Source organism: Arthrobacter sp. 35W, assembly GCF_000482545.1.
Lineage (GTDB): Bacteria > Actinomycetota > Actinomycetes > Actinomycetales > Micrococcaceae > Specibacter.
This window is the reverse complement of record NZ_KI519454.1, coordinates 461,374-519,044: the sequence shown is the minus strand read 5'-3', so window position 1 is coordinate 519,044 and position 57,671 is coordinate 461,374. Positions and strand designations below refer to the sequence as shown.

47 protein-coding genes, 1 pseudogene and 1 riboswitch (2 of these 49 only partly in view) are annotated in these 57,671 nt (G+C 68.0%); of the genes and pseudogenes, 26 read left to right on the top strand and 22 right to left on the bottom strand.

Going from position 1 to position 57,671, the window contains the following annotated elements; translation table 11 throughout:
- Both K254_RS21315 and dusB read right to left on the bottom strand, forming a co-directional pair.
- Positions 1 to 1,197 carry the 5' portion of a deoxyguanosinetriphosphate triphosphohydrolase gene (locus K254_RS21315; protein ID WP_051388690.1) on the bottom strand. Its footprint begins 102 nt before the window's first position, so only the first 1,197 of its 1,299 coding nucleotides appear in the window; the start codon lies at positions 1,195 to 1,197; its stop codon lies off the left edge, out of view.
- A gap of 159 nt (positions 1,198 to 1,356) precedes the next feature.
- A complete protein-coding gene (dusB, locus tag K254_RS0102100) occupies positions 1,357 to 2,532 on the bottom strand; it encodes a tRNA dihydrouridine synthase DusB (RefSeq protein WP_442853049.1) in 1,176 nt (391 codons plus the stop codon).
- Between the two features lie 138 nt (positions 2,533 to 2,670).
- Here dusB and K254_RS21310 point away from each other — a divergent pair, with 138 nt between their 5' ends.
- From K254_RS21310 to K254_RS0102085, 3 genes are all read left to right on the top strand, one after another.
- A complete protein-coding gene (locus tag K254_RS21310; RefSeq protein WP_051388688.1) occupies positions 2,671 to 3,348 on the top strand; it encodes an ATP-binding cassette domain-containing protein in 678 nt (225 codons plus the stop codon).
- Positions 3,349 to 5,526, top strand: coding sequence for a YhgE/Pip domain-containing protein (locus tag K254_RS0102090; RefSeq protein ID WP_026553988.1), 2,178 nt, complete (start codon positions 3,349 to 3,351; stop codon positions 5,524 to 5,526).
- A 104-nt stretch (positions 5,527 to 5,630) separates the two neighbouring features.
- Entirely contained in the window at positions 5,631 to 6,203 is a 573-nt protein-coding gene (locus tag K254_RS0102085; RefSeq protein ID WP_026553987.1) for a TetR/AcrR family transcriptional regulator, read from the top strand.
- Between the two features lie 94 nt (positions 6,204 to 6,297).
- On the opposite strand, the gene K254_RS21305 is transcribed toward K254_RS0102085, so the two are convergent.
- From K254_RS21305 to K254_RS0102060, 5 genes are all read right to left on the bottom strand, one after another.
- The gene (locus tag K254_RS21305) at positions 6,298 to 7,695 is read right to left on the bottom strand and encodes a YibE/F family protein (RefSeq protein WP_051388687.1); all 1,398 of its coding nucleotides are present in this window, start codon (positions 7,693 to 7,695) and stop codon (positions 6,298 to 6,300) included.
- A 105-nt stretch (positions 7,696 to 7,800) separates the two neighbouring features.
- The gene (locus tag K254_RS0102075) at positions 7,801 to 8,772 is read right to left on the bottom strand and encodes a hypothetical protein (RefSeq protein WP_026553986.1); all 972 of its coding nucleotides are present in this window, start codon (positions 8,770 to 8,772) and stop codon (positions 7,801 to 7,803) included.
- Positions 8,773 to 8,778: 6 nt separating this feature from the next.
- Positions 8,779 to 10,164 (bottom strand): glycine--tRNA ligase, encoded by a 1,386-nt coding sequence (locus K254_RS0102070; protein ID WP_026553985.1) that lies wholly within the window; start codon positions 10,162 to 10,164, stop codon positions 8,779 to 8,781.
- A 188-nt stretch (positions 10,165 to 10,352) separates the two neighbouring features.
- Positions 10,353 to 11,537 carry a lactonase family protein gene (locus tag K254_RS0102065; RefSeq protein WP_026553984.1) on the bottom strand — a complete coding sequence of 395 codons (1,185 nt, stop codon included), beginning with the start codon at positions 11,535 to 11,537 and terminating at the stop codon, positions 10,353 to 10,355.
- The gene (locus tag K254_RS0102060) at positions 11,534 to 12,541 is read right to left on the bottom strand and encodes a DMT family transporter (RefSeq protein WP_442853038.1); all 1,008 of its coding nucleotides are present in this window, start codon (positions 12,539 to 12,541) and stop codon (positions 11,534 to 11,536) included. The genes K254_RS0102065 and K254_RS0102060 overlap by 4 nt, the downstream gene beginning before the upstream one ends.
- 7 nt (positions 12,542 to 12,548) lie before the next feature.
- Between K254_RS0102060 and K254_RS0102055 the strand changes: the two genes are divergently transcribed.
- Positions 12,549 to 12,779, top strand: coding sequence for an RNA-binding S4 domain-containing protein (locus K254_RS0102055; RefSeq protein ID WP_026553982.1), 231 nt, complete (start codon positions 12,549 to 12,551; stop codon positions 12,777 to 12,779).
- A gap of 21 nt (positions 12,780 to 12,800) precedes the next feature.
- Here the strand turns inward: K254_RS0102055 and K254_RS0102050 are convergent, their stop codons facing one another.
- Together K254_RS0102050 and K254_RS0102045 are read right to left on the bottom strand one after the other, a co-directional pair.
- Positions 12,801 to 13,457, bottom strand: a complete 657-nt coding sequence (locus K254_RS0102050; RefSeq protein WP_026553981.1) for an alpha/beta hydrolase — start codon at positions 13,455 to 13,457, stop codon at positions 12,801 to 12,803.
- 398 nt (positions 13,458 to 13,855) lie between these two features.
- Entirely contained in the window at positions 13,856 to 15,499 is a 1,644-nt protein-coding gene (locus K254_RS0102045) for an HNH endonuclease signature motif containing protein (RefSeq protein WP_026553980.1), read from the bottom strand.
- A gap of 259 nt (positions 15,500 to 15,758) precedes the next feature.
- On the opposite strand from K254_RS0102045, the gene K254_RS0102035 reads away from it, so the two are divergent.
- Complete coding sequence (locus K254_RS0102035) at positions 15,759 to 16,610, top strand: SGNH/GDSL hydrolase family protein (RefSeq protein WP_035748875.1); 852 nt, start codon at positions 15,759 to 15,761, stop codon at positions 16,608 to 16,610.
- 84 nt (positions 16,611 to 16,694) lie between these two features.
- Here the strand turns inward: K254_RS0102035 and metX are convergent, their stop codons facing one another.
- The 3 genes and pseudogenes from metX to K254_RS21300 form a co-directional block, all read right to left on the bottom strand.
- Positions 16,695 to 17,867 carry a homoserine O-acetyltransferase MetX gene (metX, locus tag K254_RS0102030; protein ID WP_051389113.1) on the bottom strand — a complete coding sequence of 391 codons (1,173 nt, stop codon included), beginning with the start codon at positions 17,865 to 17,867 and terminating at the stop codon, positions 16,695 to 16,697.
- 98 nt (positions 17,868 to 17,965) lie between these two features.
- Complete coding sequence (locus tag K254_RS0102025) at positions 17,966 to 19,282, bottom strand: bifunctional o-acetylhomoserine/o-acetylserine sulfhydrylase (RefSeq protein ID WP_026553977.1); 1,317 nt, start codon at positions 19,280 to 19,282, stop codon at positions 17,966 to 17,968.
- An 89-nt stretch (positions 19,283 to 19,371) separates the two neighbouring features.
- Positions 19,372 to 19,485: riboswitch (SAM riboswitch) on the bottom strand.
- A gap of 48 nt (positions 19,486 to 19,533) precedes the next feature.
- Positions 19,534 to 21,904 (bottom strand): annotated as a pseudogene (locus K254_RS21300) (Tex family protein).
- Between the two features lie 248 nt (positions 21,905 to 22,152).
- Here K254_RS21300 and K254_RS0102015 point away from each other — a divergent pair.
- Entirely contained in the window at positions 22,153 to 22,791 is a 639-nt protein-coding gene (locus K254_RS0102015) for a VOC family protein (RefSeq protein WP_026553976.1), read from the top strand.
- Between the two features lie 81 nt (positions 22,792 to 22,872).
- On the opposite strand, the gene K254_RS0102010 is transcribed toward K254_RS0102015, so the two are convergent.
- On the bottom strand, positions 22,873 to 23,607 hold the full coding sequence (locus K254_RS0102010) for a CPBP family intramembrane glutamic endopeptidase (protein WP_026553975.1): 735 nt from the start codon (positions 23,605 to 23,607) through the stop codon (positions 22,873 to 22,875).
- 49 nt (positions 23,608 to 23,656) lie between these two features.
- On the opposite strand from K254_RS0102010, the gene K254_RS0102005 reads away from it, so the two are divergent.
- The 9 genes from K254_RS0102005 (at position 23,657) to K254_RS0101965 (ending at position 33,038) form a co-directional block, all read left to right on the top strand.
- Positions 23,657 to 24,334 (top strand): histidine phosphatase family protein, encoded by a 678-nt coding sequence (locus K254_RS0102005; protein WP_026553974.1) that lies wholly within the window; start codon positions 23,657 to 23,659, stop codon positions 24,332 to 24,334.
- Between the two features lie 209 nt (positions 24,335 to 24,543).
- Entirely contained in the window at positions 24,544 to 26,187 is a 1,644-nt protein-coding gene (gene efeU / locus K254_RS25145) for an iron uptake transporter permease EfeU (RefSeq protein ID WP_081710048.1), read from the top strand.
- Positions 26,184 to 27,392: an iron uptake system protein EfeO gene (gene efeO / locus K254_RS26290; protein WP_026553973.1), complete on the top strand. Its 1,209-nt coding sequence runs from the start codon at positions 26,184 to 26,186 to the stop codon at positions 27,390 to 27,392. The genes efeU and efeO overlap by 4 nt, the downstream gene beginning before the upstream one ends.
- On the top strand, positions 27,392 to 28,711 hold the full coding sequence (gene efeB, locus K254_RS21290; protein WP_035748873.1) for an iron uptake transporter deferrochelatase/peroxidase subunit: 1,320 nt from the start codon (positions 27,392 to 27,394) through the stop codon (positions 28,709 to 28,711). Before efeO ends, efeB begins: the two co-directional genes overlap by 1 nt.
- Before the next feature lie 146 nt (positions 28,712 to 28,857).
- Positions 28,858 to 29,328 (top strand): thioredoxin-dependent thiol peroxidase, encoded by a 471-nt coding sequence (gene bcp, locus K254_RS0101985; protein WP_026553972.1) that lies wholly within the window; start codon positions 28,858 to 28,860, stop codon positions 29,326 to 29,328.
- Positions 29,329 to 29,698: 370 nt separating this feature from the next.
- Complete coding sequence (uraD, locus tag K254_RS0101980; protein WP_026553971.1) at positions 29,699 to 30,196, top strand: 2-oxo-4-hydroxy-4-carboxy-5-ureidoimidazoline decarboxylase; 498 nt, start codon at positions 29,699 to 29,701, stop codon at positions 30,194 to 30,196.
- Positions 30,193 to 30,534, top strand: a complete 342-nt coding sequence (gene uraH / locus K254_RS0101975; RefSeq protein WP_026553970.1) for a hydroxyisourate hydrolase — start codon at positions 30,193 to 30,195, stop codon at positions 30,532 to 30,534. Before uraD ends, uraH begins: the two co-directional genes overlap by 4 nt.
- Positions 30,535 to 30,536: 2 nt before the next feature.
- The gene (pucL, locus tag K254_RS0101970; RefSeq protein ID WP_026553969.1) at positions 30,537 to 31,439 is read left to right on the top strand and encodes a factor-independent urate hydroxylase; all 903 of its coding nucleotides are present in this window, start codon (positions 30,537 to 30,539) and stop codon (positions 31,437 to 31,439) included.
- A gap of 114 nt (positions 31,440 to 31,553) precedes the next feature.
- Positions 31,554 to 33,038 (top strand): nucleobase:cation symporter-2 family protein, encoded by a 1,485-nt coding sequence (locus K254_RS0101965; protein ID WP_051388685.1) that lies wholly within the window; start codon positions 31,554 to 31,556, stop codon positions 33,036 to 33,038.
- Positions 33,039 to 33,190: 152 nt separating this feature from the next.
- Here the strand turns inward: K254_RS0101965 and K254_RS0101960 are convergent, their stop codons facing one another.
- On the bottom strand, positions 33,191 to 33,949 hold the full coding sequence (locus K254_RS0101960) for an SDR family oxidoreductase (RefSeq protein WP_026553967.1): 759 nt from the start codon (positions 33,947 to 33,949) through the stop codon (positions 33,191 to 33,193).
- Between the two features lie 246 nt (positions 33,950 to 34,195).
- Here K254_RS0101960 and aceE point away from each other — a divergent pair, with 246 nt between their 5' ends.
- A complete protein-coding gene (gene aceE, locus K254_RS0101955; RefSeq protein WP_035748871.1) occupies positions 34,196 to 36,937 on the top strand; it encodes a pyruvate dehydrogenase (acetyl-transferring), homodimeric type in 2,742 nt (913 codons plus the stop codon).
- Positions 36,938 to 37,018: 81 nt separating this feature from the next.
- Positions 37,019 to 37,651: a nucleotidyltransferase family protein gene (locus K254_RS0101950; RefSeq protein ID WP_026553965.1), complete on the top strand. Its 633-nt coding sequence runs from the start codon at positions 37,019 to 37,021 to the stop codon at positions 37,649 to 37,651.
- Positions 37,652 to 37,810: 159 nt separating this feature from the next.
- Here the strand turns inward: K254_RS0101950 and K254_RS0101945 are convergent, their stop codons facing one another.
- The 7 genes from K254_RS0101945 to K254_RS0101915 form a co-directional block, all read right to left on the bottom strand.
- Positions 37,811 to 38,260, bottom strand: coding sequence for a hypothetical protein (locus tag K254_RS0101945; RefSeq protein ID WP_026553964.1), 450 nt, complete (start codon positions 38,258 to 38,260; stop codon positions 37,811 to 37,813).
- 45 nt (positions 38,261 to 38,305) lie between these two features.
- A complete protein-coding gene (locus tag K254_RS0101940; RefSeq protein ID WP_026553963.1) occupies positions 38,306 to 41,161 on the bottom strand; it encodes a molybdopterin-dependent oxidoreductase in 2,856 nt (951 codons plus the stop codon).
- 2 nt (positions 41,162 to 41,163) lie between these two features.
- Positions 41,164 to 42,105, bottom strand: a complete 942-nt coding sequence (locus K254_RS0101935) for an FAD binding domain-containing protein (RefSeq protein WP_026553962.1) — start codon at positions 42,103 to 42,105, stop codon at positions 41,164 to 41,166.
- Positions 42,106 to 42,114: 9 nt separating this feature from the next.
- Positions 42,115 to 43,323: an XdhC family protein gene (locus K254_RS0101930; RefSeq protein WP_026553961.1), complete on the bottom strand. Its 1,209-nt coding sequence runs from the start codon at positions 43,321 to 43,323 to the stop codon at positions 42,115 to 42,117.
- A 69-nt stretch (positions 43,324 to 43,392) separates the two neighbouring features.
- Entirely contained in the window at positions 43,393 to 44,925 is a 1,533-nt protein-coding gene (locus K254_RS0101925) for an NCS2 family permease (protein WP_026553960.1), read from the bottom strand.
- 16 nt (positions 44,926 to 44,941) lie between these two features.
- Entirely contained in the window at positions 44,942 to 45,427 is a 486-nt protein-coding gene (locus K254_RS0101920) for a nucleoside deaminase (protein ID WP_026553959.1), read from the bottom strand.
- A 281-nt stretch (positions 45,428 to 45,708) separates the two neighbouring features.
- Positions 45,709 to 46,476 (bottom strand): IclR family transcriptional regulator, encoded by a 768-nt coding sequence (locus K254_RS0101915; RefSeq protein ID WP_026553958.1) that lies wholly within the window; start codon positions 46,474 to 46,476, stop codon positions 45,709 to 45,711.
- Between the two features lie 207 nt (positions 46,477 to 46,683).
- On the opposite strand from K254_RS0101915, the gene K254_RS21285 reads away from it, so the two are divergent.
- From K254_RS21285 to K254_RS21275, 9 genes are all read left to right on the top strand, one after another.
- A complete protein-coding gene (locus K254_RS21285) occupies positions 46,684 to 48,087 on the top strand; it encodes an NAD-dependent malic enzyme (RefSeq protein ID WP_035748868.1) in 1,404 nt (467 codons plus the stop codon).
- Positions 48,088 to 48,101: 14 nt separating this feature from the next.
- On the top strand, positions 48,102 to 49,700 hold the full coding sequence (gene aceB / locus K254_RS0101905; protein WP_026553957.1) for a malate synthase A: 1,599 nt from the start codon (positions 48,102 to 48,104) through the stop codon (positions 49,698 to 49,700).
- 2 nt (positions 49,701 to 49,702) lie between these two features.
- On the top strand, positions 49,703 to 50,974 hold the full coding sequence (locus K254_RS0101900) for a DUF6986 family protein (protein ID WP_026553956.1): 1,272 nt from the start codon (positions 49,703 to 49,705) through the stop codon (positions 50,972 to 50,974).
- A 10-nt stretch (positions 50,975 to 50,984) separates the two neighbouring features.
- Positions 50,985 to 51,797, top strand: a complete 813-nt coding sequence (locus K254_RS0101895) for a bifunctional allantoicase/(S)-ureidoglycine aminohydrolase (protein WP_026553955.1) — start codon at positions 50,985 to 50,987, stop codon at positions 51,795 to 51,797.
- A gap of 240 nt (positions 51,798 to 52,037) precedes the next feature.
- Positions 52,038 to 52,844, top strand: coding sequence for a hydroxypyruvate isomerase family protein (locus K254_RS0101890; protein WP_026553954.1), 807 nt, complete (start codon positions 52,038 to 52,040; stop codon positions 52,842 to 52,844).
- A gap of 48 nt (positions 52,845 to 52,892) precedes the next feature.
- Positions 52,893 to 53,771, top strand: coding sequence for a 2-hydroxy-3-oxopropionate reductase (locus K254_RS0101885; RefSeq protein ID WP_026553953.1), 879 nt, complete (start codon positions 52,893 to 52,895; stop codon positions 53,769 to 53,771).
- Positions 53,772 to 53,848: 77 nt separating this feature from the next.
- Positions 53,849 to 55,627, top strand: a complete 1,779-nt coding sequence (gene gcl, locus K254_RS0101880) for a glyoxylate carboligase (protein ID WP_026553952.1) — start codon at positions 53,849 to 53,851, stop codon at positions 55,625 to 55,627.
- 11 nt (positions 55,628 to 55,638) lie between these two features.
- On the top strand, positions 55,639 to 56,796 hold the full coding sequence (locus K254_RS21280; protein WP_035748866.1) for a glycerate kinase: 1,158 nt from the start codon (positions 55,639 to 55,641) through the stop codon (positions 56,794 to 56,796).
- 390 nt (positions 56,797 to 57,186) lie between these two features.
- Positions 57,187 to 57,543, top strand: coding sequence for a YybH family protein (locus K254_RS21275; protein ID WP_051388684.1), 357 nt, complete (start codon positions 57,187 to 57,189; stop codon positions 57,541 to 57,543).
- A gap of 48 nt (positions 57,544 to 57,591) precedes the next feature.
- Here K254_RS21275 and K254_RS0101860 read toward each other — a convergent pair whose 3' ends face one another.
- Positions 57,592 to 57,671, bottom strand: the 3' portion of a protein-coding gene (locus K254_RS0101860) for a carboxylesterase/lipase family protein (protein WP_026553951.1). It continues 1,423 nt past the right edge of the window; 80 of the gene's 1,503 nt are visible here — the last part of the coding sequence; its start codon lies off the right edge, out of view; the stop codon is at positions 57,592 to 57,594.

Below are 57,671 nucleotides of genomic sequence, written 5' to 3'. Positions count from 1 at the left end.
GCCGTCGTCACCGGCCAGCCGCCAATCCGCGGCAAACATGGTCTCCAGATGCTGCTCCCCGCTGGCGCTGAGCACAGCCACCAGCTCATTGAGCACATCCTGCTGGCGCTGGTAGATGGGCTGGCGGTGGTCGGTGGTCATCACAAAGGTGGTCGCCAGACCCTTCATCACGGCAATCTCCTCCACCGTGTGCTCGGGGACGATGACATCCGCCGCAAACCGCGTCAGGGCATCATGGCCGTAGAGCCGGCGCGTGGCATCCAGGGCGCTCTGGCAGAACCGGCCGATGAGCTGGCTCGTCATGTTCTTCAACGCCGCCATGGACGCCCGGCTGCCGTCGGCATGGCGGACCCACACCGCCGTGGCCTCCAGGCGTGCCAACGCGGCATCAATGGCCGCAGGATCGGTGTGCGGCAGGTACCACTGGCGGGTGTAGCCCACCACGCGGCTGCGCTGGTCAGGGCTGTCCAACCACTTGAGCTGGAAATGCCCTGCCACAATCGCATCCTCGACGTCGTGCACCGAGTAGGAGATGTCATCGGCCAGGTCCATGACCTGCGCCTCAACGCACGGCTTGCCGGCCGGGGCATTGGCCCGCAACCAGTCAAAGACCGGCAGGTCATCCTCATAGGCGCCAAACTTGCTGGTGCGCAATCCATGAATCAACGGAGCGTCAGGGGCCGACCAGGGGTACTTGCAGGCGGCATCCAGGGAGGCCCGGCTGAGGTTCAAGCCCGCGGGCGTACCGTCAGCGGCCAGCACCTTCGGCTCCAGCCTGGTGAGCAGCCGCAGTGTCTGGGCATTGCCCTCGAAACCGCCGATGCGGTGGGCGATGTCGTTCAGCACGGATTCGCCGTTGTGGCCGAAGGGCGGATGGCCCAGATCGTGCGAGAGGCAGGCCGTGTCCACCACATCCGGATCGCACCCCAGGGCGCGGCCAAGTTCGCGCCCCACCTGCGCAACCTCCAGAGAATGGGTCAGACGCGTGCGGACAAAATCATCGGCATCCGGAGCCACCACCTGGGTCTTGGCGCCCAACCGCCGCAGCGCCGAGGAATGCAGCACCCGGGCCCTGTCCCGCTCGAAGGGCGTGCGGTAGCTGCTCTTGGCGGCCTCGGCCACCCAGCGCTCCGCGTCATGGCTCGTATAGCGGCCGGCGCTGGTTTCTCCGCCTGCGTGTTCCGTGGTGCTGGACATGCCCCCAGTCTAGGGGGAACCGCCGACACCGGCGGTTGAGCCCGCCGAAACCCGGTGCGACGACCGCTCCCCCGGCTGGCGACGCACTTCCCCGCTGACGACGCAGTAGTGGATGCGTCCTCAAAGGGGACGTGCGTCGCGGATGCACATCGGGACCCGTTATCCGCCGGAGTTGTCGATTTCTGCGGCGGCGATTTCGAGCTGCTGGGCGGCGCTGACGCAGCGCTCGTTCAGCCAGCCGTCGGGCAGGGCGGTGCGCTTGGGGCTGCCGGCGCGCCCGCGCGGGCCCTCGGCGTCGGGGCCCGGGTACGGAGCCTCGGGGTCCAGCTGGTCCAGCAGCCCGCGCAGCACCTCCAACGTGGGCACGGTGGCCAGCTTGGCGCGCAGCTCCCCGCCCACCACATAGCCCTTGAAGTACCAGGCCATGTGCTTGCGGATGTCGCGCAGGGCCTTGTTTTCGTCGTCGAAGGTGTCGATCAGCAGCTCGGCGTGGCGGTAGACGGCGTCGGAAACGTCCTTCAGCCCCGGGCGGTGGCGCTTGTCGCTGCCCTCGAACGCTGCCATCAGGTCCCCGAAGAGCCACGGGCGGCCCTGGCATCCGCGGCCCACCACAACGCCGTCAACGCCGGTCTGGCGGACCATCGCGATGGCGTCCTCGGCGCTCCAGATGTCGCCGTTGCCCAGCACTGGGATGTCAGGCAGGGCCTCGCGCAGGCGGGCGATGGCGTCCCAGTCGGCCTTGCCGGAGTAGAACTCGCTGGCCGTGCGGCCGTGGAGGGCGACGGCGGCAACACCGGCGTCGCGGGCGATCCGGCCGGCGTCGAGGTAGGTCAGGTGGTCGTCATCGATGCCCTTGCGCATCTTGATGGTGAGCGGAATGTTGCCCTTGGAGGCCTCGCGCACGGCCGTGTTGACGATCGAAGTGAAGAGGTCCGTCTTCCAGGGCAGGGCCGCGCCGCCGCCCTTGCGGGTGACCTTGGCCACCGGGCAGCCGAAGTTGAGGTCGATGTGGTCCGCCCGGTCCTCCTCGACCAGCATCCGCACCGCACGGCCCACCGTCACCGGGTCCGTGGTGTACAGCTGCACCGAGCGGACCTTCTCGTCGTCGTCGTGGCTGATGATGCGCATCGACTCCGGCGTGCGCTCCACCAGGGCGCGGGAGGTCACCATCTCGGAGACGAAGACGCCGCCGCCGTGTTCGCGGCAGAGCCGCCGGAACGCGGTGTTGGTGATGCCGGCCATCGGGGCGAGGACCACCGGGGTGTCCACGGTGATGTTGCCCAGCTTCAGGGGCGGAAGTTCCAGTTTGGTGGTGCTGGTGGGGATGTCTGCAATGCTCACCCATCAATTCTCTCAAAGCGGGGCAAATTGACAGTCCACTCCCCCTCGGAGCTAAACTGACTGGTCAGTACAAAGGACTGATTCGGACACCATCAGGTGCCAGGAACACACACCGGCAGCGAAAGGACCACCGTGCAACCGGTCATCCACGCAGACAATCTGGAATTGTCGTCCACCCGGGGAACCGTCTACGGCCCCCTCACCTTCGAGATCGGGCCCGGGCTCACCCTCGTCTGCGGACCCTCCGGCAGCGGACGCACCTCGCTGCTGCTGTCCATGGCCGGTCGCATGAAGCCCAGTTCGGGCACGCTGGACGTGCTGGGGCGCAATGTCCCCGCCCAGCTGCGCTCGGTCCAGAAGGCCACCGCCATCGCCGGGTTCGAGGGGATCGACGGCCTGGAGGATTCCGTCACGGTGGGCGCCGCCCTCCGCGAGCGCCGCGCCTGGCTCTCCCCCTGGTACGCGATCGTCGGCAAACTGACAGATCCGGAGGTGGCGGAGGTCTGCGCGCCGGTGTTCGGCAGCGCCCGGATTCCCCACGCCGACACCGTCATCTGGGATCTGGATGAGACGCAGGCCTTCCTGCTGCGCATCACGCTGGCCATGATGTCCGCCCCGGAGATCCTCTTTCTGGATGACATCGACCAGGTGCACAGCCGCGCGGCCCGCGAGGTCATTTGGCACCGGCTGGCCGCCCTCGCCGCCCACGGCACCGCCGTCGTCGTCGCCGCTTCCTCCCAGGACACCGATCTATGGACAGCCCTGGACACCCAACCCACCACCTTGCTCATCGATACGGAGATGTCCTAGATGTTTGCCTTCCTTTCCCCGGGGACGGAGCTGAGCCGTTTCAAACGCGGCACCCTGCCCAAGATTGCCGTGGCGGTGATGCTGTTCATCCCGCTCATCTACGGCGCCCTGTACCTGTGGGCCTTCCAGGCTCCGGACAAGCACATGGATTCCCTGCCGGTGGCCCTGGTCAACCAGGACGCCGGCGCCACCAAGGACGGTGAGCGCCTCACCGCCGGCAACGACCTGGTGGACAAGCTCACCGAGGGCATGGACCTGAAGTGGCAGGTCACCGACGCCGACGCCGCTGCCAAGGGCGTGGACGACGGCACCTACTACTTCGCCCTGACCATCCCGGAGAACTTCTCCGCGAGCGCCATCTCGGTGGGCACCGGGAACCCCGAGCAGACAGTGCTGGACGTTGATTTCAACGACGCCAACAACTTCCTCTCCTCCGTGCTGGGCAAGCAGGCCATGGCCCAGGTGCGCGACGCCGTCGCGGCCCAGCTGGGCCAGCAGACCTCCAATGCGCTGCTGGTGGGCCTGCACGACGCCGGCGAGGGCCTGCGCACCGCCGCCGGCGGCGCCGGTGAGATCGCCGCGGGCGTGGACAGTGCCAAGGACGGCGCCGGCAAGCTGGTGGTCGGCATGGACTCGCTGGCCGATGGCACACTGACGCTCAAGGATGGAGCCGCGCAGCTGGCCGCCGGAGCCTCCTCGCTCTCCACCGGGCTGAACACGCTCTCCACCGGTGCGGGCACCCTGGCCAACGGCACCTCCACCCTCTCCACCGGCGCCGGGGAACTGGCCGGCAGGCTCAACGCCGCCGTGCCCGGTGCCGCCACCTTGAAGGACGGTGCCGCCTCCCTCGCGGCCAACACCGGCTCCCTGTCCAGCAATGCCGCCACCCTGGCGAAGTCCGCAACGGGGCTGGCCGCCGGCGCCAATGGCGTCTCCGCCGATGCCGCAACGACGTCGGCCTCCGTGTCCTCGCTGCTGGCCGCGGCCCAGGCCCTGCCCCCGAGCCCGGAGGCCACCGCCCTGGTGGCCGACCTGCAGGCCCTGCAGAGCAACACCGTCGCCCCGATGGCCGCCAAGGCCGCGGGCGTGGCCGGTGGCGCGGACAAGCTCGCCGCCGGCGCCACTCCCCTGGCCAACGGCGCTGCCCAGCTCTCCGCAGGTGCTGCGCAGCTCTCGGGCGGCGTGGGCACGCTGGTGGACGGCGTAGGCCAGGCCGCAGCGGGCTCCTCCGCGCTGGCCGCGGGCGCCTCCCAGGTCAACGACGGCGCCGCGGCCCTGGCGTCGGGTGCCGCCACCGCCAACAACGGCGCAGCCACCCTGGCTTCCGGAGCGGGCACGCTCAGCGCCGGAACCGGGACGCTGGCCGACGGCGCCGGCGAACTGGTGGCCGGTGGCACCCAGCTCTCCGAGGGGGCGGACAAGCTCTCAGCCGGCAGCCACACGCTGGCCGACAAGCTGGCCGAGGGTGGGGACAAGATCCCCAACGACTCCGCAGACCTGATCCGGGCGAAGTCGGACATCATGGGCGCCCCGGTGGCCGTGGATGCCCAGTGGGCCAACCAGTCCAACAGCTTCGGTGAGGGCTTTGCCCCGTTCTTCATCGCCCTGGCCACCTTTGTCGGCGCACTGATCTCCTGGCTGCTGCTGCGCGCGCTGCCCACCCGGGCCCTGGCCGCCGGCGCCGGCGGACTGCGCACCGTCCTGACGGCACTGCTGCCGGCCCTGGCCATCGGGCTGGGCCAGGTGGCCATCATGGTGGCCGTGCTGCTCTTCGGTCTGGACATGAAGCCCGTCCACCCCGTGGGCATGGCGGCGTTCATCTACCTGACCACCGTGACCTTCCTGGCCCTGCAGCAAATGTTCATCATCGTGCTGGGCACGGCCGCGGGCCGCGTGGCGTCCCTGGTGCTGCTGATGCTCCAGCTCAGCTCCTCCGGCGGAACCTACCCGGTGGAAACCACGCCGGAGTTCTTCCAGGCCCTGCACCCGTTCATGCCCGCGACCTATGTGGTGGACGGACTGCGGGAGCTGATGACCGGTGGCGTTGACGCCCGGCTGTGGATCTCGGTGGTCTTCCTTGCGGTGCTCGCCATTGCCTCGGTGGCCGTCAGCGCCTTCAGCGCATCCCGCCAGCGGGTCTTCTCCATCAAGCGCCTGCACCCGGAACTGGTGATCTAGGGTTGATGGGTGGGCGCCGCCCAGGCGTCCACCCACAGGCCGTGCCATGCGCACATGCCCACCCCGTACGCCCCGCCCGTATGCCCCCAACGATCGGACCCTTCATGCCACGCATCTCCGGAACCAAGCGGGCCATCCTCGATGCCGCCTTGGAACTTGGCGCCCAGCACGGCATTTCGGGCACCACGATGGACGAAGTGGCCGAGCGGGCCGGGGTGGCCAAGGGCAGCGTCTATTACAACTTCTCCTCCAAGGACAAGCTTTTTGAGGAGCTGCTGACCGCCGGCGTGTCCCAGCTGGCCGCGGTGCTGCGCGAGGCCCGGCTGGCGCACGCCGGCTGGGCCTCGGTGGAGTCCATGGTGTCCGCCATGCTCGAACTCATCCGGGACAACCGCGCCCTGGCCAAGCTGATGGCCGCAGAGATCTTCCGCACGGACAGGGTCTGGCAGCATTCCATCCTGGTGCTGCGCCGGGAGGTGCTGTCGGAGTTTGTCCAGGCCATCCGGCCGTTGAACCCGGAACCGGGCGACGAGGGCCAGGAGCTGCTGATGGCCGCCAGCATCTTCGGCGCCTCGCTGATGGGCGGCCTGGAATGGCTGGTCTTCAGCCCCGAGCGCCCCGTGGCGGAGGTCTCCGCCGCCATCCTCTACCCGTTCTCGGGACGATTGGCCCAATAGCCGGCCCTTGTCCGCTGTTGAGGCGTGAGGTAGTGCCCTTTAGACTGCGGCTAAAGGGCACTACCTCACGCCTCAACGTCGTTAACGGCTGTGGTTAACGGCTGGGCGGCCCGACGGCGGCTGCGGACTCTGTTGGGTTTGCGGTGGTGGGTGTGTCGGCGGCGGGTTCCGTGTGCTTGTGGCTTGCGGGTGCACCTGTGCCGGCGCTGCTCCGCCGGCCGGCCGGCTTGCGGTTGCCAGGAGGTCTCCGGTTTCTGGTGGCCTTGACCACCGCAACGGCCACCGCCGTCGTCACCGGGATGGCCAGCACCAGGCCGATGGAGCCCACCAGGATGCGGACCACCTCCTCGGCCAGCTCCACGCTGGTCAGTGCGTCCAGCAGCGGCCTGTCGTACAGGGACACCAGGATCAGCACGGGCAGCGCTCCCCCGGCGTAGGCGAAGGCGATGGTGTACACGGTGGAGGCGATGTGGTCCCGCCCGATGCGCATGGCCGAGGTGAACAGGTTCCGGGCGCTGGTGTGCGGGGCCAGCTCGTACAGCTCCCAGACGGCCGAGGACTGGGTGATAGTGACATCGTTGAGCACGCCCAGCCCGGAGATGATGAGCCCGCAGAGGATCATGCCGGACAGGCTCATGCCCGGGGCCAGCGTCATCAGGGTGTAGCTGTTGTGCTCAGCCGTGCCGGTCAGTGCCGCAGCGTCGGTGGCCCAGGCGGCCAGCAGCGCCGTGATCCCCAGCCCGAACAGCGTCCCCAGCAGCGCCGTCGACGTTCTGGCGGAGAAGCCGTGGGCGAAGTACAGCACGCCAAACATGATCACCGTGGCCCCCACCAGCCCCACGAGGAGGGGCGGCCGCCCCTCCAGCAGGGCGGGGAGCATGAACGCGGCCAGCACGGCGAAGGCGCCGCCCAGGCCGATCAGCGCCCGCACACCGCGCCAGCGCGCGACGGCGATGACGACGACGGCATAGGCGAAGGCCAGCAGGGCAATGGGCAGGGTGCGGACAAAGTCCATGAAGACAAACTGCGGCCCCTGGAAGGAGGACCCATCCGCCGCGACAATGCCCGAAAGGTCCACGTAGCGGATGTTGTCGCCAACCTTGACGCCGCGGGTCTTCTCAATCTCCGGCGGGACCGCCACCGGCACCACGCCGGCGCCGCTGTCAGCCACCAGATAGGCCACCAGACACTGTTGCGCCGTCCCTGAGGGCGGGACTGGGGTGCCCGGGCAGTCCTCGACGGCCGTCCGCTGCACCGAGCCCGTTTCGATGCTGGCACCGGGCGCCGCCGTGTAAGGGTTGGGCCCTTGCGCGGACTGCACCGAACCGCTGGGCCACAGCAGCACCATGGCCACCACGGCCAGGACGGCAATGGGGGCCAGCACCGCGACGAGCAGCGTGTTGGCCCGGCGCCGCATGGCGTTCACGGCCCGCGCCTGCGCCGGTGTCAGCTCCTGCGCATCGGCGTGGACATGGGAATGGGAATGGCTCACAGCGCACCTCGTGGCGTTTTGGGAAAGAAGTTGAACGCATTGAGGCGTGGGCTGATGCCCTTTAGAACGGATCTAAACGGCATCAGCCCACGCCTCAACATCCGGTCAGGACTCGCCGACCACCAGGGTTTCGACCCCGCGGACGCTGGCCTTGCCGGCCTCCAACAGAGGCTCGACGACGGCGCGCAGGGCCGTCATGGACTCGTCCAGTTCCAGCACCACCGGGTGTTGGTGGGCGATCAGGGCCAGCAGGTCCCGGACGGCGTCGGCCGCCTCCGCCGGAGCCAGCGCGGGCTCATGCCCCACAAAGACATCCGTGGGGGCATCCTGGGCGCCCTGGGTGTAGCTGACCACGAAGGCCTGCACGCGGCCCTTCTTGGTCGGTGCCACGCTGGCTCCAAACGAACTTTCCGGGGCGGCGCGCAGGACAATCGCTCCGTGCGCACCTGTCAGATCGTCCAGGAACAGACGCTGGACGGTGCCCGGGGACAACGGACCCGTCGGATCCCAGGCGTGCACGGCCTCGTAGTAGCGCCCGACGACGTCGGTCAGCTCCACCGAGCCCGTGGCCAGGTCCTGCACACGCTCCGTGGCCTCGGCCTCGGTGCCCTCGCCAAAGACCGGCAGCCGCAGGGCGTTCGGAGACACCACCACCACGCGGCTGCGCTGCAGCGGTGCCAGGCCGATCCGGGCGGCAAAGGCGGCCCCGGCGGTGCCGGGCTCCACCTTGGTGCGCAACGCCGTCGTGCCAATGGTCCCGGCAGCCTTGGCGGCAGCGGCCTCCGCCCGCAGCATGGCCAGCAGCGTGGCCGCCAGCCCCGTGCCGCGGTGGTCGCGGGCCACCTCCACATACACCCAGAGGCGCTCGGCGTGCAGGGCTGTGGAGTACACCACGCCCGCGGCCACGGCAATGCCCTGGTCCTCGGCCACGATGGTGCGCCGCCACGGACCGGCATCCTGCGACACCGCCAGGGCGCCGCGGAACTGTCCGGCCTGGAAGGTCTCCGGGTCGCCCCAGATCTCGTTCAGGGCCAGATCGTCCCCATCGCGCCAAGGGCGGTAGCTCAACTCGGCCATCGGTGCCTAGGCGCCGATCAGACGGGCGGCCAGGTAGCTCTCCACCTTGTCCAGGGAGACGCGCTCCTGGGACATGCTGTCGCGCTCACGGATGGTCACGGCTTGGTCCTCGAGGGTGTCGAAGTCCACCGTGATGCAGAACGGCGTACCGATCTCGTCCTGGCGGCGGTATCGGCGGCCGATGGCGCCGGCGTCGTCGAACTCGATGTTCCAGTGCTTGCGCAGCTGGTTCGCCAGGTCCTTGGCCTTCGGGGAGAGGTCCTCGTTGCGGCTCAGCGGCAGCACAGCGGCCTTCACCGGCGACAGGCGCGGGTCCAGACGCAGCACAGTGCGCTTGTCCACGCCGCCCTTGGCGTTGGGGGCCTCGTCCTCGGTGTAGGCGTCCACCAGGAACGCCATCATGGAACGGGTCAGGCCGAAGGAGGGCTCGATCACGTACGGGGTGAAGCGTTCGCCGGAGGCCTGGTTGAAGTAGCTCAGCTCCGTGCCGGAGGCGGTGGAGTGGCTGGTCAGGTCGAAGTCCGTGCGGTTGGCAATGCCCATGAGCTCGCCCCACTCGGAGCCCTGGAAGCCGAAGCGGTACTCGACGTCGATGGTGCCGGCTGAGTAGTGCGCGCGGTCCTCGGCCGGTACGTCGAACTTGCGCAGGTTCTCCGGGTTGATGCCCAGGTCAACAAACCAGTCCCAGCAGGACTCGACCCAGTGCTTGAACCACTCGTCGGCGTCGGCCGGGGCGGTGAAGAACTCGATCTCCATCTGCTCGAACTCGCGGGTGCGGAAGATGAAGTTGCCGGGCGTGATCTCGTTCCGGAACGCCTTGCCGATCTGGCCGATGCCGAACGGCGGCTTCTTGCGCGAGGTGGTCAGCACGTTGTTGAAGTTCACGAAGATGCCCTGGGCGGTCTCCGGGCGCATGTAGTGCAGGCCGGTCTCGTTGTCGACCGGGCCCAGGAAGGTCTTCATGAGGCCGGAGAAGTTCTGCGGCTCGGTCCAGTTGCCGTCCTGGCCGGTCTCCGGGTCCTTGATGTCCGCCAGGCCGTTCTCCGGCGGGCGGCCGTGCTTGGCCGTGTAGGCCTCGATCAGGTGGTCGGCACGGTAGCGCTTGTGCGTGTGCAGCGACTCCACCAGCGGGTCGGTGAAGGTCGCGACGTGGCCGGAGGCCTCCCAGACGGCCTTGGGCAGGATGACGGAGGAATCCAGGCCCACCATGTCTTCGCGTCCACGGACGAACGTCTGCCACCACTGGCGCTTGATGTTTTCCTTCAGCTCGACGCCGAGGGGCCCATAGTCCCAGGCCGACCGTGAACCGCCGTAGATCTCACCCGCCTGGAAGACGAAGCCGCGGCGCTTGGCCAGCGAGATGATGGGATCGAGCGAAGACTTGTTGGCCATGGTGGCGGTGTCCCTTTCTAGGAGCGTCGCGGGGCCGCTGGGTGCGGTCCGCCTCGCGGTCCGGCCGATGCCGGGGGCGCGGGAATCCCTCCGTGCGGAGGTTCCTGCACTAGCCTACCGGCCCTCCCGGCCCAAGTAGGTGACAGCTATCGCACGTTCGAAGCGCGATTTTGTGCGATAACTGTCACTCAGTTGGGCAGGAGGATGCAGGTGGGGCTGTTGAGTGGGAACTGCTGGAGGGGCTCGGCACCGGGCACGCCGGCCTCGTCCAGGGCGAAGACGGCGATGGTGTGCGAGCGCTCATTGGCCACATAAAGCTTGGAACCCTCGACGGCGAAGTGCCGCGGCCAGGCGCCGCCGCAGGGCACCTCGTCCAGCAGCACGGGCCGGGCGGCCGACGCACTGCCGTTCCCGTTCCTGTCCCCGGTTCCGTTCCCGGTTCCGTTCCCGAGCGCTGAAACGTCGACGACGGCGATGCTGTCGCGGCCGCGGATCGCGGCGTACACGACGGCGCCATCGGCACTGGCCTGAAGATGTGAGGGGTAGCGGTCTGCCGCAGCATCGAAGGCCGGGTGAGTGTCGTCGAACAGCGCCACGCTGTACTGCCAGTGCCAGACACAGGGGGCCGGACGGCTCTGGCCGGGGGCCTTGTCGGCACCGGATTCGCCCGCGGCTCCGCCGTCGCGGGAGAAGATGTGCAGCCGGGCATCAAGCTCGCCGGCCACCAGGAGCACGTCCCCGAGCAGGACCAGGTGGCGTGGGCCCGCACCAGGCGGCAGCGTTGCACTGCCGAGCAGCATGTGCGGCGCGGCGGCGGAGTACTCGTCCACCCGGTCCGCTCCGAGGTCCGCCACGAGCACCGTGCCCCAGGGCGTGGGAACCGATTGGTGGGCGTGCGATTGCTCCTGGCGGTCGGCCACCGGGCCGATGCCGGGGTTGGCCAGCAGGACGGGTGCACCGGCAGACGTTGCCGACCCGTCCAGTGCATTCCCGGCCCAGGCGCCGTCGGCCGGCAGCACCGCAACGCTGCCGGAGGAGTAGTTGGCGGCCCATACAGTCCGCCCGGCACCGGCGTCGGCCCCGCTCCCGACCACTGCAACGTGGCAGGGGTGGGCACCGGACGTGGGCGTGCGCCGGCGCAGCGCCAGCGTCGAGGCATCCAGCTCGGCCAGGGCCCCGTCGTCGAGCTCCTCCACGGCGTACAGCACGTCCGCATTCAGCGGGTCGACGGCCAGAAAGGAGGGGTTGCGCAGTCCGGCCCCGACGGCGTCGACACTGGCCAGCAGTCCATCGGGACCCAGGAGCACCCGCGACACCCCCGCGCCACTGCCATTGCCGGACTCGGTGTAGCTGCCAATGAGGGCGTAGGTCACAGTGCTTGCCTTCCGAAGGATTTCAGGACCACCCGGGGCCAGGGCAGCGTCGCCACCACAATGGCGGCCAGAGTCAACAGCGTACCCAGAACCGTGGCCAGCGCAACGTGCGACCCGGGGACAGGCAGCACAATGTCCAGAGCGAGGGACCCCAGCAGCTGGCCGCCGATGATGCCCAGCCCGGTGAGCAGCACTCCCAGGCTGCGCACCAGCAGAGCCGTGACGCCAACGTAGATGCAGCCCAAGGGTCCGCCCAGGTAGTACCACCACTCCCCCGGCAGCGGATTGCCCACCCCAGCCACGGCGGCCTTGACAAGCCAGGCAATCAACAGCACGGCCGTACCGGAAACCAGGTTGACCAGGGTGGCGGTGATGGGCGTACCGTAGTGCAGCGTCTGGGTGCCGTTCATGGCCTGCTGGAAGCTCACCATGAATCCGGCCGCCATCGGAAGCAGCAGCGGCAGGACCAGGGATCCGACATCGAGGCCGGCCCCCAACCGCGGCGAGACGGCCCAGGCGACGGCGGCAATGGTCAGCACCACACCCAGGACGCGCATGCCGTTGATCCGCTTCTTGCCCGCCGGGCCGATGCCCAGCCGGTCCACCAACAGTCCACTCACCGTCTGTCCCGTGACGGTGGCCACGGTGAACAGGGCCACGCCCAGGACTGAGATAGTCAGCCCCTGGCTGAGAACAAAGACCGCCCCGATGGCGCCGGCCAGCAGGTACCAGCGCGGAAACTTCCGGGCACGGATCACCGGAAGCATGGCCGCCAGCCCGGCTCGGCCGCGCGGCATAACGAGCGAAGCCGCGATGATGACCACCAAACCCACGGCGAAGCTGACCAGCGCAGCGGCCAATCCGTCGTCGAGTGTGGCACCCAAGGCCCCGTTGACCCGGCCCTGCACAGGGATGGCCAGCCCAGCGGCAACGGCCAGGGGAACACCAACCAGCGGACTCATATGGGCCCGCGGTGCAGTCCCGGCCTTGTTCTGCGGCATCATGGTGTGTATGAGCTCCAACGAAATTATTGATATTGAAATCCGCGACGACGTCATCCGATTGGGCCAACTGCTGAAATTGGCCTCCCTAGTGGAGGACGGCGTGGAAGCGACCGAGCTCATCAAGAACGGACTGGTAAAGGTCAACGGCGAAATCGACGAGCGCCGCGGGCGCCAGCTGCGCGCCGGCGACACCGTCACGGTGAACGGCGAAACAGTCCGGATCGCCGTCCGCGGCTAAGCAACTGCTGCCCGGTGCCCGCTACTTTGCGGCGGGCACCGTCATGGCCAGGAATTCCTTCACATGGGCCATTTCCTGGGCATTGATGCCGTGCCAGATCCCCGTGTAGAGGACCTTGGTGATCTTGGAGTGTCCGCGCAGCCACGTGTTGGTGTACTCGACAGCGGCCTCCGGGATCACCGGATCGGCCTGGTCGCGTCCCCAGAAGACGGGGATCTTAGCCTCGGCCAGCACTTCGTCCTGGAAGAACGGATCACCGTCGGCATCCACCACAAAACCTGAGAGCCCGACGACGGCGGCATAGTCCGAGGGGCGGTGGCGGGCCAGTGAGGTGGCCATGCACATGCCCTGGGAGAAGCCCAGCAGCGAGACCGAGCTGTGGTCCCCCTTGACGGTGTCGATCCAGGCGGCCGTCTCCTCGGTGGCGGTCTTCACGGTGTCCAGCGAGTAGCTGACATCCGCGCGCAGCGGGAACCAGGCAAAGCCCGGGCCAGCCTGCTCGCCGGCGCGCACCGAGGCGATGGTGAACTCCTCCGGCAGCATCTCCACCAGACCAAAGAGGTCCGCCTCGTTGGAGCCGTAGCCGTGCAGCAGCACCAGCAGCGGCGTCCCCTTCCGCTCGGCCTCAGGTTTGGACCAGAGGACGGTGGGCGCGGTTTCCGTTGCGGTGTTAGTCATGGGTCCATCTTTTCATGGTCTTGGCAACCGGTGGTCGGACCCGTCGGGGCCCCGACGCTTCCCCAGCCCGGTGATTGAGCGAAGCCGAAACCCAGCGGACGCTGTCCGGGCCCGCTGAGACCCCACCTGCCCTCCCGCGCGGCTGGCCGGGCCCGTCGAGGCTCCGCTGCCCGCTCGCGCCGCTGGCCGGGTCCGTCGAGGCCCCCGGCGCCGTCCCGTGCGGGTGGCCGGGCCTGCCAAGGCGGTCGAGACCCTGCACCGATCCGCTGGCCGTGACCGTCGAGGCCACCTGCCGCGCATGTTCCGCTGCCGGCCGCCGGGCCTTCACCCGCCGCCTGCCGCCTGGGTCCGCCGGGCCGAGTGGATCCTGCCCGCCCGGCGGTCGCCGCGGATCGTGCTCACCCTGCGCCGGCGTGGTGGAAGGCGTTGCGCAGCGGCCGCCGGAGCGGATCGATCGACAACGGTGGCAGAAACCACGGCATGCCATGGATGCTCTCGACCTCCCAGCCGGTGTGGTGCACCAGATGGTGGTGGTACGTGCACAACAGCACACAATTCTCCACCGAGGTCTCCCCACCCTCGGACCAGGGGATGATGTGGTGCGCGTCGGTCCACTGCACGGGCCTGTCGCAGCCCGGAAACGCGCACCCTTTGTCCCTGATGACCAGGGCCCGCCGGATCGTGGGGGTGACCAGGCGCTGGGACCGGCCCACGTCCAGGACCTCCCCGTCGGCGCCCAGGACGGCGGGGATGACCCCGGCGTCGCAGGCCGCCCGCCGGACCGCAGTGATGGGGATCGGCCCGGTGTGGGCCACGGTGGCGGACCCGGACCCGGCCGTCAGGTCGGCCAGGGTCATGGTGATGAACAGCTGCGGGCGCAGGCCCCCGTTGTCCGGGAGCGTGTCCGTGCGCGAGGCCAGGCGGACGCAGTCCAGCAGGGCGTGCAGGAGCAGCTGCGGGCGGGGGCGTTGGGCGGCCAGCAGCCGCCTCGCCACGTCCGGGTCCAGCCCGGAGTGGTCCATGGCATCGGTGCACCCGTCCGCCTCGATGCACCCGGGGGCGTCCAAGGCGGCGGGCGTGCCCGCGGCCGGCGGCGGCCCACCGCCCGCCGCACCGCCGCCGTCTGGGGTTCCGACGGCCCAGGCCGGGTGTGCGCCCTGCCCCGGCACCGCCACCACGCCACCGGCACCGCCGGCCTCGGCCACGATGCCGGCCAGGGTGCGCGGGTTCGTGCCCGTGCCGATCGCGGCCATCAACTCCTCATACGAGAGCTGGGTCAAATGCCCCTCGAACCGGACCAGACCCCGCCGGGGATGCCCGAAGTGGATGCCTTCCTTGGCCAGCAGCTCCGCCTCGGTGGGCTCGGACCCGTCCGGGTCCAGATGGGCCAGGATCCTGCGTGCGCACCGGGCCAAAAAGTCCGGGGACTCCGTGGCCGCCACCGCGGCCAGGCGGGCCTCGACCTCCTCCAGCTCCGAAGCCGTGATCCGCCCGCCGGCGGCCAGGTGGGCGGCGTCGGTGACGGCCCGCGAGGCGGCCAGGGCGGCCTCGGCCGAACACGCCCCGGACAGGAACGCGGCGCCCAGCACGGGCTGGCGGGCCGGGGACACGGCCAGCGTGATCGGATCCGTGGCGGGCAGGAACGCAGTGGCGAGGACGAGGCGTTTGGCCGCCTCGGCCGCGGAGAGCTGCAGGACCTGGCGGAGCATCGCGACCGGGGTCGCGGCCCCGGCCTCCCGGTACCGGCCCGCCAGGGTGCGGGCGGAGATTTCGCCGGCGCACTGGACCTTGAAGGCGTCCAGGCGGCGGGAGAGGGTCTCCAGCTGGGCGGCGAGCTCCACCAGGCCGTGGTCGCCCAGCAACCCCAGGCCAAGGACGTCCGGGCCGCAGGAGGAATCCCCCACGCCGCCGTCCGCATCATTGGAGTCGGTTCCAGCACCCGCCGGATGCGTCGCGGCGAGGTAGGCAAGGGCGATGATCCGGCGGGCGTGCCCACCGGCCCTGCGCCCCGAAGCGTCGGGGGAATACGCCGTCGTACTCATACACATATTCTAACTAGTGGCAAATTCATCGAAGCTGGTCGAATGTATGCGCCGAACCAAACGCCCGCCTGCGGGGCCTGTGGAGGGATCGGCCAGCACCGACGGCCCGTTCAGCGCCCGGACCAGAACGCCGGCAGCAGGCCGCGGACGGCCACCATCAAGCCACACAAGGCCTGCATCCATGAGCAAAACCACAGCATTGCCATCAACGTCCCGGGACGCATTGCTGGCGCATGTTACCGATCAGTAGCAGTATGGAATGGTGACAGATCAACAGACACCTGAAACAACAAGCCTCGAATCCCGGGTGGAGCACACCCATCCCTGGAGCCGCTATGTGGCCATGGGCGATTCCTTCACGGAGGGCATCGGCGATCCCGAAGCCACCAGTCCGGGCGGCCACCGCGGCTGGGCGGACCGCCTGGCCGAGGAGCTCAGCCGGACCCACCCGGACTTTGCCTACGCCAATCTGGCCATCCGCGGCCGGCTGCTGGGCCAGATCCTCGCCGAGCAGCTGGAGCCGGCGCTGGCCCTCAAACCCGATTTGATCAGCATCTCCGCCGGCGGCAACGACCTGATCCGCCCCGGTTCGGACCCGGATGCGCTGGCCGAACAGTTGGATGTGGCAGTGGGCAGGATGGCCGACGCCGGCGCCACGGTTCTGCTCTTCAACGGCCCCGACATCCGCGACACGCCGGTGCTGGGCATGATCCGCGGCAGGGTTGCCATCTATAACGAGAACATCCGCACCATCGCGGCCCGGCACGACGCCGTCGTCGCCGATATGTGGTCCCTGCGCGAGCTCACGGACGCGCAGATGTGGGCGGATGACCGTTTGCACTTTTCTCCGCTGGGGCACCACACCATCGCGACCATGGCGTTGAACGCGCTCAATGTGCCCCACACCCTCGAGCCGTTCTCCCCCAGCCCGATGCCGCCGCGGCCGTGGCGCGCTGCACGCGCCGAAGATCTGGTCTGGGCACGCGAATTCCTGGTGCCGTGGGTGCTGCGGCGGGTCCGCCACCAGTCCTCCGGCGACGGCATCAGCGCCAAGCGCCCCACCCCCGGCCCGGTGTTCGAAAGCGGCATGCCGCCCGGCGCCGGCGTCTAGACCCGCAACGCAAACTGGGGCGCAGAAACTGCACCGAATCCGCGGATTCTTTACAGTTTCTGCGCCCCAGTTGGGCGGGCTGGCTCAGCCGGGGAAAAAGCTCTTCCGCAGCAGGGTGCCGAGCTGGCCGGTCTCCGTGAGGAAGCCGTCGTGGCCGATGGGCGAATCGATGCTGTGCACCGGCACCTCTCCGGGCAGCGCCGCGGCCAGGGCCCCGGACTGCTCGGGGAAGTAGAGCCTGTCGCTGGTCACGGCCGCCACGAGGAACTCGACGCCGGCCGTAGCTGCCAGCGCGGACTCCAATGGACCCCGCCCGCGGGCGACGTCGTGGCTCATCAGTGCCTCGGTGATGGCGATGTAGCTATTGGCGTCGAAGCGGCCCACCAGTTTGCGCGCCTGGTGGTCGAGGTAGCTTTCCACCTGGTAGCGCTCCGCCGCGGATGCACCGTGGCCCGCCGAACCGCCGGGACCTGCCGAAGCGCCCGACGGCGTCAGCCGCCCGGCGCCGACCGGGTCCTCGCCCGGCTGCGCGCTGCGGCCGAAGCGCACGGCCATCTCCGCCTCGGAGCGGTAGGTGATGTGTGCGATGCGCCGCGCCAGGCCCAGCCCCGCGGTGGGGGCAGCGCCGTCGTAATAGTCCCCGCCGGCAAAGTGCGGGTCCTGGCGGATGGCCAGCACCTGCGCCTGGGCGAAGGCGATCTGCTCGGCCGTGCTGGCCGCGCAGGAGGCCACCACGGCACAGCGCCGAACACGCTCCGGGAAGGTGGCGGCCCATTCCAGCGCCCGCGCACCGCCCATGGACCCGCCGATCACGGCGTACCAGGAGCCGATGCCCAGCAGGTCCGCCAGTTTCGCCTCGGCCGCGACGGAATCGCGGATGGTGGTGAAGGGGAAGCGCGAGCCGTACGGGGTGCCGTCGGCGGCGATCGACGACGGTCCGGTGGTGCCGTAGCAGCCGCCCACAATGTTCACGGCCACCACGAAGAACGTCCCCGTGTCGATGGTGCGGCCCGGTCCAACCAGGCCCTCCCACCAGCCGTCCTCATCCGTTGCGCCGCGGCTGACATGCGTGCTGCCGGTCAGTGCGTGCTGGATCAGGACGGCGTTGGAGGCGTCCGCGTTCAGCGTGCCCCAGGTTTCAAAGGCCAGGGACACTCCCTCCAGCGTTCCCCCAGCCTCCAACGCCAAGGCGCCGATCTGCGCATAGCGGAGCTCGCCGTCGGATGCCGGGCTGGTACCGGGCTGCAGCCCAGCCACGCCGGCGTCGTTCACGCCGTCGACGTTCAAGCTGGCGCTGGACAGCTCGGGCTCGGAGGAAAACACGCCTATGGTTCCCAGGGTCTCGGCAGAAACGCTCACGCGCTCTTGGCGGCCCGGAAGCCGGCCTCGAGGTCTGCCAGGATGTCCGTGATGTTCTCCAGGCCGACGGACAGGCGCACCAGTCCGGGGCGCACACCGGCGACCAGTTGCTGCTCGGCGGTGAGCTGGGCGTGGGTGGTGGACGCGGGGTGGATGACCAGCGAGCGGACGTCGCCGAGGTTGGCCACATGCGAGTGCAGCTCCAGTCCGTCCACGAAGCGCTTGCCGGCCTCGATGCCGCCCTTGATGTCGAAGGCGACGACGGCGCCGGTGCCCTTGGGCCCGTACTTCACGCCGCGCTCGTACCAGGGGCTGGACGGCAGGCCGGCATAGGCGACGGCCTCGACGTCGGCGTGCTGCTCAAGCCAGGTGGCGACGGCGCGGGCGTTCTCCACGTGGCGCTCCACGCGCAGGCTGAGCGTCTCCAGGCCCTGGGCGATGAGGAAGGCGTTGAACGGGGCGACGGCGGAGCCGAGGTCGCGCAGCAGCTGCACGCGGGCCTTGAGGATGTAGGAGAGGTTGGCGCCCAGGGCACCGTCGGCGCCGAGGTCGCGCCCGTAGACCAGGCCGTTGTAGCTCTCGTCCGGGGTGTTGAAGCCGGGGAACTTCTCCGGATCCTTCGTGAAATCGAACTTGCCGCTGTCAACGATCACGCCGGCAATGGCGCTGCCGTGCCCGCCCAGGTACTTGGTGGCGGAGTGGATGACGACGTCGGCTCCCCACTCGATCGGACGGATCAGGTAAGGGGTGGCCAGGGTGTTGTCCACGAGCAGCGGGACACCGGCCTCGTGGGCCACGGTGCTGACACCCTCGATGTCCAGCACGTCCTGGCGCGGGTTGGAGACAACTTCGCCGAAGAACAGCTTGGTGTTGGGGCGGACGGCGTCGCGCCAGTCCTGCAGGTTGTCGGGGTCCGCCACGAAGGTGACCTCGACGCCGAACTTCTTCAGCGTGTGGGCGAACAGGTTGTAGGTGCCCCCGTAGACGCTGGGGCTGGAGACGATGTGGTCCCCGGCCTCGGCAATGTTCAGCACGGCAAAGGTCGCTGCAGCTTGGCCGGAGGAGAGCAGCAGGGCCGCAAGGCCGCCCTCAAGGCTGGCGATTCTTTGCTCGACGGCGTCCTGGGTGGGGTTGCCGATGCGGGTGTAGATGGGGGCCAGCTCGGCGAGGGCGAAGCGGTTGGCGGCGCTCTCGGTGCTGGGGAAGACGAACGACGTCGTCTGGTAGATCGGCAGGGCGCGGGCGCCGGTGGTGGCGTCGGGCTCCTGGCCTACGTGGATCTGACGGGTTTCAAAAGACCAACCGGTGCTCACAAGTGGCTCCTCGAGTTGTGGGCCCGCAAGCTGCACCTCTTGCCCACAACGACACGGGTGGCCCGGCCGGTGGGCCAGGATGCACCTGTGGCCCGCGCTTGCCTTGAGCCGATTGGCCAAGGCCAGGTCTTCACCCGGGGCACCCCACCGCGGTGGAGGGTTGCCGGTCAGCGAGCCGGGGCTTGTCGCTGACACTCATGACCTGCATTCAGTGTGGGAGAGGCCCGCGGCGGGGCGCAAGAATATGACGGTTATGTGACGGTTTGTGCCGTGCCATGTCCGCCGGCGCCTGCGCCCCGTGCCGCAGCCCGCTGCCGCTGCCCGCTGCCGCTGCCCGCTGCCCTTGAGACGGCGCTAGACGGCGTCGTCGAGCCTCAGCGTCAGGGAGATCCGCTTGCGCTCCGGCTCCACCGCCAGCACCTTGACCTTGACGACGTCGCCGGATTTGACCACATCGCGGGGGTCGTTGATGCGCCGGGTGCTCATTGCGGAAATGTGGATCAGACCGTCCTGGTGGACGCCGATGTCCACGAAGGCACCGAAGGCTGCCACATTGGACACCGTTCCCTCCAGCACCATGCCGGCGCGCAGATCGGTGATCTTCTCCACGCCCTCGGCGAAGCTGGCGGTGGCGAAGCGAGGGCGCGGGTCGCGGCCGGGCTTGGGCAGCTCCGCCAGGATGTCCACCACAGTGGGCAGCCCGAAGGCGCCGTCCACGAAGCGGGCCGGGTCCAGAGCGGCGACGGCGGCGGCCCCTGCACCGGGGGCCTTGGCCCCCGCTGCGGCGAGGATCTTCCGGGCCACGGGGTAGGCCTCGGGGTGGATGCTGGAGGCGTCCAGCGGCTCCGCTCCCCCGGTGATCCGCAGGAAGCCGGCGCACTGTTCGAAGGCCTTGGCGCCAAGCCGCGGCACCTTTTTCAGCGCCGCCCGGCTGGCAAAGGGGCCGTGTTCATTGCGGTACGCCACGATGTTTTCGCTCAGCAGCGGGCCGACGCCGGCCACCCGGGCCAGCAGCGCCGGGGAGGCCGTATTGACGTCCACGCCCACCGCATTCACGCAGTCCTCGACGACGGCGTCCAGGGCGCGGTCCAGCCGGGCCGGGGTGAGATCGTGCTGGTACTGGCCCACGCCGATGGACTTGGGCTCGATCTTCACCAATTCCGCCAGCGGATCCTGCAGTCGGCGGGCGATCGACACGGCCCCGCGAAGGGAGACGTCCATGCCGGGCAGCTCCGCCGATGCCAGGGCGGAGGCGGAATAGACGCTGGCGCCGGCCTCGGAGACCACCACCTTGGCGGGCTGGGCGGCGCCGGGGGCACCGCCGTCGTGCTTCTTCAGCTCGGCCAGCAGCGCCGCGGCCAGTCTGTCCGTTTCACGGGAGGCCGTGCCATTGCCGATGGCCACCAGCTCCACGCGGTGCTTTTTGGACAGGGCCACGAGTTTGGCGAGGGCCTCGTCCCAGCGCTTGGCCGGGGCATGCGGGTAGACCGTATCGGTGGCGACCACCTGGCCGGTGCCGTCCACGACGGCGACCTTGACCCCCGTGCGCAGGCCCGGATCCAGCCCCAGGGTGGCCCGGTTGCCGGCCGGTGCGGCCAGCAGGACGTCGCGCAGATTGGCCGCGAAGACCGCCACGGCCTCCTCCTCGGCAGCGGCAAAGAGCCGCCCCCGGGCCTCGGTGGCCAGGCGGGCCAGCAGCCGCGTGCGCCAGGCCGCCTCCACGCTGCCCATCAACCACTCGTCGGCCGCCCGGCCGCGCGGGGATACGCCCAGCGAGCGGGCGACGGCGCGTTCGTACCAGCCCCGGGCCTCGGCCAGCACCTCGGCATCACGCGGATCGGCCTCGGCGATGTCCAGGGCCAGCACGCCGTCGGCCTCGCCGCGCAGCAGGGCAAGCACCCGGTGCCCGGGCAGGCGGTTCAGCGGCTGGACAAAGTCCAGATAGTCCTTGAATTTGGCGGCGGCATCCCCGCCGGGCGCGCCCGGAACACCGGCCTTGGCGCCGGGTTTGGGGCGCGAGCGCAGCCGCCCACCCTTCCACAGCCGGGTGCGCAGCTCGGATGCCAGCACCGTGTCCTGGGCGGCACGCTCGATCAGGATGGCCCGGGCCCCGGCCAGGGCGGCCCCGGCGTCGTCCACGCCGTGCTCCGCATTGCGGTAGCGGGCGGCGGTGGCCTCCGGGTCGCGGTGCGGCTCCTTCAGCAACGCGTCCGCCAGCGGCTCCAGCCCCGCCTCGCGGGCAGACTGGGCCTTGGTGCGGCGGGTGGATTTGAAGGGGAAGTACAGCTCCTCCAGTTCCGTCTTCGTGGCCGCGGCGAGCACGGCGGCGCGCAGGGCGGGGGTCAGCTTCCCCGCCGCCTCGATGCCCTCCAACACGGCGCGGCGGCGGTCTTCGAGCTCGCGCAGATACCTCAGGCGTTCGGACAGCGTGCGCAGCTGGGCATCATCCAGCGTGCCGGTGGCTTCCTTGCGGTAGCGGGCGATGAAGGGCACCGTGGCCCCGCCGTCAAGAAGGGCGACGGCGGCCCGCACCTGGTCGGGGCGCACTCCCAGCTCGGCGGCGATGGCCCGCTCCAGGGCATCCGGCCCCTGCCGTTCCGGCTTCCGTTCCTCCTGCTTCACAGGGTCCGCCGCAGCGCCGGGGCTGCGTCCGCCGGGGCGTGGGTCGGTGCGCGGCGCAGGGCTGCTGGGGCGCGAAGGGATCGGGGCTGCGGGATGCGAAGTCACCGTGCCATTGTCCCGCACACATCAGGCAATTTGACCCGCCGGACGGCAGCCTCTGTCGTCAATTATGACGATTGAACTGACGTCCTATGACGATAAGGGGGCCCTAAGTCGAGACGTACTTCACAAAGTGCCAAGATGAAGCCATGCGCATGGATCATGTTTCTTACGCCTGTGAATCAGATGGACTGGCAGCAACCGCTGGACGGATTGCCGATGCCCTTGGAGTCGAAGCGGTGCGTGGAGGCGTGCACCCGCGCTTCGGCACCCGCAATATGATCATCCCCCTCACGGACCACCACTATGTGGAGGTCGTGGAGTGCCTGGACCACCCGGCGTCGGACAAGGCGCCCTTTGGCCAGGCCGTGCGGGCCCGTTCGGCAGCCGGCGGCGGCTGGATGGGCTGGTGCGTGGCGGTGGATGACCTTACCCCCTTCGAAGAGCGCCTCGGCCGCAGCGCCGTCCCCGGCAACCGCAAGTTCCCCGACGGCCAGGAGTTGATCTGGCAGCAGATCGGCATCAAGGGCCTCATCGCGGACCCGCAGGTGCCGTACATGCTCAAGTGGGAGGGCAATCCCGAGCTGCACCCCTCGCTGGCCCGCGAGTCCAATGTCCGTCTGGCCTCCCTGACCATTGCCGGCAGCGCCGAGCGCGTCACCGAATGGCTGGGCGAACCGGTGGAGAAGCCGCTGGAGGACGTCAAGGTCGAGTGGATCGCCCCGCGCGGCACGCCCGGCATCATGAGCGTCACCTTCGAAACCCCCAACGGTCCGGTCACCATCTAATACCGGCCCACCTATCAACTGTGCGACAGCACGTGTCGTTATGGACGCCCATAGCGACACGTGCTGTCGCACAGTTTTTGTTTAACCGAATCCCAGCAAGGGGCCGGCGGTGAAGGCGGCGATGTCCAGCAGGGCGTGGGCGATGACCAGCGGGGCCAGGCGCCCCCAGCGCTTGTAGACCCAGCAGAACACCAGGCCCATGAGGAAGTTGCCCAGGAACGGCCCCAGCCCCTGGTACAGGTGGTAGCTGCCGCGCAGCAGGGAGCTGGCCAGCACGGCAACCCAGGGCGCCCACCCCAGCTTCTCCAGCCGGTTCAGCAGGTACCCCACCACGATGATTTCCTCCACCAGGGCGTGCCGGATGGCGGAGAGCACCAGCACGGGGATGGTCCACCAGTGCGCGTCGAGGGCGCTGGTGATGATCTCGGTGGTGACACCCATGGCCCGGCCCGCGGCGTAGAGCCCCAGCGAGGGCAGCCCCATGGCCAGCATCAGTCCGATCCCCCACAGCACATCGCGCACGGGCTTGTCCGCCGTGAAGCCGAGCACCGTGAAGGCGGATTTTCCGGGCTGCCAGAGCAGGTAGAGCACCAGCGCCACCGGCACCAGTGCAAAGCCGATGTCCAGCAGCTGGTAGATGAGGTCAAAGACCTCCCGGCTGCTGCGCACGGGGTTGAGCGTGGAGGTGCCCTCGGCCAGCGGCGCCCGCGTGGCCTTGTCCAGCAGCTGGACCACCGAATAGACGGCCGACTGCCCCAGCGAGAGGCCCAGGACAATCCACAATTGGGCACGCAGCCGGGTTCGGGTTTCAGTCATGGATCCATCCTGCCCGGTCGCAGCGTCTGGGACCGTTAGGCTGGCGTCCATGACCGCTCCCCGCCAGATCATCATGGTCCGCCACGGACAGTCCATGGCCAATGTGGACCAGACGCTGTACAACAGGGTTCCCGACTACCGGATCCCCTTGACGGAGCTGGGCGTGCAGCAGGCCAAGGCCGCCGGGGAGAGGATCCGCCGCCAGCTCGACGGCGGGCAGGTGTGCGTCTACGTCTCGCCCTATCTGCGCGCCTACCAGACTCTTGAGGCGCTGAATCTGGGCGATTCCGTGGAGCGCATCATCGAGGAGCCCCGGCTGCGGGAGCAGGACTGGGCCAATTTCCAGAACCCGGCCGACATCGCGGACCAGCGCGAGCTGCGCAACGCCTATGGACACTTCTTCTACCGCTTCCGCGACGGCGAATCCGGCTCGGATGTGTTCGACCGGGTCTCCTCGTTCATGGAGACGCTGTACAGACATTGGGACAAACCGCTCTACGCCCCCAACACGCTGCTGGTCACCCACGGATTGACCATGCGGCTGTTCTGCATGCGCTGGTTCCACTGGTCCGTGGAGTACTTCGAATCGCTGAACAACCCCGGCAATGCCGAGGTGCGCACGCTGCTGCGGGCGGGCCGGCGCTACGAGCTGGATGCCCCGTTCGACCAATGGTCCCCGACGCCGCTGGGCCAGACGGTGCTGGACGCCCCCCACCGGGATTGGTAAAGGGACTGGTAGACGGGTTGGCAGGCAGATCGGCAGGCCCACCGGCAGCCGGTCCGCTGCCGGCCAGCGGGACGCGGCTCCTCCATAAGGCGCGCATTACGTCATGTTGATCTGGCTTAATTCGCGCATAGGGCTTGAGTAAGGATAGCCTTGGCTCGGCTTGGAGAGCTCTCCGGCCTTGATCTTTTCCACAGATGCCGGAGTACTCGGTGCTTGCAACACTGGTGATTGGCCTGCGCGAAGGCCTCGAAGCCGCCCTGATCGTCGGCATGATTGCCGCCTTCCTCCGCCGCAACGGCGCCTCTCTGGCCCCGATGTGGATAGGTGTCGGCGCGGCCGCGGTGCTCAGCGCCGTCGTCGGACTGGTGCTTGAACTCGTCTCCGCCGCCCTCCCCCAGGCCCAGCAGGAGGGGATGGAGTCCATCATCGGCCTGGTGGCCGTGGGCATCGTGACCTTCATGATCGTCTGGATGGCCAAGAACGCCCGTTCCATGAAATCCGAGGTGGAATCGCATGCCGCCAACGCACTCGGCGGGGGATCGGCCCTGGCCCTGGCCTCGATGGCCTTCCTTGCCGTGCTGCGCGAGGGCATCGAAACGGCCGTCTTCCTGGTGGCCGCATTCCAGTCATCCGTCGACCCGATGCTCGCCGGCGCCGGCGCTGTGCTGGGCCTGGTCCTCGCCGCCGCGGCCGGCTACGGACTCTACCGTGGTGGCATCAAACTGAATCTGGCCAAATTCTTCAAGGCCACCGGTGTCTTTCTGGCCTTCGTCGCCGCCGGACTGGTGATGAAATCCCTCCGCACCGCCCACGAAGCCGGGTGGATCACCCTCGGCCAAGGCGCCACGGTGGACCTTTCCTGGCTGGCACCCAATGGCTCCTGGCAGGCGGCACTGCTCACGGGCGTTCTGGGCATTCCGTCCGACCCCCGCGTGATTGAAGTCCTGGGCTGGCTGCTCTATCTGCTGCCCGTGCTGTATTTCATCCTCGCCCCGCGCGGCTGGCGCCCCTCCCCCGCCAACGCGCAGCGGGCCAAATTCGCCACGGCCGGCGCCCTGGCCGGAGCTGCCGCCGTCCTGGCCATCGCCGCACCGCTGCTGGCCCCGCAGCCGGCCGTTGCCGGCACCGCCACGGGCACAGGCACGACGGCGGTGGTGGACGACGCCGGGAAATCCTACGGCACACTGTCCCTGGACCGCGGAACCCTGCAGCTCTCGCTGGACACGGCCGGGCGCACCACCACCTTCGACCTCGCCGCAGCGGACCACCACACGGTGGGCCATCTGGGCACCACCGCCACGGAGTATTCGCTCCCTGTGCAGCAGACGGATTCCGGCCCCGCCAGCCTGGACCGCACGGCGTTGGCCGCCCTCAACGGCGGCCGCCTGCCGGTGGGCATCGGCGGCCAGAACAATCCAGGCCCGTTCGACGCCGCCTGGAGCCATGACATGAAGCTCACCGTCTGGCTCGCCGGCACGGAACTGCTCGACGCCGCCAGCGCCGGCAGCACCACCGCCACCCTCAGCGGCGGCGGACTTCCCACCGCGCGCACGGTGGTCCTGCCCAGCCCGGATGCCTGGACCGTCCCGGCGGCATCGTCCGCCGCTGCGGCCCAGGCCCTGGCCTTGTCGGCGGGGGTGCGCAATGAACTGCCGCTGTGGCATTTGTGGCTCCCCGCCGTCCTGGCCGCTGCAGCCCTCCTCTTCGCGGCCGTGGCATTCCGCCAGGGCCGTCGTCCGGCACCCCACACAGCTTCGGCCCCCAGCGCGTCCCACGCGCGCAGCGGACGCACCCCCATCGCAGCATCAGACAACCGTTCCCTTTCGTCCCAGCAAGTGAAGGACCTTTCATGATCTCCACCCCGCGCAAGCGCACCACAGCCCTCCTCGTCGCCGGACCCGCCCTGGCGGCGATGGTTCTGGCCGGCTGTTCGGGAACCACGGGCGCCACGGGCACGGGCGCCGCCGGCGGCGGCGCGCCCGTCGCCAACGGCACGGCCGCGGTGAGCGTCTCCGTCAAGAACGTGGACGGCAAGGACCAGTGCGTTCCCGACTTCACCTCGGCCCCGGCGGGGCCCGTGACTTTCAACATCTCCAACAAGGACGCCTCCGGTGTCAGCGAGGTGGAGCTGCTGTCCGACAAGCGCATCCTGGGCGAGCGCGAGAACGTCATCCCGGGCCTGAAGCCCGTCAGCTTCACCGTCACCCTCTCTGGCGGCAGCTACCAGCTGTACTGCCCCGGCGCCGGCACCGAATACACCCCCTTCACCGTCACGGGCAACAGCACCGCCGCCGCCAGCAACGGCACCACGGACCTGCTGGCCGCCGGCACCGCCGGCTACGGCGGCTACGTCTCCGGCCAGGTGGCCAGCCTGGTGGAGGCCGTCGCCGCCCTGAAGACCGCCGTCGACTCCGGCGATGTCACGGCCAGCCAGAAGGCCTACGCAGCCGCCCGCCCGTTCTACGAGCGCATCGAGCCCGTGGCCGAGAGCTTCCCCGAGCTGGACCCGGCGCTGGACCTGCGCATCGCCGACGTCGAGCCGGGCGCCGAGTGGACCGGCTTCCACCCGCTCGAGCGGGACCTTTTCGAAACCAAGGCCATCACCGATTCCACGAAGGCCCTGGCGGCCGGTCTGGTGGAGAACGTCGGCAAGCTGCAGAAGGAAACCACCGGTCTTCAGTACAAGGCCGAGGAACTGGCCAACGGCGCCAGCGGCCTGCTGGAGGAGGTCCAGTCCTCCAAGATCACCGGCGAGGAGGAGGCCTACTCCAAGCTTGACCTGCTGGACTTCGGCGCCAACGTTGAGGGCTCCCAGCAGGCCTTCGAGTACCTCAAGCCCGCCCTCGTGGTGATCGACGCCGATCTGGTGAAGACCATCTCCGCCCAGTTCGACACCGTCACGGCAGCACTGGAAGACTACAAGGACGCCAACGCCATCGGTGGCTGGAAGCCGTACACGGAGGAGCTCAAGGCCTCCGACGCCACCAAGCTGACCCAGCTGATCCAATCCCTGCAGGATCCGCTGTCCAAGATTGCTGCGAAGGTGGCGGCGGTCTAATGGCTGCCTCGACTCCTTCGAAGGACGGCGTCTCGCGCCGCGGATTCCTCCACGGCGCCGGCGGCACGGCCATCATGTCCGCCTCGGCGGGTCTGGTGGCGGGCACCGCCGTCGGCGCAATCGGCGCCTCCGCTGTGCTGGCCGGCGACGCCGCACACGCTGCCACGAGCGGTGGACCCACGGGCATCGCCGCCCTGGGCGCTGCGCAGTCCCAGCTGGCCTATCCCTTCTATGGCGAGCACCAGAGCGGCATCGCCACCCCTCCGCAGGACCATTTGGTGTTCATGTCCTTCGACATGACGGGCAAGAGCCGCACGGATCTGCAATTGGTGCTGGCCAAGTGGAGTGCCGCCATGGCGGAGATGACAGCAGGAAAAGCCATCGGCGCCACGGAACCCGGCCGCGAACAGGCCATCCCCGTGGACACGGGCGAGGCCACCGGGATGGGTCCGCAGGGGCTGACGTTGACCCTTGGATTCGGCCCCTCGCTCTTCGACGACCGTTTCGGGTTGGAAAAGTTCAAGCCAGCCAATTTCGCGGACCTCCCCGCCATGGCGGGCGAATCCCTGCAACCCCAGTTCACCGGGGGTGATCTGTGCATCCAGGCCTGCGCCTACGATCCGCAGGTGGCCTACCATGCGATCCGCAACCTGGCCCGCATGGCCCGCACCCAGGTCAAGACCCGCTGGACGGTGCTGGGCTTCGGCCGGGCCTCGGCCGGCGCCAACCAGCAGACGCCGCGCAACCTCATGGGGTTCAAGGACGGCACCCGCAACATCACCACCGCCGAGGACATGGCGGAGCATGTGTGGACGGGTGAGGAAACCGGCCAGTCGTGGATGAACGGCGGCACCTATCTGGTGGCCCGGAAAATCCACATGATGATCGAAACCTGGGACACCGATTCCATTGGCGACCAGCAGAGCATCTTCGGCCGCACCAAGCATGAGGGCGCCCCGCATTCCGGCAAGCTGGAGCATGACGTCCCGGACTTTGCAGCAAAGGGCGCCGACGGCGAACCGGTGATCGCCGCCGACTCGCACATTGCCCTGGCCGCCCACGAGAACAACAATGGCGTGAAGATCCTGCGCCGCGGCTACAACTTCACCGACGGGCTGGACAGTGTGGGCCGGCTGGATGCCGGGCTGTTTTTCCTCAGCTTCCAGAATGATCCGGCCAATTTTGTTGCGCTGCAGCGCCGGCTCGGCTCCTCCGACAGGTTGAACGAGTACATCCGCCACGTCGGCTCCGCCGTCTTCGCCGTCCCCGCCGGCCTGCCCGCCGCCGGCAGCTACTACGGCCAGGAGTTCTTCGCCTAGGGGCATTGACGGGTGCCGGCGGTGGAATTAGGATTCCGAATGGCAAGATCTTGCTTCTGCATCATGGAAGAAGCGCACCGCCCGGCCCCTGCCGCCGGCGGACCGCAGCCGATGCACCCACCCCACAACCCTTTCGGGAGACATCCATGACCACCCAACTCGCACCGGGAGCGACAGCCCCGGCCTTTGAACTGTCCGACGCCACCGGGGCCACGATTGCACTCTCCGACTTCCAGGGGACCAATGTTGTGGTGTATTTCTACCCCAAGGCCGCGACCCCCGGCTGCACCACTGAAGCCTGCGATTTCCGCGACAGCCTCGCCAGCCTCAAATCGGCGGGGTACTCGGTTCTTGGCATCTCGCCGGACCCGGCGGACTCTCTGCAGGCCTTCACTGCCGAGCACGGACTCAACTTCCCCCTGCTCTCGGACGAGGGCAGCGCCGTCGCGGCTGCCTACGGCGCCTGGGGCGACAAGGTGGTCAACGGCGAGACGGTGCAGGGCGTGCTGCGGACGACTGTGGTGATCGACGACGGCGGCCAGGTGGTCTCCGCGGAATACAGCGTCGCGGCAGAGGGCCACGTCCGGCGGCTGCGGGAGTCCTTGGGCCTTTCCTAGGCCTTTCCTAGGCCATTCCCGGGCCCCCTTCCGGCCCGCGCCGCACAAAGCGCCGCACAGCGCGCCGCAGAACGTCCGCTGCGGCCCCCATCCACCGGCGGGGGCCGCAGCGCCGCACGCCCATTCCACCCCTGGGGCGCCTCCAACCAGGCCCCCAAAAAGGGCCTCCAGCCCCTTGGATCTTGCACTTTGCGGGACCTTGGATAAATTAGTGCTTGACAAGTGGATTGTGATCGGGTTCACTATTACACATACTGAAATAACAGTTCCACGATACGAAACCTTGACCAACCAGAGTCAGCCGAGTCCCAGGACCGGCCGTTCCGTATAGCCCACGCCGTGGATGCCAGTATCTGTCGCAAGGAACACCATGTTGCTTGAACAATGCAACGAGGCCGCGCGTGTGGAGCTGGAAAAAGTGCTCCGACCCTGCCTCGATATCCAACGGTGGATCGATGGGATCATCGATGACCGCCCCTATTCGAGCCGGGAAGCACTTCTCGACTCCGCCAGGATCGCTGCAGATCCCTTCACGATCCCCGAGATCGAATCGGCCCTGGCGCACCACCCCCGGATCGGCCAGAAGGCTGCCGGCACCTCCACGGAGGCCAAACTGTCTGCAGCGGAGCAGGCACGGGTCTCCGGCGAGGATCCGGCCATCCTGGCGGCCATCGCCGAGGGGAATGCGGCCTACGAGTCCAAATTCGGCCGGGTCTTCCTGATCCGGGCGGCCGGACGCAGCGCCACGGACATCCTGGGCTCGCTCAACAAGCGCCTGGAGAATCCACCCGAGGTTGAACTGGCCGTCGTGGCCCAGCAGCTTCGCGAGATTGCCGTCCTGCGCCTGGAAGGAGCGGTGGCCGCATGAGCGTTTCGCATGTGACCACCCACATTCTGGACACCTCCTCCGGCAAGCCCGCGGCGCGTGTCGCCGTCGAGCTTTTCGCCGCCGATGGCACCACCTGGACGCACCTTGCGGCCGGGGTGACCAACGACGCCGGCCGGATCCCCGAGCTGGGACCTGAGGTCCTGGCGCCGGGCACCTACCAACTGCGTTTCGGCACCGGAGCCTATTTTGCCCGCACTGCCACGGAAACGTTCTTCCCCGAGGTCGTCCTGACCTTCACCGTTACAGCCGGCGAGGACCACTACCATGTCCCGCTGCTGCTGAGCCCCTTCTCCTACTCCACATATCGAGGCAACTAATCATGAGCGAAAACAGCAAGATCATCCTGGGCGCCAACCAGTACGGCAAGGCGGAGGTCCGCCTCGTCAAGGTCACCCGCAACACGGACCGCCACGAGATCGAAGACCTCAACGTCACCTCCCAGCTGCGCGGCGACTTCACCGACGCCCACCTCACGGGCGACAACGCCCATGTGGTGGCCACCGACACCCAAAAGAACACGGTCTACGCCCTGGCCCGCGACGGCGTGGGCTCGCCCGAGGCGTTCCTGCTGCGCCTGGCGGACCACTTCACCTCCAGCTTTGACTGGGTTTCCGGTGGGCGCTGGGAGGCCGAGTCGTACTCCTGGGACCGCATCCAGGCCGGCGGCGTCGGCCACGACCACTCCTTCGTCCGCAACGGCCAGGAGGTCCGCACCGCCGTCGTCGTCAAGGACGGCGACCAGACGCATGTCATTGCCGGGCTCAAGGACCTCACCGTCCTGAAGACCACGCAATCGGGCTTTGTCGGCTACCCGAAGGACCAGTACACCACCCTGGCCGAGACCACCGACCGGATCCTGGCCACCGACGTCTCCGCCCGGTGGCGCTTCAACACCACGGACGTCGATTTCAACAAGTCCTACTCGGATGTGAAGGCGCTGCTGCTGGAAGGGTTCACGGAGCGGTACTCCCACGCCCTGCAGCAGACCCTCTTCGACATGGGCCAGAAGGTCCTGCTGGCGCACCCGGAGATTGAAGAGATCAAGTTCTCCATGCCCAACAAGCACCACTTCCTGGTGGACCTCTCCCCGTTTGGACTGGACAACCCCAATGAGGTCTTCTACGCCGCCGACCGCCCCTACGGCCTGATCGAGGCTACTGTGCTGCGCGAGGATGCCCCCGACGCGGGCAACGCCTGGGACGGCATCGCCGGCTTCTGCTAAACGTCATGACGAGTGGGCACCCGCCGCTGCGCGGGTGCCCACCATCCGTCGACCCATTCAGCGGTACCGGGACCGCCGCCGTCGGCGTGCCCAAGGACAAGGAGGTCCTCAAAAATGCCTAAATCACCCCGCACCACCATAGCTGTAGACACACATCGTCCCGAGGACGAACGGCTGCCCATCGCCACCAGCTTCACCTACGGTTTCCAGCACGTGCTCACCATGTATGGCGGCATCATTGCCGTGCCCCTGATCATCGGCCAGGCGGCAGGGCTGAACAAGGAGGACATCGGCGTCCTCATCGCCGCAGCCCTGTTCATGGGCGGGGCGGCGACCCTGCTGCAGACCATTGGCATACCGTTCTTCGGCTCAAAGCTCCCGCTGGTGCAGGGCGTCTCGTTCGCCTCCGTCTCCACCATGGTCGCCATCGTGGGCGGCGGCGGAATCCGGGCCGTCTTTGGCGCAGTGATCGTCTCGGCCGCCGTCGGCCTGTTGATCGCCCCGCTGTTCTCCAAGATCGTCAGGTACTTCCCGCCCGTGGTCACCGGCAGCGTCATCACCGTCATCGGCCTCTCGCTGATGCCGGTGGCCGCGAACTGGGCCATGGGCGGGAACAAGAAGGCTGCCGACTACGGCAGCGTGTCCAACATTGCCCTGGCCGGCATCACCCTGGTCGTCGTGCTGCTGCTGAGCAAGCTGGGCAGCTCCACCATTTCCCGGCTGTCCATCCTGCTGGCAATGGTCATCGGCACCCTCATCGCCGTCGCCATGGGCAAGGCGGACTTCTCCAACGTGGGCAACGGCGCCGTCTTCGAGCTGCCCATGCCCTTCCACCTGGGCCTGCCGACCTTTGATCCGGCGGCCATCGTCTCCATGCTCATCGTGGTGCTGGTGATCCTGACGGAGACCACCGCCGACATTCTGGCTGTGGGCTCGATCGTGGGCACCAAGGTCGATTCCAAGCGCATCGCCGCGGGTCTGCGGGCGGACATGGCCTCCAGCCTTGTCTCCCCCATCTTCGGCTCCTTCACCCAGAGCGCCTTCGCCCAAAATGTGGGGCTCGTGGCCGTGACAGGCATCAAGAGCCGCTTTGTGGTGGCCTCCGGCGGCGTGATCCTGGTTGCTCTGGGCCTGCTGCCCATCCTGGGGCGCGTGGTGGCGGCCGTGCCGCTGTCCGTGCTCGGCGGCGCCGGGCTGGTGCTGTTCGGCACCGTGGCCGCCAGCGGCATCCGCACCCTGGGCCAGGTGGACTACCGCAACAATATGAACCTGATCATCGTGGCGGCCTCCGTGGGCTTTGGCATGCTGCCCATCGCCGCCCCGGCCTTCTACGACCAGTTCCCCGTCTGGTTCGCCACGATCTTCCACTCCGGGATCTCCTCGGCAGCGGTCATGGCGATCCTGCTGAACCTGCTGTTCAACCACCTCAAGCGTGGCACCCCGGAGAACCCTTCAGTTTTTGCCGCCGGCACAGACCGGCAAATCACCGCCGAGCTCCTCGAATGCCTTCGCCACGGCGACCGCTGCGAGGATGGCCGGCTGGTTGACGCCGACGGCAAGGAAATACGTGTCGTGGAGGATCCCTCCACGGCGCACTAGAACCAGTAGTCGACGACTGGATCTGCACTGGGGCGGCGCCCCCTCCCTCATCTGGGCCGATCGGGGAAGGGACGCCGCTCCAGTGTTCTTTAATGCGGCTTTGTGCACGACGGCGGATGCCCGGCTCGTGGTGTCCGCCGCAGGTGTGCCGGCTACCCGCGGCCGGTGAAGGGCATGCCCGAGGCCAGGATCTGGATGGAGCCGATGGTGGCCGACGGCGGCAGCGAGGCCATCATCAGCACCACCCGTGCCGCTTCGGCCACCGGAAACGTAGGCTCGACCATCCGGCTGCCGTCCGCCTGCAGGGCACCTGTCCCCACACCGAGCTCGCTCATGATCTCGGTGGCCGTGTTGCCGATGTCGATCTGCCCGCAGCGAATGCCGTAGGGCCGCCCGTCCAGATCGATGCTCTTGGTCAGGCCGGAGATGGCGTGCTTGCTCACGGTGTAGGCCACGGACAGCGGGCGGGGCGAGTGGGCGGAGATGGAGCCATTGTTGATGATCAGCCCGCCCTGGGGCGTCTGGGCGCGCATCTGGCGGAAGGCGGCGCGGGCACAGAGCATGGCACCGGTGAGGTTCACCGAGAGGGTCTGCTCCCATTCATCCAGGCCCACCTCGTCCAGCGAGGCCATCGGCCCAAAGATGCCTGCGTTGTTGAACAGCACATCCACCCGGCCAAAGCGCTCGGCCGTGGCGGCGAAGAGCGCGTCCACCGCCGCCTCATCGGCGACGTCGGTGGGGATGCAGAGGGCGTTGGGGTCCTCCCCCGCGGTTTCCGCCAGTGCCGCAGCACGGCGTCCGGCCAGCGCCACCTGCCATCCGTCCGCCAGCAGAGCGCGGGCCACGGCCCGTCCGATGCCCGAGCCTGCTCCAGTCACGATGGCCGCGCGCGGCCCATCAATGGTTGCCATACTCAACAACTCCTCTTCAGCGTCTTCCCAGGCGCGTACACTTTGACGTAACATCTTAGAAATGAAAGTTTTCTTCCATATAATGAAATCATAGCCGTCCCAATGGTGTGACAGCCCGGGGACACCGGTTCATGATCCTCATCCTAAGGACATGGCCGGAACGCGACCCACTTTGGTCCGGTCGTGAACCATCCATGGGGAACTGGACGACAAATCCACCAACCCCACAAGCATGAAAGGCCGGATGTGTACCTCTCTGAAGATTCGACACAAATCCTTACCCAACTGACCAGCTACGCCCCCGACACCGATCCCACGGAAACGGCGGAGTGGCAGGAGTCCCTGGATTCCTTGATTCAGGAACGTGGCACCGAACGTGCCCAATTCATCATGCGCTCCCTGCTCCAACGCGCCGGCGCCCAGTCCGTGGGCGTGCCGATGGTCACCACCACGGACTACGTGAACACGATCCCGGCCGACCAGGAACCCCAATTCCCCGGCAACGAGGAAATCGAACGCAAATACCGGGCCTGGCTGCGCTGGAACGCCGCCGTCATGGTCCACCGCGCCCAGGCCCCCGGCATCGGCGTCGGCGGCCACATCTCCACCTACGCCGGCGCCGCGACCTTGTACGAGGTCGGCTTCAACCACTTCTTCCGCGGCAAGGACCACCCCGGCGGCGGCGACCAGGTCTTCTTCCAGGGCCACGCGTCCCCGGGCATGTACGCCCGCGCGTTCATGGAGGGCCGCCTGTCCGAGGAGGACCTGGACGGGTTCCGGCAGGAAAAGTCCAAGGAGGGCCACGCCCTCTCCTCCTACCCGCACCCGCGCCTGATGCCGGCCTTCTGGGAATTCCCCACCGTGTCCATGGGCATCGGCCCGATGAACGCGATCTACCAGGCCCAGTCCAACCGGTACCTGCACCACCGCGGCATCAAGGACACCTCCGACCAGCAGGTCTGGGCGTTCCTGGGCGACGGGGAGATGGACGAGCCCGAATCCCGCGGCCTGCTCCAACTCGCCGCGAACGACAAGCTCGACAACCTGAACTTCGTCATCAACTGCAACCTCCAACGCCTGGACGGGCCGGTGCGCGGCAACGGCAAGATCGTCCAGGAACTGGAGGCCTTCTTCCGCGGCGCCGGCTGGAACGTCATCAAGGTCCTCTGGGGCCGGGAATGGGACGGGCTGCTCGCCAAGGATACGGACGGCTCCCTGGTGAAGGTCATGAACACCACCGTCGACGGCGACTACCAGACCTACAAGGCCGAATCCGGCGGATTCATCCGCGACCACTTCTTCGGCCAAACCCCCCAAACCAAGGACCTTGTCGCGGACCTGTCCGACGATGAGATTTGGAATTTGAAGCGCGGCGGGCACGACTACAAGAAGGTCTACGCCGCCTACAAGGCCGCCACCGACTTCAAGGGCAAGCCCACCGTGATCCTGGCCCACACCGTCAAGGGCTACGGCCTGGGCACCCACTTCGAGGCGCGCAACGCCACGCACCAGATGAAAAAGCTCACCCTGCAGGACCTGAAGGACTTCCGCGACCTGCTGCGCCTGCCCATTTCGGATGAGGTGCTGGAGGCGGACCCGTACCGTCCCCCGTACTACCACCCCGGCATGGACGCCCCGGAAATCCAGTATTTGATGGAACGCCGGGCCGCCCTGGGCGGCTTCGTCCCCGAACGCCGCAGCAAGCACGCCGAGGTCGTCCTGCCGGCGGAGAAGTCCTACGAGATGGCCAACCGCGGCTCGGGCAAGCAGCAGGCCGCCACGACCATGGCGTTCGTGCGCCTGCTCAAGGACCTGATGCGCGACAAGGACTTCGGCAACCGGATCGTGCCGATCATCCCGGACGAGGCCCGCACCTTCGGCATCGACGCGTTCTTCCCGACCGCGAAGATCTACAACCCCAACGGGCAGAACTACCTCTCCGTGGACCGCGACCTCGTCCTGGCCTACAAGGAATCCATCTCCGGGCAGATCGTGCACGCCGGCATCAACGAGGCCGGCTCCGTGGCCGCGTTCACCGCCGCCGGCACCGCCTACGCCACCCACGGGCAGCCGCTCGTGCCGATCTACGTGTTCTACTCCATGTTCGGCTTCCAACGCACCGGGGACTCCTTCTGGGCCGCCGCGGACCAGATGACCCGCGGCTTCATCATCGGCGCGACCGCCGGGCGCACCACCCTGACCGGTGAGGGCCTGCAGCATGCGGACGGGCACTCCCCGATCCTGGCCTCCACCAACCCGGCCGTGATCTCCTACGACCCGGCCTACGGGTACGAGATCGGGGTGATCATCAAGGCCGGCCTGGAACGCATGTACGGCAAGGATTCCACCGACCCCAACGTGATGTACTACATCACCGTGTACAACGAGCCGATCACCCAGCCGGCCGCCCCGGCCGAGATCGACGTCGAGGGCATCACAAAGGGGATCTACCTGGCCGCCCCGGCGACCACCGACGGGCCCCGCACCCAGCTGCTGGCCTCCGGCGTGGCCGTGCCGTGGGCCATCGAGGCCCAGCGGATCCTCGCCCAGGACTGGGGCGTGTCGGCCGATGTGTGGTCCGTGACGTCCTGGACGGAACTGCGCCGCGACGGGCTCGCCGCCGAAGAGGACGCGTTCCTGAACCCGGGAGGACAGGCCCGCACCCCCTACATCACCGAAAAGCTCGCCGGGGCGACCGGACCCGTCGTGGCCGTGTCGGACTACATGAAGGCCGTCCCGGACATGGTCCGCCAATTCGTGCCCAACGAATTCGCGACCCTGGGCGCGGACGGGTTCGGATTCTCCGACACCCGCCAGGCCGCCCGGAGGTTCTTCAAGATCGACTCCCACTCCATCGTCGTCCGCGCCCTGGAAATGCTCGCCCGCCGCGGCGAGGTCGACTGGCAGGCCCCCGCCCAGGCCATCGAGAAATACCGGCTCCTGGACGTCAACGCCGGCACCACCGGCCAGGCCGGCGGCGACAGCTAACAACCACCCCATGCCGTGATGCCCGTGTCTCCTCCAAGACACGGGCATCACTATTTTCCGCACCATCCCTAGAGTGGAGCCATGACACAGAAAACAACGGCGGTGCTGCTGGCCGCCGGCGCCGGCACCCGGCTGGGCCGCGGGCCCAAGGCACTGCTGCCCTACCGCGGCGGCACTCTGGCGCAGCATGCGGCAGCGGTGCTGCTGGCGGGCGGCTGTTCCGAGGTGGTGGTGGTGCTGGGCTCCGGTGCTGCCGAGGTCCGGGCGGCCGGACTCCCCGCTGGGTGCCGGGCAATGGACAATCCGCGCTGGGCCGAGGGCATGGGCACCTCGTTCGCCGCCGGCGTGGCCGCGGCTCTGGCACCGGCCGGCGGCGCTGGCCCGGACAACCAGCCCACGCCAGACAACGTCCTGGTGGCGCTGGTGGACCAGCCCGGCATGGGGTCGGAGCTGGTGGCGCGGCTGATCGCAGTGCACAAGGAAGGCCGGATCACCGCCGCCGGATTCCGCTCCGACGACGGCGGGCTGGTCCGCGGCCACCCCGTGCTCTTCGACGCCGATCTGGCTGCGCAGGCAGCGGCCACCGCCAGCGGCGATGCCGGTGCACGCATTTTCCTGCGCGGCCACCCGGAACTGGTCGATCTGGTGGACTGCAGCGATTTGTCAGACGGGGCCGACGTCGATACGCCAGCCCAGCTGCACCTGCTGGATTAGCCTTCCCCTGATGGCCAGCGCCGCCGGCGGATGGTCAGTCGAGTGCGTCCCCTGCGCCCGACGTCGTTCCCCTTTGATGACGCAGTAGTGGACGCGTCCCCAAAGGGGTAGCGCGTCCCGGGCCGGGACCCGCCAGCCCCACAGCGTCAATGTGCCGCACTACCTGTGCAGCGTTATGACCACCGGGTTGCCCTCCAGGGCGATCTTGACCACGGGCTCCGTGAACACGCCTTCCGGGACGTCGGCACTGGATGTGTGCGGCGCCATATCGGCCGAACATACATCCCGGACCTGCCCAACCTCCACTGTGATGGCGAGGTTGTCTGGCTCGACCATCTGGACCACCGCTATGGTGGCCGGGCACGACGAGCTGCCATAGGTGGTGACGAAGACCTTCCGCTCCGTGGCCGAGAGATCCACCGCCCAGGAATGGTCGGCGGCCCACGTTGCTGAGGCACGTTCGCCTGCAGTCCCACCCGGGCCGGCACCCCGGGGGCTGACGCTCTCGGGGCCGTTGCGCTGGGGGCCGGCGCACCCGGCCAGGGCGCTGCCAATGAGGAACGTGGCGAGCGCCAGCCGCCAGAACGGAGAATTTCCCAAGGCATTCATCGTCACCACGCTAGCCCATCTGTCCACCCGGATTCCGGACTGGACCTAGGCGCCCACCATGGCTCCGCCGGTAGACACGTCACTGTTCGCATCCCGCAGGCCCAGGTAGATCTTGTCGCGGGTGATCGGCAGTTCGCCAAAGCGGACGCCGGTGGCGTTGCGGATGGCGTTGGCCATCGCCGGAGCCACCGGGTTGAACGGGCTTTCGCTCATGGATTTCGCCCCCAGCGGCCCCAGCGCATCGGTGGTGTCGGCGAAGTAGACCTCGCTGCGCGGCACATCGGCGAAGGTGGGGATGTGATACTGGCGCAGGATGTCGGTTTCCACCTTCCCACCGGGCCCCACCCGCACGTCCTCATACAGTGCCGCGCCCAGCGCCTGGGCGATGCCGCCCTCGATCTGCCCGCGGCACTGCCGCGGATTCACCACGACGCCGGCGTCGGCGGCCTGGACACTCTGCAGGATCCGCAGCTCCCCCGTTCCGGTGTTCACCGCCACCGCGAAGCCATGCACATTGAACGCCACGGACCGCGGCGTTCCGTGCCAGCGGCCCTCGGCTTCCAGAAGGTCACCGCGTTCTGCGGCCCGCCGGTGGAGCTCGGCCAGCGGCATCGGCGTGCCGCCACAGTCGACGGCGCCGGGTCCCGGCACGCACTGGGCCGCCGGAACCCCGCTGAGCTCGGACGCCAGGGCAGTGATCCGGACCGCCAGTTCCTCGGCGGCGGCCAGTGTTGCCTTGCCGGCCACCACCGTCCCGGTCGATCCGAAGGCGCCGGTGTCATGCTCGGTCAGGTCCGTGTCGGACTGCCGCACCTCCACCGTGGCGGCGTTGGTGCCCAGCGCCGTCGCCGCCAGCTGTGCGTGCACGGTGGTGGTCCCGTTGCCAAACTCGGCCGTGCCCACATCCACCTGGTAGCCGCCGTCGGGCAGAAGCCGTACCCGGCTGTGCGCAAAGTGCCCGCGCGGCGGGACGGTGTCGATCATCGACAGGGCCGTGCCCGTGCCGTGCACCCACTCCGGGCCCAGGCCCGCACCGCCGACGCCGCCCTTGCCCGAGAGCCGGTAGCGTTCCGCCCCGCGCTTGAGGGCATCGTCCACGAGCTCGATGCACTGGTCCAGGCCGTAGCTGCCGTAGAGCACGTCCTCCTCCGGCTCCGGATGCGAGGACAGCATCGGGTCTCCGGAGCGGACGATGTTCCTGCGGCGGAACTCCATAGGGTCCATGCCCAGCTGTGCGGCCAACTCGTCGATGGCGGATTCGACGGCGAAGATCATCTGGCTCAGCCCATAGCCGCGGAACGCGCCGGCCGGCACGGTGTTGGTGTAGACGGCGCGGGCATCGATCTTCTTGTTCGCGCATTTGTAGACGGACAGCGATTCGCCGCAGCCGTGGAACATCACCCCCGGCGCATGGTTGCCGTAGGCTCCGGTGTTGGTCAGCACATCCACCGCCAGGGCAGTGAGCGTGCCGTCCCGCTTGGCCCCGGCCCGCAGCCGGATCCGGAAGGGATGCCGCGTGGTGGAAGCTGTGAACTGCTCCGTGCGGGTGAATTCCAGCTGCACCGGCCGGCGCAGGCGAAGCACGGCGAGTGCGACGACGTCCTCGGTGAGCATCTCCTGCTTGCCGCCGAAGCCGCCGCCCACCCGGCCGGCCACCACCCGGACCTTGTCCGCGGGCAGCGAGAAGACGCGGCACAGCGAGCGGCGGGTGAGGAACGGCGTCTGGGTGGAGGAGCGCACCACAAGCCGGCCGCCGTCGAGGGCGCCTGCGTCGGCGTCGGAGTCTTCGATCCACCCGATGGAGGCATGCGTTTCCAGCGAGACGTGCTGCACCCGCTGGGTCCGGTAGACGTGTTCATGCACGACGTCGGCTGCCGCCAGTCCGGCGGCGACGTCACCCAGCTCCGAATGGAGTTCGGCGATGGTGTTCAGGGCCGGATTGGCAATCCTGGCCGTCTCGCCGTCCTTCTCCCCATGCAGCGCCGGAGCACCCGGCAGGGCCGACAATTCGGGGTCGAACACAGCATCAAGCAGCTCGTATTCCACCACCACGGCCCGCACGCCGGCCTCGGCCTCGGCGACGCTGTCCGCCACCACCGCCGCCACGCGCTGGCCAATGAACCGCACCACGGAGTCCAGCACGCGGCTGTCGTCCGGGTCGTCCGTGTAGAGCTCGTGCTGGGCGCTGGAGTACAGCTGCTCCGGGGCGTCGAGATGGGTGAAGACGGCCCGGACCCCGGGCAGCGCCAGGGCCGCGGCGGCGTCAATGGAGCGGATCCGCGCATGCGGGTGCGGCGAACGGACCAGCTTCATGTGCAGCAGTCCGGGCAGTTGCTCCGCCGGAACGTCCAGCGTGTATCGGGCCTGGCCCGTGACGATGTCCCGGCCCGCCGGAGCTGGCACATTGCCGCCCACCTGACCGGCCGCGGCGCTGTCGACACCCGCAGCCGCGTCGTCGCTGGCCGCATCCCCGCCATGGCCGCCGCAGACGGCGGCCTCGATGGAGGCGTAGCCGGTGCAGCGGCAGAGGTTGCCCTTCAGATTCCGCGGCAGGTCCTCCCTCTGGGCGTCGTCAAAGGTGGCCGCCGTCATCAGCATGCCGGCGGTGCAGAATCCGCACTGGAAACCCTGGGCCGCCAGGAACTGCTCCTGCACCGGGTGCAGACCCGAGGCATCGGCCAGCCCCTCCACCGTGGTGACGCTCCGCCCCGCCGCCCGGACGGCGGGATAGATGCAGCTGTGCACGGGCGTGCCGTCCACGTGGACGGTGCAGGCACCGCAGTCGCCGCCGTCGCAGCCCTTCTTTACGCCAAACATGCCCTCCTCGCGCAGGAAGGTGCGCAGGCACTGCCCCGGCCGCGGTTCGGTGTCATGCGTGGTTCCGTTGATGTCCATGGACATGGCTACTCGCCTCCTGGGGTCGTCGTGCCGGTGGGTTCCCCGCCCTGCGGGGTGCCGGAAAGGTGGCTGGAATCTCCGCCGGCGGGTTCATCGAGAAGCTCGGTGCGGATCTCCTCCGCCAGCCGGTAGGTCATATCGCGGCGCCACTGCGGCAGCCCGTGGATGTCGTCGTGGTAGAGCTCTTCGGGGATGGCGGCACCCAACGCCGCGGCCAGGGCCGCGGCATCGGGACGCCCCGGCAGCAGACCGGAGTCCACTCCGGAGCCATTCCCCCCTCCGAACCGCAGCTGCACCGGTCGTTTGGTGGATGCCGTGACAGTCAGCACCAGGACGCCGTTGGCGCCGAGGCGGCCGATCAGCAGCACGCCGGAGCGGCCGAGGTTGCTCAGCGACAGGCGCCGGAACGCCGTCCGCGCCGCCAGCGCGTCATGCGGCAGCCAGATGCTGCGCAGCAGCTCCCCCGGCCGCAGTGCCGTCTGGCCATCACCGACCACCAGCTCAGCCACCGGCACCTCGCGGCTGCCGCCGCCGGGTGCCAGGATCCTTGCCACGCCGTCCAGCGCAGCGCAGAGCGAGATCATCGGTCCGGCCGGCAGCCCGGTGGCGATGTTGCCGCCCACCGTGGACATGTTCCAGATTTTGAACGAGGCCACGAAGGAATCGCAGCACCGGCGCACCAGATCCAGCGCCGGCCATCTGTCGGCCAACCCATCGGCGGTGGGTAGTGCATAGAGCTCGGCGATGGTGGCGGTGGCCGCCAATTCGATGCCGTCTTCGGTGATGGTGATGGCGGGCCAGCCTGCCGAACTGATGTCCAGCAGGCGGCGCAGCACCGAGCTGCCGTAGGAAAACAGCACCGTGCCGCCGGCCAGCCAGGCATCGCCCTCGCGCCACTGGTCCGGGTCCACCGTGGGCACCACTGCCTCAATAGTGTTCATGTCCATGGGGGCCTCCTAGACCGGTGCCAACTCAGAATGGTGGATGGCTCCAGTGCCATTCATTAGTGATTTCGGGTGGCCTGGCAGGTGCCGGGCGGCCACAACTTCGGCCAGGATTGATACGGCCACCTCCGCCGGCGTTTCGGCCGCCAGGTCCAGACCAATGGGTGAGTGCAGCCTGGCCAGTGCCCTTCGGTCCGTGCCGCCCTGAAGCAGTGACGCCACCCGCTGGCCGTGGCTGCGGCGCGATCCCATCGCGCCCACATAGGCCAGATCCAGGTCCAGGGCCGCGGCCAGCAGTGGGATGTCAAACTTGGGATCGTGGCCCAGCACGCACACCACTGTGCGCGCATCCACCCGGCCGGCGTCCGCCTCGGCCCGCAGATAGCGGTGCGGCCAGGCAATGGCCACGGAATCCGCGGCGCGGAAGCGCTCCTGCCCGGCGAAGGCCTCCCGGGCATCGCAGATGGTGACATGGAAGCCCAGCAGCCTGGCCCCGGGCAGCAGTGCCGCACCGAAGTCGTTGGCACCGAAAATGAGCATCCGCGGTGCCGGCAGCCGGCTTTCCACCAGCAGGGTGGGCGCCGTGCCGAAGCATTCACGTTGTTCCGGCGACACTGTCACCACCCCCGTCAGTCCGGAGCGGACCATGGCTGCCACATGGGCTGCAGCGCGCCGGCCCATGCTGGCGTCCTCCCGGGCGTCCTCGCCCAGCAGGGCGGCCAGCTCATCGGCCAGGCGGTGCCCGCCCAGCCGCTGCGGGTCGCGGACCACGACGACGCCGGCGCCGGCCTCTGTGGCCGGCCCGCCGTGCGTGCCGGCGAGGGACTCGGTGTCGTCCAGACGCCGGATGAGCGCTGTGCTGCCCGGCGATTCCGCCGCCAGGGCGGCAAGCTGTGCCGTGGCACCGGATGTGTAGGGCCGGATGTGCACATCCAGGCTGCCGCCGCAGGTCAATCCCGCGGCAAAGGCGTCCTCGGCGCTGTAGCCGAAGTGCTCCCGCCGCGGCTGGCCGTCGGCGAGTGCTTCGCGGGCCAGTGCGATGACGGCGCCTTCGACGCAGCCGCCGGACAGCGAGCCGAGCACGCCGTCGGCGGAGACCAGCATCGAGGTGCCCACCGGCCGCGGAACGGACCCCTGGGTGCCCACGATGGTGGCCACCGCACAGGGCCCGGTGCCCGCCTGGCTGAACCAGGCCGGCATCTGTTCAAGAAGTTCAAGCATGATTTCCTCCCTGCCGCACACGGGCGCCCCGCCTTGCAAGGCGGGGCGCCCGTGTGCGGAGTCCGCCTGTTAGTTCCCGCCGAGCCAAAGGCTGATGGGTCCTCGGGCAAAGTAGACCACGAAACCGGCCGCCACGACCCACATGAGGGGGTGGATTTTTTTGGCCTTGCCGGACGCGGCGCGAATGATGGCCCAGGAAATGAATCCCGCACCGATGCCGTTGGCGATCGAGTAGGTCAGCGGCATGGTGACAATGGTCAGGAAGGCCGGGAGGGCGACGGAGAACTTCGTGAAGTTGATTTCACGGATCTGCGCCATCATCATGGCACCCACCACCACGAGGGCGGCGGCAGCAACCTCCAGCGGAACCACACTGGTCAGCGGAGTAAAGAACATCGAGCCCAGGAACAGCACGCCCGTCACCACCGATGCGAGACCGGTCCGGGCACCTTCGCCGATGCCGGCCGCGGAGTCGACATAGACGGTGTTCGAGGATCCGGAGGTGGCTCCGCCGACGACGGCCGAAAGGCCCTCGACAACAAACGCTGACTTCAGCCGCGGGAAGGTCCCGTTCTTGTCGGCCAGCCCGGCGCTCTTCGCCAGGCCGGTCATGGTGCCCATGGCGTCGAAGAAGTTGGTGAAGACCAGGGTGAACACGAGCATCGTTGCTGCCAGTCCACCCACTCGGCCGAAGGCACCGAACACATCAAACTGCCCCACCAGGCCCAGATCCGGCACGGAGACCAGCTGTCCCGAGAGGACGGGCGTGTTCAGGTGCCAGCCTCCGGGGTTGTCGGCGCTGGAGGCCCCGATGCCCATGGCGGCCTCGACCACCACGGCCAGCACGGTGGTGGCGGCGATGCCGATCAGCAGGCCGCCCTGGACCTTGCGGGCGACCAGGATGCCCATTGTCAGCAGTCCGATGACGAAGACGAGCGTCGGGATGGAGGCGATGGATCCGTCCTCGCCCAATTGGACGGGAGGCCCGCCCTTGGTGGCACGGACGAAACCTGAGTCCACGAAGCCGATGAAGGCGATGAAGAGGCCGATGCCCACGGTGATCGCGGCTTTGAGTTCACGGGGCACGGCGCGGAAGATGGCGGTTCGGGCGCCGGTGGCACCCAACAGGACGATGAGTATGCCGTTGATGACCACCAGTCCCATGGCCTCGGGCCAGGTGACCTCGTGGATGACCGACACGGCCAGGAAGGAATTGATGCCCAGCCCGGCGGCGAGGCCGAACGGGAGGTTGGCCACCAGGCCGAAGATGATGGTCATCAGACCGGCGGTCAGGCCCGTCACGGCCCCGACCTGCGCGGCCGAGAGCCAGCCGCCTGCCACATCCACGGGCGCCGAGGTGGCGCTGAAGCCACCAAGGATCAGCGGGTTGAGGATGACGATGTAGGCCATCGTGAAGAAGGTGACGATCCCACCACGCATTTCGCGCGCCAGGGTTGAACCACGCTCGGTGATCTTGAAGAAGGCGTCCAATCCCGGGAATTTCACCTTGGGGGAACCATGCTCCGGAGTGTTAGATTCCGGTGGGGTGGACGGGCTGCGGGCCGGATCGCGGGGATCGGCTGTCTGAGGGAGCAGTGCCATGTCAATGCACCTAGCCCTAGTACGCAATCCTGGCGGTGTTCGCGTTCCACGCATCAAACGGGGCCACGGCGGGGATGTCCTGCGTCTGCAGCTGGCCGACAGGCATCAGCCGCTCCGCCACCGGGGTGTCGAAGTATTCATAAAAGACCGCGTCGTCGAAGCCGGCGCTTGCCGCATCGTAGCGGTCGGCGGCGAAGTAGACGCGTTCAACGCGGGCCCACAATGCCGAGGCGAGGCACATGGGGCAGGGCTCGCAGCTGCTGTAGAGGGTGGCCCCGGTCAGATCGAAGGTTCCCAGAGCGGCGCAGGCGGTGCGGATCGCGGTGACCTCGGCGTGCGCTGTCGGGTCGTTGTTGTCGGTGACGCGGTTGACGCCGTCGAACGCCCTCCCGTCAGCTGTGACGATGACGGCGCCGAACGGCCCGCCGTGGTTGTGGACGTTGGCTGTTGCCAGCTCAACGGCTCTGACCAGTTGTTCCTGGGGGGTGGGGATGGTGTTCATGGCGATTCCTAGGCTTCGAAGCCGCCAGAGCAGGGATGGGACGTGTCTTGGACGGGTCGACACCACTACCTGGCAGCTTATTCATTGAAGGTTAAGTTGCGCCTGGTAGATAGCTCCCGATTGCCGGGTGCCCGCCTTGGCTGTGACGACAGTAACACCGATGAGTGACCCAAATCAATGGTTTTTCGGAAATCGACTCTCACATCATGAAACTTTTAAAATGGCGATGGCCCCACACCCGTCGCCGGGGGTGGGGCCATCGCCATCGGAACATGGCCGGACTAGGACGCCTTTTCCTCGTAGTCCAGCGCCGCAGCAACCTCCAGGGCGGCGGCACGCAGCAGCGGAATGGCCCGCTCCGCAAAGGAATCATCCACGCGCGACACCGGCCCGGACACGGAGATGGCGGTGGGGGTGGGGGCGCCGGGGATGCCCATGGCGTAGCAGCGCACGCCGATCTCCTGCTCGTTGTCATCAATGGAGTAGCCCCGCTCGCGGATCTTCTGCAGATCCACCAGCAGGTCCTCGACGTTGCCGATGCTCTTCTCGGTGGGCGTCGGCATGCCGGCCCGGGCCACAATCCCGCGGACCGTCTCGTCATCGAGCTGGGCCAGGATCGCCTTGCCCACGCCGGAGGCGTGGGTGTGGACGCGTCGGCCGACCTCGGTGAACATGCGCATCGAGTGCGCGGAGGGGACCTGGGCGATGTAGACCACCATGTCGCCGTCGAGCATCGCCATATTGGACGTTTCGCCCAGCGCCTTCACCAGCGATGCCAGCTGCGGCCGCGCCAGTGCGCCCAGCTGCCGGCTTGCGCCGTCGCCGATGCGGATCAGCCGCGGGCCCAGGGCGTAGCGGCGGTTGGGCAGCTGCCGGGCATAGCCCAGCGACACCAGCGTGCGCAGCAACCGGTGGATCGTGGGCAGCGGAAGGTCGGTGGAACCGGCCAATTCAGAGAGCGTCACCTCTCCCCCGGCGTCGGTGATCAGCTCAAGAAGCTCGAAAACGCGTTCCACCGATTGGACTCCGCCAGCAGTTTTTCCCGCCATTGCCTTGATCTCCTAGAGGTTTCGTGAAGAAAATTATCCACATCGTGAAAATTTGACCTGATCCCAAGATATACCACCACTTCAACCCCTTGACGAGACGTCGTCATGAAGTGCTTGTGTTTCCACCAGATAGATAATAATATCCATAATACGAAAACTAATGCTGACGATCCGGTCCCCACCGGGTCACTCCAAGGAGGAACATCAATGGCGATACCCAGCCCCGGAAATTCGATCACCCTGCGCGTTGAAGCACCGTCGAGCTTCACGGCAACCAGCGAGATCACCGCCGCCGTTGCTGCGGCCGGCGCCTTGATCACTGCCCTTGACGTCACCGAGTCCCACCAGGACCGCATCGTCGTCGACGTCACCTGCAACACCTCCAGCGAGGCCCACGCGGATGAGATCAAGGACGCCCTGAACGCCTTGGAGGGCGTTCACGTCCGCAAGGTCTCCGACCGCACCTTCCTCATGCACCTCGGCGGCAAGCTCGAGGTTGTCCCCAAGGTTGCCCTGCGCAACCGCGACGACCTCTCCCGCGCCTACACCCCCGGCGTCGCCCGCGTCTGCATGGCCATCGCGGAAAACCCCGAGGATGCGCGCCGCCTGACCATCAAGCGCAACACCGTTGCCGTGGTCACCGACGGCTCCGCCGTCCTGGGCCTGGGCAACATCGGCCCGGCCGCGGCCCTGCCGGTCATGGAGGGCAAGGCTGCCCTGTTCAAGCAGTTCGCCAACGTTGACGCCTGGCCGGTCTGCCTGGACACCCAGGACACCGAAGAGATCATCATGATCGTCAAGGCCATCGCCCCGGTCTACGGCGGCATCAACCTCGAAGACATCGCCGCCCCGCGCTGTTTCGAGATCGAGGCCCGCCTGCGCGAAGAACTGGACATCCCGGTCTTCCACGATGACCAGCACGGCACGGCCATCGTGACCCTGGCCGCCCTTGTCAACGCCCTGAAGGTCGTTGACAAGAAGATCGCCGACGTCAAGATCGTCGTCGCAGGCGTCGGCGCTGCCGGCAACGCCATCATCCAGCTCCTGCTGGCCCAGGGCGCCGTCAACGTGGTGGCCTGCGGCCGCAACGGTGCCATCAACCGCGACGAAACCTACACCGACGCGCACCGCGTCTGGCTGGCCGAGAACACCAACCCGGACAACTTCATCGGCTCCCTGCACGACGCCGTCGCCGGCGCCGACGTCTTCATCGGCGTCTCCGGCCCGAACGTCCTGGGCGAGGCCCAGGTCGCCTCGATGGCCGAAAACTCCATCGTGTTCGCCATGGCCAACCCCACCCCCGAGGTGGACCCGACCATCGCCGCGAAGTACGCCGCCGTCGTCGCGACCGGCCGCAGCGACTTCCCGAACCAGATCAACAATGTGCTGGCCTTCCCGGGCCTGTTCCGTGGCCTGCTCGATGCCGGCGTTTCGGACATCACTCCGGAAATGCTGGTGGCTGCAGCAGAGGCAATCGCCAACCGCGTGGGGGATGATGAACTCAACGCCAGCTTCATCATTCCGAGCGTGTTTGATCCTCATGTAGCAGGCGACGTTGCCGAGGCCATCATTGGCGTCGTCCACGCCGCGCGCGACGCCCAAGCCAACTAGGAAGGACAGCCACAATGGCCCTGACACTGCCCAGCCCCGCACCCCACGAGCGTGCGGATGAAATCCTCACTCCCGAGGCCTTGGCATTCATCGAAGCATTGCACCGACGCTTCAACCCGACGCGCATCGAGCGCCTGGCTGCCCGCAAGGTCCGCCGCGCCGAGGTTGCCGCGACAGGCCGTCTGGACTTCCTGCCCGAAACCGCCGGCGTCCGCGCCGGCGACTGGAAGGTTGCACCGGCCCCGGCCGCACTGACCGACCGCCGCGTCGAAATGACGGGTCCGGCCACGCCGACCAAGATGGCCATCAACGCGCTGAACTCCGGCGCCAAGGTGTGGCTGGCGGACATGGAAGATGCCGCAACGCCAACCTGGCACAACGTCATCGACTCCGTCCTGAACCTCAAGGGCGCCGCCGAGCGCACCCTCTCCTACACCTCCCCCGAGGGCAAGGAGTACCGTCTGCGCACTGACGGCCCGCTGGCAACAGTGGTGGCCCGCCCGCGCGGCTGGCACATGGAGGAGCGCAACATCCTCATCGACGGCGAGCCCGCCGCCGGTGGCCTGGTGGACTTCGGTCTGGTCTTCTTCCACACCGCCAAGACGCGCCTGGCCAACGGCGAGGGCCCGTACTTCTACCTGCCCAAGATGGAGAGCCACCTCGAGGCCCGCCTGTGGAACGACGTCTTCGTCTTCGCCCAGGACCACCTCGGGATCGAGCAGGGCACCATCCGTGCCACGGTGCTGATCGAAACGATTCCGGCCGCCTTCGAGATGGACGAGATCCTCTACGAGCTGCGCAACCACGCCTCGGGCCTGAACGCCGGCCGCTGGGACTACCTGTTCAGCATCATCAAGTACTTCCGTGATGCCGGCGAGCAGTTTGTCCTGCCGGACCGCGCCTCCGTGGCCATGACGGCTCCGTTCATGCGTGCGTACACCGAGCTCCTGGTCAAGACCTGCCACGCCCGCGGCGCCTTCGCCATGGGCGGCATGGCGGCAGTCATCCCGAACCGCAAGGAGCCCGAGGTCACCGCCGCGGCCTTCGACAAGGTCCGCAACGACAAGACCCGCGAGGCCAACGATGGCTTCGACGGCTCCTGGGTGGCGCACCCGGATCTGGTGCCCGTCTGCCAGGAGGTGTTCGACGCCGTTCTGGGCGAGAAGCCGAACCAGCTGGACCGCCAGCGCCCCGAGGTCTCCGTGACAGCGGCGCAGCTGCTGGATGTGGCCTCGGCCAACGGTTCCGTGACGGAGGCGGGTCTGCACCTGAACCTCTACGTCGCCGTCGCCTACACCGCCGTCTGGCTCTCCGGCAACGGTGCGGTGGCGATCCACAACCTCATGGAGGATGCGGCCACGGCCGAAATCTCCCGCTCGCAGGTGTGGCAGCAGATCCGCAACCAGGTGGTCCTTCAGGACACCGGCAACACCGTCACCCGTGAGCTGGTCAAGGCCGCACTGGCCGTGGAGACCGAGAAGCTGCGCGGCGAGGTGGGCGAGGAAACCTTCGCCCGCTACTACAAGCCCGCCAGCGAGCTCATCGCCGAGATCACCCTCTCCGAGGACTACACGGACTTCCTGACCCTCCCGGCCTACGAGCTGGTGGGCTAGGCATGGCGACCACACCATCCCTGGATCCCTCGGATCTGAAGTTCATCAATTCCTCGCTGGAGGGCACGGACACGCTGCTGGAACGCGGCTACCCGGGCGACGACGGCAGCCGCCAGCCGATCCACACCGTCTACGTGCCGGCCGACAGGTTCAACACCGGCTTCGTGGCACAGTGGGGCGCCGAGGCCCAGGCCACGGCAGATGCCCACGGCGGTCTGGACCGTCTGGCCTCGCTGCTGGGGTTCGACGACGAGCTGGCCGCCCAGATCACCGGCCGCGTTGCGGCCAAGCTGGCCAGCGAGCCGATCGAGGATCTGCGTCTGGACTTTGAGGACGGCTTCGGCGACCGCGGCGACGACGTCGAGGATGCGGCGGCCGTTGCCGCCGCCGAGCAGGTGGCCGCAGCCGTGGCCGCCGGCACCGCCCCGCCGTTCATCGGCATCCGGTTCAAGTGCTTCGAGGCACCCACCCGGGACCGCGGTCTGCGCACGCTGGATCTCTTTGTCTCCACGCTGGCCCGCGCCGGCGAGCTGCCCGAGGGCCTGGTCCTGACCCTGCCCAAGGTCACCACGGTGGCCCAGGTCAAGGCGATGGACTTCGCCGTCGGCCGCCTGGAGCAGATCCACGGCCTGGGGGCCGGACGGCTCCGCTTCGAGGTGCAGGTCGAGACCCCGCAGCTGATCCTCGGACCCGAGGGCACCTCGCCGGTGGCCCAGCTGCCGCATGTGGTGCCGGGGCGGATCTCCGCACTGCACTACGGGACCTACGACTACAGCGCCTCGCTGCAGATCTCCGCCGAGTACCAGTCGATGGAGCACCCGGTGGCGGACTTCGCCAAGGAGGTCATGCAGCTTGCCGTGGCCGGCACGGGCATCCGCCTCTCCGACGGCTCCACCAACGTCATCCCGATGGGTGACGGCATAGAGGACGCCTGGAAGCTGCACGGCCGTCTGGTCCGCCGCTCGCTGGAACGCGGCTACTACCAGGGTTGGGACCTGCACCAGGCCCAGCTGCCCACGCGCTTCCTGGCCACGTACGCCTTCTACCGCCAGGGCCTGCCGGCCGCGGCGGCGCGCCTTCGCAACTACGTCGAGCGTGTGGAAGGCAGCGTCATGGACGAGCCCGCCACCGCCCGCGCCCTGGCCGCCTTCGTTCTGCGCGGTGTCCAGTGCGGCGCCGTCGGGACCGACGAGGTCCAGTCGTTGGTCGGCATCGACCTTTCCCAGCTGACCGCACTGGCACACCCGCGGCTGGCACACTCCACTTCTAAGTAAGGATCCAATGATGGGCAATTACTACTACCCGCAAGGCGGCCTGCCGCCGCAGACGCACCTCACCACGGAGCGGGCCATCGTCACGGAGGCCTACACGGTCATTCCCAAGGGCGTTATGACCGACATCGTGACCAGCACCCTGCCTGGCTTCACCAACAGCCGCTCCTGGATCCTGGCCCGGCCGATCTCCGGCTTTGCCACCACGTTCTCGCAGCTGATCGTGGAAATCGCCCCCGGCGGCGGCGCACCCAAGGCCGAGTTCGAAGCCGGCGTCGAAGGCGTCGTCTTCGTCACCAAGGGCAAGGTCAACCTGACCCTCGACGGCGAACTCCACCAGCTTGAGGAAGGCGGCTACGCCTACCTTGCCGCCGGCTCCAACTGGGGTCTGGAAAACGTCTCGGATGACATCGTCTCCTTCCAGTGGATCCGCAAGGCCTACGAGCGCCTTGAGGGCTACGAGGCAAAGTCCTTCGTCACCAGCGACGCCGAAGTCGAACCGACAGCGATGCCGGACACCAACGGCGCCTGGAAGACCACCCGATTCACGGATTCCTCCGATCTGGCCCACGACATGCAGGTCAACATCGTGACGTTCCAGCCGGGCGGGGTCATCCCGTTCCCGGAGACCCACGTCATGGAACACGGCCTGTACGTCCTGGAGGGCAAGGCCATGTACCTGCTCAACAACGACTGGGTTGAGGTGGAGGCCGGCGACTTCATGTGGCTGCGCGCCTTCTGCCCGCAGGCCTGCTACGCCGGCGGCCCGGGCGAGTTCCGCTACCTGTTGTACAAGGACATGAACCGCCAGATCCGCCTCACCTAGGCCATACCAAAACAGCACGACAAACCTCTTCCACACCGCGGCGCCGTTCCAGCATGATTGCTGGGACGGCGCCGTAGTCGTTGGAGTGGTGTTTGTTCTGTCACGGGGTTGACGACACCGCGCCATCAACCTATTATTTTCATAAGACAGAAGTTACTTTCCATAATATGAAATACTTTGAATCGCGGGCCAGTCCTCCCCTCTCCTCCACAGAGCGGGCCGGCCCAAGGAAGGAACCCCATGAGCTACACAGTGAACTGCTCCATCCTCCTCACCGAGCTCCCCCTGCTGGAACGCCCCGCAGCGGCCAAGGCTGCAGGCTTCGAAGCCGTGGAGTTCTGGTGGCCCTTCGCCGAATCCGTCCCCTCCGACAAGGACGTCAATGCCTTTGAAAAGGCCATCACCGACGCCGGCGTACAGCTGACCGGCCTGAACTTCAACGCCGGCGACATGCCTGCCGGCGACCGGGGCCTGGTGTCCTGGATTGGCCGCGACGCCGAGTTCAAGGACAACATCGATGTTGTTGCAGGCATCGGCGAGCGTCTGGGCTGCAAGGCCTTCAACGCCCTCTACGGCAACCGCCAGGACGGCGCCTCCGCCCAGGAGCAGGACGAACTGGCCGTGGCCAACCTGGTTGCCGCAGCCACCGGCGTCGCCCGCATCGGCGGCACCGTCCTGCTGGAGCCGGTCTCCGGCACCCCCGCCTACCCGCTGAAGACGGCCCAGGATGTTCTGGACGTTCTCGCCAAGACCCAGGCCGGCGGAGTGGACAACGTCAAGCTGCTCGCCGACTTCTACCACCTGGCCGTCAACGGCGACGACGTGGCAGCTGTCATCGAGAACCATGCCAAGGACTTCGGCCACATCCAGATTGCCGACAACCCCGGCCGCGGCGCCCCCGGCACCGGCGAACTCCCCCTCGGTGAATGGATCGCCCGCAGCCGTGAACTCGGCTACGACGGCTACATCGGTCTGGAATACAAGGCCCCCGCAGCCGAGGCCTTCTCCTGGGCCATCCGCCAGCGCAGCACCAGCCAGGCCGGCTAAGACACCCGTCTTCCCCCTCCCCCGCTCTTCTTCCACAAAGGACTTCTCATGACGAACGTTGCAGTAATCGGTCTCGGAATCATGGGCCTGCCCATGGCCACCAACCTGGTCAAGGCCGGCCACACGGTCAGCGGCTACAACCGCAGCCAGGGGGCCATCGACAAGCTGGCAGCCGCCGGCGGCCGTGCCGCCACCAGCATCGCCGACGCCGTCAAGGACGCCGACGTTGTCATCACGATGGTGCCGGACTCCCCCGATGTTGAGGCAGTCGTCCTCGGCGCCGACGGCGTCTTCGCCAACGTCAAGCCCGGTGCACTCTGGATCGATGCCAGCAGCATCCGCCCCGATGTTGCCAAGCGACTCTCCGAGTACGCCAAGGTCGCCGGCGTGCGCGCCCTTGACGCCCCGGTCTCCGGTGGCGAACAGGGCGCCATTGACGCCGTCCTGTCCATCATGGTCGGCGGCGAGGCCGCCGACTTCGAGGCAGCCCAGCCCGTTCTCACCGCCGTCGGCAAGACCATCGTCCACGTCGGCCCGGCCGGTTCCGGCCAGACCGTCAAGGCAGCCAACCAGCTGATCGTCGCCGTCAACATCCAGGTCCTCGGCGAGGCCATCGCCTTCCTTGAGGCCTACGGCGTGGACACCGACGCAGCACTGAAGGTCCTCGGCGGCGGCCTGGCCGGCTCCAAGGTCCTGGACCAGAAGGGCCAGAAGATGCTCGACCGCAACTTCGACCCCGGCTTCCGCCTGGCCCTGCACCACAAGGACCTCGGCATCGTCACCGCCGCAGCCCGCGAAGCCAACGTCGCCGTCCCCCTCGGCGCCGTCGTCGCACAGCTCGTTGCCGCCACCGTGAACCAGGGCGACGGCGCACTAGACCACTCGGGCCTCTTCAAGCAGGTCCTGCAGCTCAGCGGCCGCAAGTAGCCACACCGGGTCTCTGACCTCCGGGCCCAGGCCCAACACCACTTTTGCACCACACACAAACTTTTTAGGAGCACACCATGAGCAAGATGCGCACCGTAGACGCTGCCGTCCTCATTCTGGAAAAGGAGGGCGCCACCGAGGCGTTCGGCCTGCCCGGAGCAGCCATCAACCCGTTCTACTCCGCCATGCGCGCCCACGGCGGCATCAACCACACGCTGGCCCGCCATGTAGAGGGCGCCAGCCACATGGCCGACGGCTACACCCGTGCAGCAGATGGCAACATCGGCATCTGCATCGGCACCTCCGGCCCCGCCGGCACCGACATGATCACCGGGCTCTACGCCTCGTGGGCGGACTCCGTGCCGATCCTGTGCATCACCGGCCAGGCGCCGGTGGCCAAGCTGCACAAGGAAGACTTCCAGGCCGTGGACATCGAGTCCATCGCCAAGCCCGTGACCAAGATGGCGATGACCATCCTGGAGCCTGGCCAGATCCCCGGCGCCTTCGCCAAGGCCTTCCAGCTGATGCGCTCCGGCCGTCCCGGCCCGGTCCTGCTGGACCTGCCCTTCGACGTCCAGATGGCAGAGATCGAGTTCGACATCGACGCCTACGAGCCCCTCCCGGTGGAGAAGACCCGCGCCTCCGAGGTCGCGCTGGGGAAGGCCCTGGACATGCTGACCGCGGCCAAGCACCCGCTGATCGTCGCCGGTGGCGGCATCATCAACGCCGGCGCCTCCGCGCAGCTGGTGGAGCTGGCCGAGCTGCTGAACGTTCCGGTCATCCCGACGCTGATGGGCTGGGGCACCATCCCCGACGACCACGAGCTGATGGCCGGCATGGTGGGTCTGCAGACCTCCCACCGCTACGGCAACGAGACCATGCTGGCCTCGGACTTCGTGATCGGCATCGGCAACCGCTGGGCCAACCGCCACACCGGCGGCCTGGACACCTACACGACCGGCCGCAAGTTTGTGCACATTGACATCGAGCCGACGCAGATCGGCCGCGTGTTCTCCCCGGACCTGGGCATCACCTCCGACGCCGGCATCGCGCTGGACGGTCTGCTCGCCCTGGCCAAGGCCCGCAAGGCCGCCGGCACGCTGCCGGACTACTCCGGCTGGGTTGCCGAGTGTGTCGAGCGCAAGGGTTCCCTGCAGCGCAAGACCCACTTCGAGAACGTGCCGATCAAGCCGCAGCGCGTGTACGAAGAGATGAACAAGGCCTTCGGCAAGGACACCACCTACGTCTCCACCATCGGTCTGTCCCAGATTGCCGGCGCACAGCTGCTGCACGTGTTCGGCCCGCGCCGGTGGATCAACGCCGGCCAGGCCGGCCCCCTGGGCTGGACCGTTCCGGCAGCCCTGGGCGTCGTGAAGGGCAAGCCCGGCGAAACCGTGGTGGCCCTCTCCGGCGACTACGACTTCCAGTTCATGATCGAGGAACTGGCCGTGGGCGCGCAGTTCAACCTGCCGTACATCCACGTCGTCGTGAACAACTCCTACCTGGGCCTGATCCGCCAGTCCCAGCGCGGCTTCAAGATGGAGCAGAACGTCTCCCTGGCGTTCGACAACATCAACTCCCCCGAGACCAACGGCTACGGCGTGGACCACGTCAAGGTGGCCGAGGGCCTGGGCTGCAAGGCCATCCGCGTGGAGAACCCCGAGGACCTGGCTGCCGCGTTCGACAAGGCCCAGGCCTGGATGAACGAGTTCCGCGTGCCGGTGATCGTTGAGGTGATCCTGGAGAAGGTGACCAACATTTCGATGGGCACCGAGCTGAACAACGTCACCGAGTTCGAGGACTTGGCCGAGAAGCACCAGGACGCGCCCACCGCCCTGATCGCCCTGCTGGACTAGAAGGTACCCGAATGCGCATCATCGTTGCTCCTGACAAGTTCAAAGGCTCCCTGTCGGCACCAGAGGTCTGCCAGTATCTGGAAATCGGTCTGAAGACCGTTCTGGCGGATGTCACGGTGGAGCGCATTCCGGTTGCCGACGGCGGCGAGGGAACCCTCGACGCCGCCGTGGGAAGCGGCTTCACCCGCCGCACCGTCACTGTCTCCGGTCCCACCGGAGAACCCCTGGCCGCGGACTTCGCCGTCCGCGGCCAGGAGGCAGTGATTGAAATGGCCCTCGCCTCCGGCCTTGCGGTGCTGCCGCAGGACCAGCTTGAGCCGCTGCGGTCCTCCAGCCGCGGCACCGGGGAACTGATCCTCGCCGCACTGGATGCCGGCGCCACCGCCATCACCCTCGGTGTCGGCGGCAGTGCCTGCACCGACGGCGGCGCCGGGCTGATCAGCGCCCTGGGCGTGCGGCTGCTCGACTGCGACGGCCGCCGCCTCGCCGACGGCGGTGGGTTCCTTGAGCGCCTGTGGGACATGGACTTCAGCAGCCTGGACCCGCGTGTGGCCAAGACAAAGTTTGTCCTGGCCAGCGACGTCGACAATCCCCTGCTCGGCCCGGAGGGTGCAGCAGCAGTCTTCGGCCCGCAGAAGGGTGCCTCCTCCTCGGACATCGACCTGCTGGAAAAGGGGCTTGAACGCCTCTACCGCGGCGTCTCCAACCACTTGGGCACCGACGGCGTCACGCACATGGAGGCGCCGGGTTCCGGTGCCGCCGGTGGCGTGGGCTACGCCGCCTTGACGGTGCTCGGTGCCGAGCGCCGTCCCGGGATCGACGTCATCCTTGATTTCACGGCCCTGCCGCAGCGCCTGGACGGGGCGGATCTTGTCATCACCGGCGAGGGCAGCCTTGATGCCCAAAGCCTGGGCGGCAAGGCACCCATGGGCGTGGCGCTCAGCGCCGCTGCCGCGAATGTGCCGATCATTGCCGTCTGCGGGCGGACCACCCTGACCCTCAGCCAGCTGGTGGGGGCCGGATTCCATTCCGTCTATGCACTGACGGAGATCGAGCCCGATGTCAGCGTCTGCATGGCAGAGGCCGGCCGGCTGCTCATCGAGGTGGGCAGCCGGATCGGCACCGAGTTTGCCGCTTTGGCCCAGAGCGTGGAACCAACCCACGCCTGACCTCGCACAGCGACATGCACGAGGCGGCCCCGGAGCATCGGACAGATAATCTGTCCAGTGCACCGCGGCCGCCTTTGCCGTGCCCTGGCAGTTTCAACAGCGTAACGCGCTGCCCGGTGGGTGGTTGCACCTGCCGCGAGATTCCCGGTTCACAGCTGGAATCCGTCGTGTTTCTATTGAATAGAAAGCTGCTGGCCGTCCTTTGGTTCGTGGTGGTTGCCGCATCGACCATCACCGTGGCTGGTACGCCGGGGGCATCGCTGAGGAGGCGCTGTGGACAACGTAGATGAATTTCTGGCCGCGGTCATGCCGGGCCTGACGGCCGCCTAGACCTCTCTGCACAATGGGGTCGCCGGGCCCCGCAAGCGCTTGTGGTCCAGGGTGGCTCCCGTGACCCTTTTCGGCGCCGTTGTGACACAGTCTGGGCCGGACGAGGTGGCCGCCACGTTCGACGTCTTCGCCGCCCGCTTTTCCCAGTGCACGGCGTACGATACCCAGGTCATCGCCTCCGGCGTCAGCGGCGATCTTGCGTACATCGTGGGCATCGAGCACACCACTGCATCGGTGGGCGGTGCTCCACCACTGCCCTGCGCACTCCGCGTCACCACCATCTTCAGGCGCGGGGGCGGGGAATGGAGGGTTGTCCACCGGCACGGGGATCCCCTGCCGGACGCAGGCATTGAATCCACCCGGCTACAGCTGAGCCGCTTGGGGTCCTTGAACGTCGGGCCGGACAACGCCCAATGAACCCAACAGGAGGCTGCGGCCGTCCAGCGGCCACAGCCTCCTCTTGGCTTAGTGCTGGGCGGCCCGCTCGGGAATCAGGGCCCGGGCGTCCGCATATCCATCGGCAACCACGGTGGTGGGCAGGTCGT

What these genes read in the sequence shown, in the direction of transcription:
- K254_RS0102090 (WP_026553988.1), top strand. Translation starts at nt 3,349, where the DNA reads ATGTTTGCCTTCCTTTCCCCGGGGACGGAGCTGAGCCGTTTCAAACGC.
- K254_RS0102085 (WP_026553987.1), top strand. Translation starts at nt 5,631, where the DNA reads ATGCCACGCATCTCCGGAACCAAGCGGGCCATCCTCGATGCCGCCTTG.
- K254_RS0102075 (WP_026553986.1), bottom strand. Translation starts at nt 8,772, where the DNA reads ATGGCCGAGTTGAGCTACCGCCCTTGGCGCGATGGGGACGATCTGGCC.
- K254_RS0102070 (WP_026553985.1), bottom strand. Translation starts at nt 10,164, where the DNA reads ATGGCCAACAAGTCTTCGCTCGATCCCATCATCTCGCTGGCCAAGCGC.
- K254_RS0102060 (WP_442853038.1), bottom strand. Translation starts at nt 12,541, where the DNA reads ATGATGCCGCAGAACAAGGCCGGGACTGCACCGCGGGCCCATATGAGT.
- K254_RS0102055 (WP_026553982.1), top strand. Translation starts at nt 12,549, where the DNA reads ATGAGCTCCAACGAAATTATTGATATTGAAATCCGCGACGACGTCATC.
- K254_RS0102050 (WP_026553981.1), bottom strand. Translation starts at nt 13,457, where the DNA reads ATGACTAACACCGCAACGGAAACCGCGCCCACCGTCCTCTGGTCCAAA.
- K254_RS0102045 (WP_026553980.1), bottom strand. Translation starts at nt 15,499, where the DNA reads ATGAGTACGACGGCGTATTCCCCCGACGCTTCGGGGCGCAGGGCCGGT.
- K254_RS0102035 (WP_035748875.1), top strand. Translation starts at nt 15,759, where the DNA reads ATGGTGACAGATCAACAGACACCTGAAACAACAAGCCTCGAATCCCGG.
- K254_RS0102015 (WP_026553976.1), top strand. Translation starts at nt 22,153, where the DNA reads ATGCGCATGGATCATGTTTCTTACGCCTGTGAATCAGATGGACTGGCA.
- K254_RS0102010 (WP_026553975.1), bottom strand. Translation starts at nt 23,607, where the DNA reads ATGACTGAAACCCGAACCCGGCTGCGTGCCCAATTGTGGATTGTCCTG.
- K254_RS0102005 (WP_026553974.1), top strand. Translation starts at nt 23,657, where the DNA reads ATGACCGCTCCCCGCCAGATCATCATGGTCCGCCACGGACAGTCCATG.
- efeO (WP_026553973.1), top strand. Translation starts at nt 26,184, where the DNA reads ATGATCTCCACCCCGCGCAAGCGCACCACAGCCCTCCTCGTCGCCGGA.
- efeB (WP_035748873.1), top strand. Translation starts at nt 27,392, where the DNA reads ATGGCTGCCTCGACTCCTTCGAAGGACGGCGTCTCGCGCCGCGGATTC.
- bcp (WP_026553972.1), top strand. Translation starts at nt 28,858, where the DNA reads ATGACCACCCAACTCGCACCGGGAGCGACAGCCCCGGCCTTTGAACTG.
- uraD (WP_026553971.1), top strand. Translation starts at nt 29,699, where the DNA reads ATGTTGCTTGAACAATGCAACGAGGCCGCGCGTGTGGAGCTGGAAAAA.
- uraH (WP_026553970.1), top strand. Translation starts at nt 30,193, where the DNA reads ATGAGCGTTTCGCATGTGACCACCCACATTCTGGACACCTCCTCCGGC.
- pucL (WP_026553969.1), top strand. Translation starts at nt 30,537, where the DNA reads ATGAGCGAAAACAGCAAGATCATCCTGGGCGCCAACCAGTACGGCAAG.
- K254_RS0101965 (WP_051388685.1), top strand. Translation starts at nt 31,554, where the DNA reads ATGCCTAAATCACCCCGCACCACCATAGCTGTAGACACACATCGTCCC.
- K254_RS0101960 (WP_026553967.1), bottom strand. Translation starts at nt 33,949, where the DNA reads ATGGCAACCATTGATGGGCCGCGCGCGGCCATCGTGACTGGAGCAGGC.
- K254_RS0101950 (WP_026553965.1), top strand. Translation starts at nt 37,019, where the DNA reads ATGACACAGAAAACAACGGCGGTGCTGCTGGCCGCCGGCGCCGGCACC.
- K254_RS0101945 (WP_026553964.1), bottom strand. Translation starts at nt 38,260, where the DNA reads ATGAATGCCTTGGGAAATTCTCCGTTCTGGCGGCTGGCGCTCGCCACG.
- K254_RS0101940 (WP_026553963.1), bottom strand. Translation starts at nt 41,161, where the DNA reads ATGTCCATGGACATCAACGGAACCACGCATGACACCGAACCGCGGCCG.
- K254_RS0101935 (WP_026553962.1), bottom strand. Translation starts at nt 42,105, where the DNA reads ATGGACATGAACACTATTGAGGCAGTGGTGCCCACGGTGGACCCGGAC.
- K254_RS0101930 (WP_026553961.1), bottom strand. Translation starts at nt 43,323, where the DNA reads ATGCTTGAACTTCTTGAACAGATGCCGGCCTGGTTCAGCCAGGCGGGC.
- K254_RS0101925 (WP_026553960.1), bottom strand. Translation starts at nt 44,925, where the DNA reads ATGGCACTGCTCCCTCAGACAGCCGATCCCCGCGATCCGGCCCGCAGC.
- K254_RS0101920 (WP_026553959.1), bottom strand. Translation starts at nt 45,427, where the DNA reads ATGAACACCATCCCCACCCCCCAGGAACAACTGGTCAGAGCCGTTGAG.
- K254_RS0101915 (WP_026553958.1), bottom strand. Translation starts at nt 46,476, where the DNA reads ATGGCGGGAAAAACTGCTGGCGGAGTCCAATCGGTGGAACGCGTTTTC.
- K254_RS21285 (WP_035748868.1), top strand. Translation starts at nt 46,684, where the DNA reads ATGGCGATACCCAGCCCCGGAAATTCGATCACCCTGCGCGTTGAAGCA.
- aceB (WP_026553957.1), top strand. Translation starts at nt 48,102, where the DNA reads ATGGCCCTGACACTGCCCAGCCCCGCACCCCACGAGCGTGCGGATGAA.
- K254_RS0101900 (WP_026553956.1), top strand. Translation starts at nt 49,703, where the DNA reads ATGGCGACCACACCATCCCTGGATCCCTCGGATCTGAAGTTCATCAAT.
- K254_RS0101895 (WP_026553955.1), top strand. Translation starts at nt 50,985, where the DNA reads ATGGGCAATTACTACTACCCGCAAGGCGGCCTGCCGCCGCAGACGCAC.
- K254_RS0101890 (WP_026553954.1), top strand. Translation starts at nt 52,038, where the DNA reads ATGAGCTACACAGTGAACTGCTCCATCCTCCTCACCGAGCTCCCCCTG.
- K254_RS0101885 (WP_026553953.1), top strand. Translation starts at nt 52,893, where the DNA reads ATGACGAACGTTGCAGTAATCGGTCTCGGAATCATGGGCCTGCCCATG.
- gcl (WP_026553952.1), top strand. Translation starts at nt 53,849, where the DNA reads ATGAGCAAGATGCGCACCGTAGACGCTGCCGTCCTCATTCTGGAAAAG.
- K254_RS21280 (WP_035748866.1), top strand. Translation starts at nt 55,639, where the DNA reads ATGCGCATCATCGTTGCTCCTGACAAGTTCAAAGGCTCCCTGTCGGCA.